Annotated in this window: 40 protein-coding genes and 1 pseudogene (1 of these 41 running past the window's edge); 28 read left to right on the forward strand and 13 right to left on the reverse strand. The window is 70.8% G+C overall.

What is annotated here, in order from left to right:
• Positions 1–228 precede the first annotated feature (228 nt).
• The 3 genes from CG723_RS20765 (at position 229) to CG723_RS20775 (ending at position 4032) form a co-directional block, all read left to right on the forward strand.
• Positions 229–426, forward strand: a complete 198-nt coding sequence (locus tag CG723_RS20765; RefSeq protein WP_100594979.1) for a hypothetical protein — start codon at positions 229–231, stop codon at positions 424–426.
• Between the two features lie 158 nt (positions 427–584).
• The gene (locus tag CG723_RS20770; protein WP_100595176.1) at positions 585–3644 is read left to right on the forward strand and encodes a helix-turn-helix transcriptional regulator; all 3060 of its coding nucleotides are present in this window, start codon (positions 585–587) and stop codon (positions 3642–3644) included.
• 73 nt (positions 3645–3717) lie between these two features.
• Positions 3718–4032 carry a DUF6191 domain-containing protein gene (locus tag CG723_RS20775; RefSeq protein ID WP_442802580.1) on the forward strand — a complete coding sequence of 105 codons (315 nt, stop codon included), beginning with the start codon at positions 3718–3720 and terminating at the stop codon, positions 4030–4032.
• A gap of 37 nt (positions 4033–4069) precedes the next feature.
• Here CG723_RS20775 and CG723_RS20780 read toward each other — a convergent pair whose 3' ends face one another.
• A complete protein-coding gene (locus tag CG723_RS20780) occupies positions 4070–5248 on the reverse strand; it encodes a PQQ-dependent sugar dehydrogenase (RefSeq protein ID WP_100594981.1) in 1179 nt (392 codons plus the stop codon).
• Positions 5249–5429: 181 nt separating this feature from the next.
• Positions 5430–6428: an aldo/keto reductase gene (locus CG723_RS20785; RefSeq protein WP_100594982.1), complete on the reverse strand. Its 999-nt coding sequence runs from the start codon at positions 6426–6428 to the stop codon at positions 5430–5432.
• 98 nt (positions 6429–6526) lie between these two features.
• On the opposite strand from CG723_RS20785, the gene CG723_RS20790 reads away from it, so the two are divergent.
• From CG723_RS20790 to serA, 6 genes are all read left to right on the forward strand, one after another.
• A complete protein-coding gene (locus CG723_RS20790) occupies positions 6527–7477 on the forward strand; it encodes a 2-hydroxyacid dehydrogenase (RefSeq protein ID WP_100594983.1) in 951 nt (316 codons plus the stop codon).
• Positions 7478–7724: 247 nt separating this feature from the next.
• On the forward strand, positions 7725–10739 hold the full coding sequence (locus tag CG723_RS20800; protein WP_100594984.1) for a putative bifunctional diguanylate cyclase/phosphodiesterase: 3015 nt from the start codon (positions 7725–7727) through the stop codon (positions 10737–10739).
• 242 nt (positions 10740–10981) lie between these two features.
• Positions 10982–12823 carry an acetolactate synthase large subunit gene (locus CG723_RS20805; protein ID WP_100594985.1) on the forward strand — a complete coding sequence of 614 codons (1842 nt, stop codon included), beginning with the start codon at positions 10982–10984 and terminating at the stop codon, positions 12821–12823.
• 29 nt (positions 12824–12852) lie between these two features.
• A complete protein-coding gene (gene ilvN, locus CG723_RS20810; RefSeq protein WP_100594986.1) occupies positions 12853–13377 on the forward strand; it encodes an acetolactate synthase small subunit in 525 nt (174 codons plus the stop codon).
• Between the two features lie 110 nt (positions 13378–13487).
• Entirely contained in the window at positions 13488–14489 is a 1002-nt protein-coding gene (gene ilvC / locus CG723_RS20815; RefSeq protein ID WP_100594987.1) for a ketol-acid reductoisomerase, read from the forward strand.
• Between the two features lie 321 nt (positions 14490–14810).
• Complete coding sequence (gene serA / locus CG723_RS20820) at positions 14811–16436, forward strand: phosphoglycerate dehydrogenase (RefSeq protein WP_100594988.1); 1626 nt, start codon at positions 14811–14813, stop codon at positions 16434–16436.
• 150 nt (positions 16437–16586) lie between these two features.
• Here serA and CG723_RS20825 read toward each other — a convergent pair whose 3' ends face one another.
• Positions 16587–18128, reverse strand: a complete 1542-nt coding sequence (locus CG723_RS20825; RefSeq protein ID WP_100594989.1) for an MFS transporter — start codon at positions 18126–18128, stop codon at positions 16587–16589.
• Positions 18129–18224: 96 nt separating this feature from the next.
• Here CG723_RS20825 and CG723_RS20830 point away from each other — a divergent pair, with 96 nt between their 5' ends.
• On the forward strand, positions 18225–18806 hold the full coding sequence (locus tag CG723_RS20830; protein WP_100594990.1) for a TetR/AcrR family transcriptional regulator: 582 nt from the start codon (positions 18225–18227) through the stop codon (positions 18804–18806).
• Here CG723_RS20830 and CG723_RS20835 read toward each other — a convergent pair.
• Positions 18795–19973 carry a PucR family transcriptional regulator gene (locus CG723_RS20835; RefSeq protein WP_234374427.1) on the reverse strand — a complete coding sequence of 393 codons (1179 nt, stop codon included), beginning with the start codon at positions 19971–19973 and terminating at the stop codon, positions 18795–18797. The two genes, CG723_RS20830 and CG723_RS20835, sit on opposite strands and share 12 nt — an antisense overlap.
• Before the next feature lie 185 nt (positions 19974–20158).
• Between CG723_RS20835 and CG723_RS20840 the strand changes: the two genes are divergently transcribed.
• Together CG723_RS20840 and pruA are read left to right on the forward strand one after the other, a co-directional pair.
• Positions 20159–21085 carry a proline dehydrogenase family protein gene (locus CG723_RS20840; protein ID WP_100594992.1) on the forward strand — a complete coding sequence of 309 codons (927 nt, stop codon included), beginning with the start codon at positions 20159–20161 and terminating at the stop codon, positions 21083–21085.
• Positions 21086–21117: 32 nt separating this feature from the next.
• A complete protein-coding gene (gene pruA, locus CG723_RS20845) occupies positions 21118–22749 on the forward strand; it encodes an L-glutamate gamma-semialdehyde dehydrogenase (protein WP_100594993.1) in 1632 nt (543 codons plus the stop codon).
• An 84-nt stretch (positions 22750–22833) separates the two neighbouring features.
• On the opposite strand, the gene bla is transcribed toward pruA, so the two are convergent.
• The 4 genes from bla to CG723_RS20860 form a co-directional block, all read right to left on the reverse strand.
• Positions 22834–23736 (reverse strand): class A beta-lactamase, encoded by a 903-nt coding sequence (gene bla, locus CG723_RS20850; RefSeq protein ID WP_100594994.1) that lies wholly within the window; start codon positions 23734–23736, stop codon positions 22834–22836.
• Between the two features lie 84 nt (positions 23737–23820).
• Positions 23821–25017, reverse strand: a complete 1197-nt coding sequence (locus tag CG723_RS20855) for a lysophospholipid acyltransferase family protein (protein ID WP_234374428.1) — start codon at positions 25015–25017, stop codon at positions 23821–23823.
• Complete coding sequence (locus CG723_RS47640; protein ID WP_234374429.1) at positions 25014–25868, reverse strand: phosphatidate cytidylyltransferase; 855 nt, start codon at positions 25866–25868, stop codon at positions 25014–25016. Before CG723_RS47640 ends, CG723_RS20855 begins: the two co-directional genes overlap by 4 nt.
• Positions 25865–26683, reverse strand: a complete 819-nt coding sequence (locus CG723_RS20860; protein WP_107489205.1) for a CDP-alcohol phosphatidyltransferase family protein — start codon at positions 26681–26683, stop codon at positions 25865–25867. The genes CG723_RS47640 and CG723_RS20860 overlap by 4 nt, the downstream gene beginning before the upstream one ends.
• Before the next feature lie 52 nt (positions 26684–26735).
• Here CG723_RS20860 and CG723_RS20865 point away from each other — a divergent pair, with 52 nt between their 5' ends.
• Both CG723_RS20865 and CG723_RS20870 read left to right on the forward strand, forming a co-directional pair.
• Positions 26736–27296, forward strand: coding sequence for a GNAT family N-acetyltransferase (locus CG723_RS20865; RefSeq protein WP_100594996.1), 561 nt, complete (start codon positions 26736–26738; stop codon positions 27294–27296).
• 253 nt (positions 27297–27549) lie between these two features.
• On the forward strand, positions 27550–27690 hold the full coding sequence (locus tag CG723_RS20870) for a hypothetical protein (protein ID WP_100594997.1): 141 nt from the start codon (positions 27550–27552) through the stop codon (positions 27688–27690).
• Between the two features lie 12 nt (positions 27691–27702).
• Here CG723_RS20870 and CG723_RS20875 read toward each other — a convergent pair whose 3' ends face one another.
• Positions 27703–29301: a purple acid phosphatase family protein gene (locus tag CG723_RS20875; protein WP_100594998.1), complete on the reverse strand. Its 1599-nt coding sequence runs from the start codon at positions 29299–29301 to the stop codon at positions 27703–27705.
• A gap of 167 nt (positions 29302–29468) precedes the next feature.
• On the opposite strand from CG723_RS20875, the gene CG723_RS20880 reads away from it, so the two are divergent.
• Entirely contained in the window at positions 29469–30518 is a 1050-nt protein-coding gene (locus tag CG723_RS20880) for a 3-isopropylmalate dehydrogenase (RefSeq protein WP_100594999.1), read from the forward strand.
• A gap of 275 nt (positions 30519–30793) precedes the next feature.
• Positions 30794–31882: a branched-chain amino acid aminotransferase gene (locus CG723_RS20885; RefSeq protein ID WP_100595000.1), complete on the forward strand. Its 1089-nt coding sequence runs from the start codon at positions 30794–30796 to the stop codon at positions 31880–31882.
• 12 nt (positions 31883–31894) lie between these two features.
• On the opposite strand, the gene CG723_RS20890 is transcribed toward CG723_RS20885, so the two are convergent.
• The gene (locus CG723_RS20890; RefSeq protein WP_100595001.1) at positions 31895–33346 is read right to left on the reverse strand and encodes a cytosine permease; all 1452 of its coding nucleotides are present in this window, start codon (positions 33344–33346) and stop codon (positions 31895–31897) included.
• A 157-nt stretch (positions 33347–33503) separates the two neighbouring features.
• Between CG723_RS20890 and ureA the strand changes: the two genes are divergently transcribed.
• From ureA to cimA, 6 genes are all read left to right on the forward strand, one after another.
• Positions 33504–34193, forward strand: coding sequence for an urease subunit gamma (gene ureA, locus CG723_RS20895; RefSeq protein ID WP_100595002.1), 690 nt, complete (start codon positions 33504–33506; stop codon positions 34191–34193).
• Complete coding sequence (locus tag CG723_RS20900) at positions 34190–35923, forward strand: urease subunit alpha (RefSeq protein ID WP_100595003.1); 1734 nt, start codon at positions 34190–34192, stop codon at positions 35921–35923. The genes ureA and CG723_RS20900 overlap by 4 nt, the downstream gene beginning before the upstream one ends.
• Before the next feature lie 10 nt (positions 35924–35933).
• Positions 35934–36962, forward strand: coding sequence for an agmatine deiminase family protein (locus CG723_RS20905; RefSeq protein ID WP_100595004.1), 1029 nt, complete (start codon positions 35934–35936; stop codon positions 36960–36962).
• A gap of 79 nt (positions 36963–37041) precedes the next feature.
• Entirely contained in the window at positions 37042–37596 is a 555-nt protein-coding gene (locus tag CG723_RS20910) for a TetR/AcrR family transcriptional regulator (RefSeq protein ID WP_100595177.1), read from the forward strand.
• A 108-nt stretch (positions 37597–37704) separates the two neighbouring features.
• Positions 37705–39021: an MFS transporter gene (locus tag CG723_RS20915; RefSeq protein WP_100595005.1), complete on the forward strand. Its 1317-nt coding sequence runs from the start codon at positions 37705–37707 to the stop codon at positions 39019–39021.
• A 294-nt stretch (positions 39022–39315) separates the two neighbouring features.
• A complete protein-coding gene (gene cimA / locus CG723_RS20920) occupies positions 39316–40941 on the forward strand; it encodes a citramalate synthase (RefSeq protein WP_100595006.1) in 1626 nt (541 codons plus the stop codon).
• 84 nt (positions 40942–41025) lie between these two features.
• Here the strand turns inward: cimA and CG723_RS20925 are convergent.
• A pseudogene (locus tag CG723_RS20925) lies at positions 41026–42504 on the reverse strand (glycoside hydrolase family 30 protein); the annotation flags it as partial.
• Positions 42505–42783: 279 nt separating this feature from the next.
• On the opposite strand from CG723_RS20925, the gene CG723_RS20930 reads away from it, so the two are divergent.
• The 3 genes from CG723_RS20930 (at position 42784) to CG723_RS20940 (ending at position 48348) form a co-directional block, all read left to right on the forward strand.
• Complete coding sequence (locus CG723_RS20930) at positions 42784–45816, forward strand: glycoside hydrolase family 3 protein (protein WP_100595007.1); 3033 nt, start codon at positions 42784–42786, stop codon at positions 45814–45816.
• Between the two features lie 93 nt (positions 45817–45909).
• Positions 45910–47283, forward strand: coding sequence for a hypothetical protein (locus CG723_RS20935; RefSeq protein WP_100595008.1), 1374 nt, complete (start codon positions 45910–45912; stop codon positions 47281–47283).
• Positions 47284–47472: 189 nt separating this feature from the next.
• Positions 47473–48348 carry an LLM class flavin-dependent oxidoreductase gene (locus CG723_RS20940; protein ID WP_100595009.1) on the forward strand — a complete coding sequence of 292 codons (876 nt, stop codon included), beginning with the start codon at positions 47473–47475 and terminating at the stop codon, positions 48346–48348.
• Between the two features lie 15 nt (positions 48349–48363).
• Here CG723_RS20940 and qcrB read toward each other — a convergent pair whose 3' ends face one another.
• The gene (gene qcrB, locus CG723_RS20945; RefSeq protein WP_100595010.1) at positions 48364–50007 is read right to left on the reverse strand and encodes a cytochrome bc1 complex cytochrome b subunit; all 1644 of its coding nucleotides are present in this window, start codon (positions 50005–50007) and stop codon (positions 48364–48366) included.
• A gap of 507 nt (positions 50008–50514) precedes the next feature.
• On the reverse strand, positions 50515–51123 hold the full coding sequence (locus CG723_RS20950) for a YceI family protein (RefSeq protein ID WP_100595011.1): 609 nt from the start codon (positions 51121–51123) through the stop codon (positions 50515–50517).
• Positions 51124–51367: 244 nt separating this feature from the next.
• On the opposite strand from CG723_RS20950, the gene CG723_RS20955 reads away from it, so the two are divergent.
• The 3 genes from CG723_RS20955 to CG723_RS20965 all read left to right on the forward strand — a co-directional run.
• Positions 51368–51877, forward strand: coding sequence for a hypothetical protein (locus CG723_RS20955; RefSeq protein WP_100595012.1), 510 nt, complete (start codon positions 51368–51370; stop codon positions 51875–51877).
• A 117-nt stretch (positions 51878–51994) separates the two neighbouring features.
• Positions 51995–55828, forward strand: a complete 3834-nt coding sequence (locus CG723_RS20960; protein ID WP_100595013.1) for an endo-alpha-N-acetylgalactosaminidase family protein — start codon at positions 51995–51997, stop codon at positions 55826–55828.
• Between the two features lie 93 nt (positions 55829–55921).
• On the forward strand, positions 55922–57671 hold the 5' portion of the coding sequence (locus CG723_RS20965) for a polysaccharide lyase 8 family protein (protein ID WP_100595014.1). Its footprint extends 602 nt past the window's final position; 1750 of the gene's 2352 nt are visible here — the first part of the coding sequence; its start codon is at positions 55922–55924; the stop codon falls past the right edge of the window.

Below are 57671 nucleotides of genomic sequence, written 5' to 3' on the forward strand. Positions count from 1 at the left end.
CTACGGAAACGCTACGAGCGGCCAACCCGACCGCGCTCCGCTACGGCCAATACAAGTCGGGTACCTCAGGGCGACTCAGGACGGTCTGAGGATCTCTGAGTCACGTCTAAGGCACCCCGTACCCGGAACATGCGGCACTCTCCCGATGTGGCGGACCCCCCTGGGAGACGAGTGTTGAGGCATCGCAGAAAGCGAAGCCGAAACCCACTCGCCACCAGGGAGCACCAGATGTACGAGTACGAGATCCACCAGATCCGCGCCGCCGAACTGGTCCGCCAGGCCGAGCACAACCGCCTGGTCCGCGAGGCCCGCGAAGCCCGGCGCAACCGGCGCGCGGAGCGCCGCGCCGCCTCTGCCGGCCAGGACACGGAGGGGCGGGTGAACAGTCCGCGCTCACGCCGCTCCCGTTTCGCACGCGCGGCCTGACGATGACGGCAGAGCAGGGGGAGGGCCACACGGGTGTGGTCCTCCCTTTCGACTTCAGCTCCACCTTCAACGCGGCCGACAGGCATATCGAGGTCGTCGACCCGCGCCCGACTCTGCCCTCGGCGATAACGGGTGCCGCTGCGTCGGACCCCTGTGCGATGCTCCCCCCTGTGGAGACCAGGTGCGTCAGCCCGGTGTTCGTCGGCCGCGCCGGCGAACTGGGCGTACTCAACAAGGCGCTCGCCCGTGCCACCACGGGGGAGCCGCAGGCCATGCTGCTCGGCGGGGAGGCGGGGGTCGGCAAGACCCGTCTCGTCGAGGAGTTCGCACTCGCCGCACGCCGCGAGGGCACCGTCGTCGCGCTCGGCGGCTGCGTCGAAATCGGTGCGGACGGGCTTCCGTTCGCCCCCTTCTCGACCGCTCTGCGGGCCCTGCGCCGACTGCTGCCCGAGGAGTTCGTCGCGGCGGCCGCCGGACAGGAGACCGAACTCGCGCGGCTCCTGCCCGAACTCTCCCCGGCGCCGACCGGACGCGACGGACGCCACGACGAGCAGAGCATGGCCCGGCTCTTCGAACTGACGGCCCGTCTCCTGGAGCGCGTCGCCGCTGACCGCACCGTCCTCGTCATCCTGGAGGACCTCCACTGGGCCGACGCCTCCACCCGCCACCTCCTCTCCTATCTCTTCCGTACGCTGCGCAGCGGCCGTCTCGTCATCGTGGCCACCTACCGCGCCGACGACATCCACCGCCGTCACCCCCTGCGCCCGCTCCTCGCCGAACTCGACCGCCTGCGCACCGTCACCCGCCTCGAACTCGACCGCTTCAGCCGCGACGAGGTGTCCCGCCAGATCGCCGGGATCTTCGCGGCCGAGCCCGAACAGGCCCAGGTCGACGACATCTTCGAGCGCTCCGACGGCAACGCGTTCTTCGTCGAGGAACTGGCCGTCGCCACCAGCGGGGGCAACTGCACCGGCCTGTCCGAGACGCTGCGCGACGTGCTCCTCGTCCGCGTCGAGAGCCTTCCCGACGACGCCCAGCGCGTGGCCAGGATCGTCGCCGAGGGCGGCTCCACCGTCGAGTACGCGCTGCTCGCCGCCGTCGCCCGGCTCGGCGAGGACGAACTGATCGAGGCCCTGCGCGCCGCCGTCGGCGCCAACATCCTGCTCGCCACCCCCGACGGGGACGGCTACCGCTTCCGCCACTCCCTGGTCCGCGAGGCCGTCGGCGACGACCTGCTGCCCGGCGAACGCTCCCGCCTCAGCCGCCGCTACGCCGAGGCGCTCGAGGCCGACCCCTCGCTCGTCCGCGCCGACGAACGCGTCACGCGCCTCGCGAGCTACTGGTACCACGCCCACGACCCGGCCAAGGCACTGCCCGCCGTCCTCGACGCGTCCGTCGAGGCCCGCCGCCGGCACGCCTACTCCGAGCAACTGCGGCTCCTGGAACGGGCGATGAGCCTCTGGGACGAGGCCCCCGAGGACATCCGCGCCGCACTGCGCCCCGTCGACTACACCGAGGTCTATCCGCCCTGCGGCTGCGATCCCGCCACCACGCCCCTGCGCTATCTCGACCTGATGGCCGAGGCCGCCGTCGCGGGCCGCCTGTGCGGCGAACGCGAACGCGCCCTGAAAATCATCAAACGCGCCCTGCGCCTCATCGACGACGCCGACGACGAGAAGGACCCCCTGCGCGCCGCCTGGTTCTGGATCCAGCGCTCCCGTCTCGTCTCCTCCCTCGGCCGCGGCGACGGCTGGGCCGAGATCGCCACCGCCCAGGAACTCGTACGCGGACTGCCGCCGTCCGAGGTGCACGCCGAGGTCCTCACCAACGTCGCCTCCTGGGGCATGCTCCACAACCCCGGCGAGGAGACCCTGGCCGCCGCCGAACGGGCCGTCGAATACGCCCGCATGGTCAAGGCCGAGGACATCGAGCTGAACGCCAGACTCACTCTCGGCGGCCTCCTCGTCGACGCGGGCGAGATCGACCGCGGCTTCGCCGAGATGTACGCCGTCCGCGACCGGGTCGTCGAGATCGGCCTCGTCCCGCAGGTCGGCCGCGTCCACATCAATCTCGCCTCCGTCCTGGAGGGCGCAGGCCGCTCCCTCGAGTCCGTGACCGTTGCCGAGTCAGGCATGGACCTGTGCCGCCGGTACGGGCTCCTCGACACGGAGGGCTGGGTCCTGACCAACATGGCCGAGTCCCTCACCTCCCTGGGCCGCTGGACCGAGGCCGAAGTCGCCGTCGACACGGCACTGCGGTCCTCCGCGCTGAGCGCCAAGCCCCGCGGCACGGCGGCCACCCGCCTCGCGGCCGTCGCTCTCGCCCGCGGCGACCACGCCGAGGCGGCCGCCCAGCTCGCCACCGCCCGCGCCCACTACGGCAGTCACGACACGATGCCCCAGTACACCCTGCCCCTGTCCGCCCTCGCCGTGGGCATCTCGGCGGCCGCCGGCGGCACCCAGGGCCTCCTCGACGCCCGCGCCGAACTCGCCCGCGTCGTCGCCGAGGGCGTCCCGCCGAGCAACCAGCGCTATGCCTGGACCCTCCTCGTCTCGGCCGCCGTCGCCGAGGCCGACGCGCGCGGCCTGCCGGCCGCGGAGCCCGGCCGAGCCGCAGCCGTCGACCGCATCCGCACGGCCGCCAAGCGCCTGGCCACCCCCATGCCCGTGTGGCTCGCCCACGAACAGTGGCTCCGCGCCGAACTCCTGCGCGCCGAAGGCCGCGACACCCCTGACGACTGGTCCCATCCCCTCACCACCTTCGAGTCGCTCGACCGCCCCTACGACCTCGCTCGCGTCCGCTTCCGCGCCGCGGAATCCCTCCTCGCGGCCGCCGCCACGTTCGACGACGAGCGGGAGCGGGCCACGGAACTGCTGCGGCTCGCCGGAGCCGTCGCCGACCACCTCGGAGCGCGCCCCCTCACCGAATCGGTCGCCCTGCTCGCGCAGCGTGCCCGCCTCACCTTGAACCCCGCCGCACCACGCCCCCAGATGCCCGCCGATCCCGCCGAGGAACTCGGCCTGACCAGCCGCGAACGCGACGTCCTGCGCCTCGTCGCCGCCGGACGCAGCAACCGCCAGATCGCCGAGGAGCTCTTCATCTCCCCGAAGACGGCGAGTGTTCATGTCTCCAACATCCTGGCCAAGCTCGGCGTGGCCGGCCGCGGTGAGGCAGCCGCGGTGGCCCACCGCCTGAGGCTGTTCGCGCCGACGGGCTGATCACGCAGGGTGAAAATTCGCGCTGTCGTACGCTGGAATGAGGTTTCGGCCACCCGGAGGCGCCGTGTTCAACATGTTCGAGGAGCTGTTCTCGCCCGGCCGCAAGCACACCAACGAGGAGCGCAAGCGGCTGGAGCTGACCCGCGTCGACCTCAACGACGGCGACCCTGGCCGCGGCCCCATAGACCTCACCTCCGGCAAGGTGCTGGTCCGCGTCCCCAACCAGACACCACCGGACCCGACGGAGGGACCGGAGACAGCGGCGACGGAGCCGCCCGAGTCGGCCCCCGAGGCGAGCGCGACCCCAACGACCGACCCCGGTCGTGACCCGGGTCACGACTCCGCGCACGACCCCGACCCCACCGACCCCTCCGACGACGAGACCTGAGCGCTACCGCTCCCGCCCTGCCAGGGACCGGCGCCCCTCAGGACACCTCCAGCTCCAGAATCCGGTCGTCGCCCTTCCGCGGCGTACCTCTCGAGTCCGTGTTGCTCGTCGTCAGCCACAGCTTGTTCCCGCCCGCGGCGACCACCGTCCGCAGCCTCCCGTACTTGCCCTGCTCGGTCGCGTCGTCGATGAGGAAGGACTGTGGCTCGGCCGCCACCTGCGTCCCCTTGAGGGGGATCCGCCACAGCCGCTCGCCTCTCAGGCCCGCCATCCAGACCGAGCCCTCCGCGTAGGCGATGCCGCTCGGAGAAGCCTCGGACGTGTGCCACACGGCCACCGGATCGTGGAACCCGGAACTGCCGCTCTTGCCCTCCACATCGGGCCAGCCGTAGTTGTCACCCGGCACGATCAGGTTGAGCTCGTCCCACGTGTCCTGGCCGAACTCCGACGCCCACAGCCGCTTGTCCTTGTCCCAGGCGAGCCCCTGCACGTTGCGGTGACCGTACGTATAGACCACGGAGTCACCGAAGGGGTTTCCCGGCGCCGGTTTGCCGTCCGGGGTCATCCGGAGGATCTTGCCGCCCGGGGACTTCCTGTCCTGGGCGTACTTCTTCACGTAAGTCTCGCCCGTGCCCACGTAGAGCAGCTTGTCCGGGCCGAACGCGATGCGCCCGCCGTTGTGGTTCGAGCCCTTCGGGATGCCCGTGAACACCGTCTCGGGCGCGCCCAGTTGATCGCCGGGCGGCTTCTTCGCGTCGTACCTCATCCGCACGATGCGGTTGTCGGACTTCGCGGTGAAGTACGCGTAGAGCCAGTGGTCGGAGGTGAACGACGGGGAGAGGGCCAGGCCGAGCAGTCCGCCCTCGCCGCCCGGGACCACCCCGGGCACGGTGCCGGCCTCGGTCTTCTTGCCGGTCTGCGTATCGACCCGCGTGATCGTCGCCTCGTCCCGCGAGGACACCAGCAGGCCACCGCCGCCCGGCAGCGGGGCCAGGCCCCAGGGGGAATTCAGGCCCTCGGCGACCGTGCGCACCACCTTCACCGAGCCCTCCGCCGGAGCGTTGCCGCCCCCCGCGCCCCCGGAAGCGGACGTGCCCGGTTCGGACGAGCCGGGGGAGGCGCTGTGCCGGGTGTCCGACGAGGCGTCGTCACCCGAGGAACACCCCGCCGTGAAAAGGATCGAGGCGCAGGCCAACACGGCCAACACGGGCTGCACACCTGGACGTTGCACGATCGGATCCCCTCGACGCTGCGGACTGGGCTGCTGTTCTGCGCTGCGGTTCTACTGTTCATACACCGCAGCCACCCCGCAGGTTCCCGATCAACTCCGACGCGTTCGGACCAACCCGCTCCCGCCCGCCGATCGCACAGCCCCAAAAGAACAAGCACCCCGAGCCTCAGTCCCAAGACCCCCGAGCCCGCGGCAGCTCCCTGATCTCCGCCAAATCACGGTCAGTGAGCTTCAGCTCCGCAGCCTCCGCGTTCTGCGCCGCCCAGCGCTCCCGCTTGGCACCCGGAACCGGCACCACGTGCCGCCCGCGCCCCAGCACCCACGCCAGCGCCACCTGCGCCGGAGTCACCGCTTCCCCGTGCCGCGCGGCGATCCGGCGCAGGCCCGCCACGATCGGCTGGTTGGCCGCCATCATCTCCGCGGTGAACCGGGGATGCCGGGCCCGCAGGTCGTCCGGTTCGAACCCCTGCCCGGGCGTCAGCGTGCCCGTGAGGAAGCCGTTGCCCAGAGGCATCGCGGCGAGGAACCCCACGCCCCGGGTCTCGCACCACGGCAGCAGTGTCTCCAGGGCCTCCGGCGACCACACCGAGAGCTCGGCCTCCACCGCGCTGACCGGGAACACCTGCTGCACCCGCTCCAGCTGCCGGATCGTTCCCGCATGCAGCCCGGCCCTGCCCCGCCGCGTCGCCCGCGCCCCCACCGCGCACAGCCCGAGCGCCCGCACCTTTCCCGCGCCCACGAGCTCCGCCATGGCGCCCCACGTCTCCTCGACGGGCACCTCGGGGTCGGCGCGGTGCAACTGGTACAGATCGATCGTGTCCGTCTGGAGCCGCCGCAGCGACGCGTCGCAGGCCCGCTTCACATACCCGGGCCGGCCGTTGGCGACGATGTGCTGCTCACCGACGAGCAGCCCGCACTTGGTCGATACGAAGGCGTCGCCGCGGCGCTCCTTCAGGACCCGTCCGAGCAGCAACTCGTTCGTGAACGGCCCGTACATGTCCGCCGTGTCCAGCAGGGTCGACCCCCGGTCCAGCGCGGCATGCACGGTGCGTACGGACTCGTCCCCCCGCTGCCGCGAGCCGGTATAGGCCCAGCTCATCGGCATGCACCCGAGCCCGATCGCGCCCACCTCGAGCGCTGCCGCCCCGATCGTCCTGCGCTCCACCTGGAAGTAGCCTCCCCCTGCGTGTTCGAGAGGCACCCAAACTAACCTCTGGGACCCGGCCCGCCGCGCACAGCCCACCTCCCATTAGCCTCCTGACCATGAGTGCTGAGGTATCCGCCGACGTATGGCTCCCGTTCCGTGAGGACGAGGTCCCCGGGCTTCCCGAGGGGCTCAACTATCGCTTCTGGGACGGCGGCCCCGACTTCCCCGCCGACCCGGCCGACTGCGCCTTCTACGTGGTCCCTTACATGAAGGGCGCGGACGTCGGCGTACGGCCCATGGTCGAGATGACGTCCGTACGGGCCGTGCAGACGCTCTCCGCCGGCATCGACCACGTACAGGGAGGCCTCAAGTCGCTCCCGTCGGGCGTGCGGCTGTGCAACGCGCGTGGTGTGCACGAGGCGAGCACCGCCGAGCTCACCCTCGCCCTGATCCTGGCGTCCCTGAGGGGCATCCCCGGCTTCGTGCGGGGACAGGAGAGCGAGGAGTGGCGGTCCGGCTTCTATCCGGCGCTCGCCGACAAAATCGTACTGATCATCGGGTACGGGTCGATCGGCTCCGCCATCGAGGACCGGCTCGCTCCCTTCGAGTGCGCGCGGGTCGTGCGCGTCGCACGCTCTGCCCGCACGACCGCGCGCGGCCCCGTGCACCCGCTCACCGAACTGCCCGCCCTGCTCCCCGACGCGGACGTGGTGATCCTTTCGACGCCGCTCAACGAGGCGACGCGGGGTCTCGCCGACGCCGGCTTCCTGGCGCGACTCAAGGACGGTGCCCTGCTCGTGAACGTCGCGCGCGGGGCCGTCGTCGACACCGAGGCGCTCCTGGCCGAACTGGAGAGCGGCCGGATCACCGCAGCCCTCGACGTCACCGATCCCGAACCCCTGCCCCAGGGGCACCCGTTGTGGCACGCTCCGGGGGTACTCGTCAGCCCGCACGTCGGCGGCTCCACATCCGCCTTCTGGCCGCGGGCCAAGCGCCTGCTCGCCGCACAGCTGACCCGGTTCGCGGCGGGAGAACCGCTCGAGAACGTCGTCCTGACGACGGACTGAGGGCGGGCTCCGGAGAGGCCCCATCCGCCGCCTCCCGGCCCGACTTCACATGCCCGCGCACACGCTCCGCGCCCGGCCGGATGCGCCCCGTGCGCGCATCGCCGCTGGTCGTCACGGAGAGTAGAGGGGCCCTGTCCCTGAGTGACGACTCTGGTGTATCGTCCCGACTGGGGTAGCGCCGTGGAGAGTTCGGCGCCGGGCACGGACGACCGGGACTGCGAGGGGGGCGACGGGCGATGCACGGCCTATGGGCGAACGATCCGACGCGGCGGGGCCGCCGGCGACGACCCGCGCGCGCACCGGTCCGCACGAGCCGGCCCAGCTGCCACGGCAGCCGCAGGGGCGGGCGCCACAGGAACGGCGGACGCCGGAGGCCTCAGCGAGCAGAGCGCGGACACCGGGACACGGGGGCGGCACGGACCGGAGTGTCCCCGTGAGCGCCCCCGGGGCCGTGATCGCAGGCCGCCGCCTGTTCCAGGGCGGAGGGGCCGGCCTCGGCTCACAGCTCGTGCTCGCGTTCCTGTGCGCCGGGTACGCGACGGGGTCCGTGCTCGGCTGGGGATCCGACCGGCTCGCCCTGTTCATGGGCGACTTCGGACTCAGCGCCGCCGCCGCGGTCGCCGCCGTGTCGAACTTCGCGTACGCGCGCAGTCGGCGCAGCCGCTTTCGACCTGCCTGGATCCTGTTCGCGGTCTCCTCCGCCATGGCGTCCCTGGGAAACGGGGTGTGGGGCTGGTACGAGGTCGTCCTCCAGCGCCCGGTGCCGACCCCGAGCCTCGCCGACCTCTTCTTCCTGTGCTTCGCACCGCCCGCCGTCGTCGGACTGCTCGTCCTCGCCAAGCGGCCCTTCACCAAGGCCGGTTGGGTCTGTCTCGCGCTCGACTCCTGGCTCATCGCCGGCTCGCTGATCACGCTGTCCTGGAGCCTCGCCCTCGCGCACACCGCGCGGTTCGAGGGGCAGAGCGTCACCCGTACCGCGCTCTCCCTCGCGTACCCGCTCCTCGACATCGTGCTGGTCAGCATGGTGCTCGCCCTGCACTTCCGCCGTTCGCCCGGCAACCGCTCGGCGGTGAACACCGCGATCGGCGCGCTCGCCCTGACCGTGATGTGCGACGCCCTGTTCACCTCGCCCCTGCTGCACGCGAGTTACCACTCGGGGGAGATCCTCGACGCCGGCTGGTTCGCCGGGTCGCTGCTGCTCGCGTACGCGCCCTGGGTGGGGCCGCGGCGCGGGGAGCGCGACGGAGGACCCGCGTTCGCGCGGTACCCGGTCACCCGCCCCATCTCCGGATCGCTCGCGGCGCTCACGCCCTATCTGGCCGCCGCCGTCTGCACGTTGGGGATTCTCTACAACGTCCTGAACGGCCACAGTGTGGACCGCGTGGTCCTCTTCACGGCATGCACCGTCGTCCTGGCCCTCGTCGTGCGCCAGGGCATCATGCTCCTCGACAACATCACCCTCACCCAGGAGCTGGCGCAGAAGGAGAACCACTTCCGCTCCCTGGTGCAGGGCTCCAGCGACGTCATCATGATCGCCGCTCCGAACGGCATCCTCAGATACGTCAGCCCGGCCGCCGCCGGGGTCTACGGGCGCGACGCCGAGGAACTCGTCGGGTCCGAGCTCGCCTCGATCATCCATCCCGAGGACCTCGGGCGCGTGGTCCACGAACTGCGCCGCTTCCTCGCGGCGAGCCAGATCGAGGAGCCCACGACCCGAATCGAGTGCCGCTTCCACTCCGGCGCCGGAGCCTGGCTGAACGTGGAGTCGACGGTGAACCGCCACCACGGCGGCCTCATCCTCAACAGTCGGGACGTCACCGAACGGGTGCGTCTGCAGGCGCAGTTGCAGCACAACGCCGAGCACGACCCGCTCACCGACCTGCCCAACCGCGCCCTGTTCACCAAGCGGGTCGGCCGCGCGCTGGGAGGCCGCCGCGCCACCGACCGCGGCACGGCCGTCCTCTTCATCGACCTCGACGGCTTCAAGCAGGTCAACGACACCATCGGCCACCAGGCGGGCGACGAACTCCTCGTCCAGGCGGCCCGGCGGCTGGCCGAATCCGTGCGCTCGGGAGACACCGCCGCCCGCCTGGGAGGTGACGAGTTCGCGGCGCTGATCGTCGGCGACGGAAGCCGCGACGACACAGCACGTGAGCAGCACATCTACGAGCTCGCGGACCGCCTCAGGGTCACCCTCTCGCAGCCGTACACCATCGACGGCAACGATGTCCGGGTGGCCGCCTCCATCGGTGTCGCCTTCGCCGAACCCGACGTTTCCGCAGGCGAGTTGCTGCGCAACGCGGACCTGGCGATGTACCGGGCGAAGGCCGCAGGAAAGGGCCGGGTGGAGCTGTACGCGCCCCAGATGCAGGCCGACGTCGTGCGCAAGGCGGAACTCGCCACGCGGCTGCGCACCGCCCTGCACGAGGGCGAGTTCGCCCTGCTGCACCAGCCGGTGGTCTCCCTCGACACGGGCCGGATCACGTCGGTCGCCGCGCAGGCCCGCTGGCGCTCGACCCAGGGCATCCTGTTCACGCCCGCCGAGTTCCTGCGCACCGCCGAGGAGGGCGAGCGCACCGCCGAGCTCGGCCGCTGGATGCTGGAGGAGGCCGTCGAGCAGGCCGCCGAGCGCGGGCGCCGAGGCCATGCCGTACCCGTGGCCGTCCGGATCGGCGCCCGCAGGCTCCTCGACCGGTCGCTGCCTCTCGGCTCCATCGAGGCGCTCCTGACCCGGCACGGGCTGCCCTCGGGTGCGCTGGTCATCGAGCTGGCCGACAGCGACCCCAGGGTGCCCCTGGACGAGCTGGAACGCCGTCTCACCACGCTGCGCCGACTCGGTGTCCGGATCGCCCTCGACGGCTTCGGCAGCGGATACGCGGCCATCACGGCGCTGCGCAGGCTCCCTGTCGATGTGCTGAAACTCGACCGCAGCCTCGTGGAAGGGGTGGTGGAGTCCGCCCGTTTGCACAAGATCACCAGTGGTCTGCTGCGCATCGCAGGCGATCTCGGCCTGAGTTCCGTGGCCGACGGCGTCGACCTGCCCGAGCAGGTCGTCGCACTGCGCGCCATGGGATGCACACATGGACAGGGGATGGCCTTCTCCGGGCCGCTCGACGAGTACCGGCTGCGCCGTGCGCTGGCCTCGGGGAACTACCCGGTGCCGAGCGGTCCGGCCGAGCCGGTGTTCGCGGGCGCACCGTTGCCGTCCGCCCGGACGACCCTGCTCCGTTCACATAATGAGACCCCCGTCCCACCTACTTGACACGCATAGTGCGCCGGAGAGAGGGTCAATGCCATGCGCACCCGAATTCTCGTACTTGGAAAGCGCGTCGGCTGAAGCTGGGGCCCACCGGTCCGAACACCGGATCCCAGCAACCGCACCGGCGCGCTCCCCTCGCTTGCCTCACGGCACGAGGGGTTTTTTGTTGCACAAGCGCGTGTAGTCCAGTAACCGAACACCGCACAAACCTCGCAAAAACCCTCAGCATCGAGAAGAGAATGCCGATGACCGAGCAGGCCACCGGGGCCCACCATCCGCAGCCGCGGCCCCGAGGACAGCAGTCCGCCCCCGTCGAGCACGTCACGGGTGCGAAGTCCCTCATCCGTTCGCTCGAGGAGGTCGGGGTCGACACCGTATTCGGCATTCCCGGCGGCACGATCCTTCCCGCGTACGACCCGATGATGGACTCGACCCGGGTGCGGCACGTTCTCGTGAGGCACGAGCAGGGCGCGGGGCACGCGGCCACCGGCTACGCGCAGGCCACCGGCAAGGTCGGCGTCTGCATGGCGACGAGCGGTCCGGGTGCGACGAACCTGGTGACGCCGATCGCGGACGCCATGATGGACTCCGTCCCGCTGATCGCGATCACCGGTCAGGTCGTGACCAAGGCCATCGGCACGGATGCCTTCCAGGAGGCGGACATCGTCGGCATCACGATGCCGATCACGAAGCACAGCTTCCTGGTCACCAGGGCCGAGGACATCCCGAAGGCGATCGCCGAGGCATTCCACATTGCCTCGACCGGTCGTCCCGGCCCGGTCCTCGTGGACATCCCGAAGGACGTGCTGCAGGCGCAGACGACGTTCTCCTGGCCGCCGCAGCAGGACCTGCCCGGCTACCGCCCGGTGACCAAGCCGCACGCCAAGCAGATCCGCGAGGCCGCGAAGCTGATCTCCGCCGCGAAGCGGCCGGTCCTCTACGTCGGCGGCGGTGTGCTCAAGGCGCACGCCACGGCCGAGCTGAAGGTCCTCGCCGAGCTCACCGGAGCGCCCGTCACCACCACCCTGATGGCGCTCGGCGCATTCCCCGACAGCCACCCGCTGCACGTGGGAATGCCGGGCATGCACGGTGCGGTCACCGCCGTCACCGCGCTGCAGAAGGCCGACCTGATCGTCGCCCTCGGAGCCCGCTTCGACGACCGCGTCACCGGCAAGCTGGACAGCTTCGCCCCGTTCGCGAAGATCGTCCACGCCGACATCGACCCGGCCGAGATCGGCAAGAACCGCGTCGCCGACGTGCCGATCGTCGGTGACGCCCGCGAGGTCATCGCCGATCTGGTCCAGGCCGTGCAGAAGGAGCACAGCGAGGGCCACAAGGGTGACTACAGCGCCTGGTGGAAGGACCTCAGCCGCTGGCGCGACACCTACCCGCTGGGCTACGACCAGCCCGAGGACGGTTCGCTCTCGCCGCAGAACGTCATCGAGCGGATCGGCCAGCTCGCGCCCGAGGGCACGATCTTCGCCGCGGGCGTCGGCCAGCACCAGATGTGGGCCGCGCACTTCATCCAGTACGAGAAGCCCGCCACTTGGCTCAATTCCGGCGGCGCCGGAACGATGGGCTATTCGGTTCCCGCCGCGATGGGCGCGAAGGCCGGCATGCCGGACCGGGCCGTCTGGGCGATCGACGGCGACGGCTGCTTCCAGATGACCAATCAGGAACTGACCACCTGCGCGCTCAACAACATCCCGATCAAGGTCGCCATCATCAACAACGGCGCCCTCGGCATGGTCCGCCAGTGGCAGACGCTGTTCTACAACCAGCGCTACTCCAACACCGTGCTCCACAGCGGCCCCGACGACGTCAAGGACAACAAGGGCACCCGCGTCCCCGACTTCGTCAAGCTGTCGGAGGCCATGGGCTGTTACGCCATCCGGTGTGAGCGCCCCGAGGACCTGGACAAGGTCATCGCAGAGGCCAACTCCATCAACGACCGCCCCGTCGTCGTGGACTTCATCGTCCACGAGGACGCCATGGTGTGGCCGATGGTCGCCGCAGGCACCTCCAACGACGAAGTCATGGCCGCCCGCGGGGTCCGCCCCGACTTCGGCGACAACGAAGACGACTGAGACCGAGAGCGAAAGAGAGACCAAGAGCCATGTCCAAGCACACGCTCTCCGTCCTGGTCGAGAACAAGCCAGGTGTCCTCGCCCGGATCACCGCACTGTTCTCCCGCCGCGGGTTCAACATCGACTCCCTGGCGGTCGGCGTCACCGAGCACCCCGACATCTCCCGCATCACCATCGTGGTGAATGTCGAGGACCTGCCGCTCGAACAGGTCACGAAGCAGCTCAACAAGCTGGTCAACGTCCTGAAGATCGTCGAACTGGAGCAGGGCCACGCCGTCCAGCGTGAGCTCGTCCTCGCCAAGGTCCGCGCCGACAACGAGACGCGCTCGCAGATCGTCGAGATCGTCCAGCTGTTCCGCGCCAAGACCGTGGACGTCTCCCCGGAGGCCGTCACCATCGAGGCCACCGGCTCCAGCGACAAGCTGGAAGCCATGCTCAAGATGCTGGAACCCTTCGGCATCAAGGAGCTCGTCCAGTCGGGCACCATCGCGGTCGGCCGCGGCTCGCGCTCCATCACCGACCGGAGCCTGCGGGCGCTCGACCGCACGGCCTGAGCCCCCCAGGTGCTTTCGAGCGCCCTCTCGTATACCGAGACCCGAAAACTTCCCTCCGCAATCCCGCCGTACGGTGGGACGCAACACCTGCACACCAAGGAGAAAATCCAGTGGCCGAGCTGTTCTACGACGACGATGCCGACCTGTCCATCATCCAGGGCCGCAAGGTCGCGGTGATCGGTTACGGCAGCCAGGGCCACGCCCACGCGCTGTCGCTCCGTGACTCCGGTGTCGACGTCCGCGTCGGTCTGCACGAGGGCTCCAAGTCCAAGGCCAAGGCCGAGGAGCAGGGCCTGCGCGTCGTGACGCCGTCCGAGGCCGCCGCCGAGGCCGACGTCATCATGATCCTGGTCCCGGACCCGCTCCAGGCCCAGGTCTACGAGGAGTCCATCAAGGACAACCTGAAGGACGGCGACGCGCTGTTCTTCGGCCACGGCCTCAACATCCGCTACGGCTTCATCAAGCCCCCGGCCAACGTGGACGTGGCGATGGTCGCGCCCAAGGGCCCGGGTCACCTGGTGCGCCGTCAGTACGAAGAGGGCCGCGGCGTTCCGTGCATCGCGGCCGTCGAGCAGGACGCCACGGGCAACGGCTTCGAGCTGGCCCTCTCCTACGCGAAGGGCATCGGCGGCACCCGCGCCGGCGTCATCAAGACGACCTTCACCGAGGAGACCGAGACCGACCTGTTCGGTGAGCAGGCCGTTCTCTGCGGTGGCACCGCCGCGCTGGTCAAGGCGGGCTTCGAGACGCTGACCGAGGCCGGCTACCAGCCGGAGATCGCGTACTTCGAGTGCCTCCACGAGCTGAAGCTCATCGTCGACCTCATGTACGAGGGCGGCCTGGAGAAGATGCGCTGGTCGATCTCCGAGACCGCCGAGTGGGGCGACTACGTCACCGGCCCGCGCATCATCACGGACGCCACCAAGGCCGAGATGAAGAAGGTCCTCGCCGAGATCCAGGACGGCACGTTCGCCAAGAACTGGATGGACGAGTACCACTCGGGCCTGAAGAAGTACAACGAGTACAAGACCCAGGACGAGAACCACCTCCTGGAGACCACCGGCAAGGAGCTCCGCAAGCTCATGAGCTGGGTGGACAACGACGAGGCGTAAGCCTTGCGACGAGGGGGCCGGGGCGAACGCCCCGGCCCCCTCGTCGAGGTGGACGGCCCGTGTCAACTTGGTTGTCCACCGTGTCCAGCCACGGACGGGTGATCCTTCCGTGGAGGCGCAAGACCACCTCCGAAGCGCCACTAGACTGCAGAACACATTCGCGTCGGGCCCACAGCGTCGTGCGTCTACCACGCGGCACAGCGACATCGAAGAAGTGCATTCATGCCCCGGCGTCTGCGAACGACGCGGGAACGCACCCGCACTTCCCCGGCGCCGCTGACACCCCTCCACCGCCTGCGGCCGTCGGGACGGCCGTCCGCAATGGGACTTGTGAGGACTCACGTGAGCACTGCTGCAACCGGCAAACCTGTCGTACTCATCGCGGAAGAGCTGTCTCCCGCGACCGTCGACGCTCTTGGCCCTGACTTCGAGATCCGCCAGTGCAACGGCGGAGACCGGGCCGAGCTGCTCCCGGCCATCGCCGATGTCGACGCGATCCTGATCCGCTCGGCCACCAAGGTCGACGCCGAGGCGATCGCCGCCGCAAAGAAGCTGAAGGTCGTCGCACGAGCCGGCGTCGGCCTCGACAACGTCGACGTCTCCGCCGCCACCAAGGCCGGCGTGATGGTCGTCAACGCCCCGACCTCCAACATCGTGACCGCCGCCGAGCTCGCCTGCGGCCTGCTCATCGCCACGGCGCGCAACATCCCGCAGGGCAGCCAGGCCCTCAAGGCCGGCGAGTGGAAGCGCTCCAAGTACACGGGCGTCGAGCTCGCCGAGAAGACCCTCGGCGTCGTCGGCCTCGGCCGCATCGGCGCGCTCGTCGCGCAGCGCATGTCGGCCTTCGGCATGAAGGTCGTCGCGTACGACCCGTACGTGCAGCCCGCGCGCGCCGCCCAGATGGGCGTCAAGGTCCTCACCCTCGACGAGCTGCTCGAGGTCTCCGACTTCATCACCGTGCACCTCCCCAAGACCCCCGAGACGGTCGGCCTCATCGGCGACGACGCGCTGCGCAAGGTCAAGCCGACCGTCCGCATCGTCAACGCCGCGCGCGGCGGGATCGTCGACGAGGCGGCGCTGTACTCGGCGCTCAAGGAGGGCCGCGTCGCCGGCGCCGGCCTCGACGTGTACGCGAAGGAGCCCTGCACGGACTCCCCGCTGTTCGAGTTCGACCAGGTCGTGGCCACCCCGCACCTCGGTGCCTCCACGGACGAGGCGCAGGAGAAGGCCGGTATCGCCGTCGCCCGCTCCGTGCGGCTCGCGCTCGCCGGTGAGCTCGTCCCGGACGCGGTGAACGTCCAGGGCGGCGTCATCGCCGAGGACGTCAAGCCGGGCCTGCCGCTCGCCGAGAAGCTCGGCCGGATCTTCACCGCGCTCGCGGGCGAGGTCGCGGCCCGCCTCGACGTCGAGGTCTACGGCGAGATCACGCAGCACGACGTGAAGGTGCTCGAACTCTCCGCTCTGAAGGGCGTGTTCGAGGACGTCGTCGACGAGACGGTGTCGTACGTGAACGCTCCGCTGTTCGCACAGGAGCGCGGCGTCGAGGTCCGCCTCACCACGAGCTCCGAGTCCCCGGACCACCGCAACGTCGTCACCGTGCGCGGCACGCTGACCGGCGGCGAGGAGATCTCGGTCTCCGGCACGCTGGCCGGCCCCAAGCACCTCCAGAAGATCGTCGCCGTCGGCGAGTACGACGTGGACCTCGCCCTGGCCGACCACATGGTCGTCCTGCGCTACGAGGACCGTCCCGGTGTCGTCGGCACCGTGGGCCGCGTGCTCGGCGAGGCGGGCATCAACATCGCCGGTATGCAGGTCGCCCGTGCGGACCTGGGCGGCGAGGCGCTGGCCGTCCTGACCGTCGACGACACGGTTCCCGCCGGGGTGCTCAGCGAGCTGGGTGACGAGATCGGCGCGACGTCCGCGCGCTCGGTGAACCTGACCGACTAGTTCTTGGTACGTGGTTGGGCCCGAGTCACCCGTGTGGGGGCTCGGGCCCTTCTTTTTTCTCCCCCGATCCGTACCTTCCCGAATGTCCTCGAACGCCGGACGGGCTGAATCTCAGCCCGTCCGGCGTTTCTTTTGTCGCGGACATCGGGGTCAGGCCGTTGCCTCCGCCGGCTCCGGCTCCCGCTGGTCTTCCTGCTGCGGCGCGGCCACCCCGCGAAGGCCGCGCAGGGCCAGTACCGCCGCCCCCAGCAGGACCACCCCGCCCGCCACCGCGGCGATGTGCATGCCGCTCGTGAACGCTTCCCGGGCCGATGCGAGGAGCGCGTCGCCCGCCCGGCCCGGCAGGTGCTGCGCCACCGCGAGCGCTCCGCCCAGTGTCTCCTTCGCCTCGGCCGGCGCGTCGCCGATCTCGTGGCGGTAGACCGCCGTACCGATCGAGCCCAGGACGGCCATGCCGAGGGCGCCGCCGAACTCCTGGCCCGTCTCGAGGAGGGACGACGCCGCGCCCGCCTTCTCCGCCGGGGCCGCGCCGAGCGCCAGGTCCGTGAGCTGGGAGCCCACGATCACCGCGCCGGAGGCGAGTACACCCGCGCCGGCCAGGGCGGTCCACAGGGAGTCCGTGCCGGTCAGCGTCAGGAGGCCGTAGCCGCAGGCGCTGGTCAGGAAGCCGACGGTGACGACGGACCCGCGGTGCACGCCCCGCTGCACGAGGACCGTCGCGATGGGGGCGGCGAAGCCGATGAAGACGGTCGGCGCGAGCGCCCACAGCGCCGCTTCGAGCGCGCTCTTGCCGAGAACGGCCTGGAGGTACTGCGTGGTGAAGTACGCCGAACCCATCATCGCGAAGGCCGAGATGAGGTTGAGGGTGACAGCAGGGCCGAAGCCGCGGCCCCGGAAGAGGGCCGGCGAGATCATCGGTGACTCGACGGTGCGCTGGCGGCGTACGAACAGGGCGGCGAAGACGAGGCCCACCACGATCGAGGTGACGTAGAGCGGCTCGAAGCCCTCGGAGGGGATCTCCTTGATGCCGTAGACGAGGGGGAGCACCGCGGCCATCGACAGCGGGACGCTCAGGAAGTCGAAGCGGCCCGGCTCCGGGTCCTTGAACTCGGGGAGCAGGACCGGGGCGAGCAGCAGGAGCAGGGCCATCGCGGGCAGGTTGACGAGGAAGACCGAGCCCCACCAGAAGTGTTCGACGAGGATGCCGCTCATCACCGAGCCGAGCGCGATGCCGCCGGTCATGACGCCGGACCAGATGCCGATGGCCGTCGCGCGCTGCTTGTCGTCGCGGAACATGTTGCGGACCAGCGCCATCGTCGTGGGCATCAGGGTCGCGCCGCCGATGCCGAGGAGCGCGCGGGCCGCGATGAGCATCTCCGCGCTGTTCGCGTAGGCCGCGCAGACGGAGGCGGCGCCGAAGGCGGTGGCGCCGATCATCAGGAGCTTGCGGCGGCCGATGCGGTCGCCGAGGGAGCCCATCGTCATCAGCAGGCCGGCGAGCACGAACGCGTAGATGTCGAAGATCCACAGCTGCTGGGTGCCGGTCGGCTCGAGGTCCGCGCTGATGGAGGGGATCGCGAAATAGAGGACGGAGACGTCCATCGAGACGAGGAGCAGCGGAAGCATCAGGACCGCGAGTGCCGTCCATTCGCGGCGCCCCGCACGGGAGTTGGTGCTCGGTGAGTTCGTCATGAGGAGGACTGTACGGGCGTCTTAAACACTTGTCTAGTACGCACGTATAGAACGACCGTATGGGACGGCTGTATGAATCAGGGGTACGGTGGCGCCATGGGACATCGCGAGGATCTGCTCGAAGGCGCCAAGCGCTGCCTTCTGGAGAAGGGGTTCGTGCGCACGACGGCGCGCGACATCGTCAAGGAGTCGGGGACCAACCTGGCCTCGATCGGCTACCACTACGGCTCGAAGGACGCGCTGCTCGCGCAGGCGTACGTGGCGCTGGCCGAAGGGGCCTCGGACGACTGGAGCGCGGTGGGCGAACTGCCGGGTGCGCCCGGCTCGTTGGAGCGGTTCCGGGCCGTGATGGCCGGGATCACCGACAGCCTCGGAAAGCCCGGGGCGATCTGGCACCTGAGCATCGAGCTCGTGACGATGGGCGACAAGATGCCGGTCGTGCGCGAGCAGCTGGCGCAAGCTCAGCACGAGGCGGGGCGCGGATTCATCGGCATGGTCATGGGGGAGGAGCCGCCGGTCGACGATCCGAGCGTGCAGACACTCGGGAAACTCTTCTCGGTGCTGGTCCTCGGGCTCGTCGCCCAGCACACCTTCGACGCGGACTACTCGCCCAGTGCCGACGAACTCACCGAGGGCTTGCGGCTGTTGCTGGACGCGGTGCGCGCGTCACAGGCGTGACGCCTTCAGCCCCATGTGCAACAGCAGCCGGTCCTCGCCGTCGTCCAGGTCGAGGCCGGTGAGCTGCTCCACGCGGGACAGGCGGTAGTAGAGGGTCTGGCGGTGGATGCCCAGCTCCGCCGCCGTGCGGCCGGCCTGGCCCGCACAGTCGAGGAACACCTCGGTGGTGCGGGCCAGTTGGCGGTTCGCGGGCAGCAGGAGCGGGGCGAGGACGGGGTCGTGCGCCGTGTCCGGGGGCAGCGCGGTGAGCAGTCGGTACGGGCCGATCGCCGCCCAGTGCGCGTCCGGGCCGAGACGCGGCTCGGCGAGTGCCGCGCGCGCCGCGGCCGTCGCCTCCTGCCAGGCGGCGCCCAGGTCGCCCAGCTCACGCCGCGCGCCCGCGAACCCCGCCGCGACGACCGCCGTGCCGGCGCGCTCCCGCAGCTTCGCCGCCGCCGCCGAGGCCGGCCCGAGCGCGTCCGCCGACCGCAGCCGCACCAGGAGGGCCAGGGCCTGCCCGGCCGCACCCCACGGCACCATGCACAGGGCGTCGGCCGCGGGGATCGTACGGAAAGAAGGCGCGTCGTCCGGGTCTGCCGACGGCCACGGCGCGACGCACACCACCGCGTGCAGCCCGTCCGCGCGCGACCCGAGCGCCGTGCGCAGGGCCGCCACCGCCATGTCCCGCTGCCAGCCGCGCTCGGCTGTGAGGACCTCACGGAACTCACGGGTCAGGTCGGCGCCCGCCTGCGCCTCGTCCGCGAGCAGCGCGCCGATGCGGCCCGCCACCTCCATCGCGGCGGTCAGCTGCTGCTCGGTCGGCCCCGGATCGTCGTCGATCAGCCACACATAGCCGAGGACGACACCCCGATGGCGTACGGGAAGGCAGATGCGGCCCCGGTAGACCCCGGCCTCCGGGGTCGGCGGGATGCGGACGGGGCCGGTGGCGCGGGCGATGCCGAAGCCCTCGAACCAGGTACGCACCGCCGCGGTGGAGCGGCGGGTCAGGATCGAGCGGGTGCGTACGGGGTCCAGCGTCGATTCGTCGAATTCGCTGTCGCTGTCTTGCGCGCCGAACGCGATCAGCCCGAAATCCCGGTTCTCCAGCGTCGCGGGGGCGCTGAGCAGCGCGGAGATCTCGTCGACCAGTTCCTGGTAGTCGCCCTTCACCCCGCCATTCTCGCGCACCCCACCGCACTCTTCAGACAAATGTCTGAGGTGGTGGCCACAGATGCGTGACAGCTGTCGATGGCACACGCTCGGAGGGATCCTTAGATTTCACGGTGGTTCTCCGTGCCGTACCGGTCTGTTGCGATTCAGTTCGTTTACGCCGATACGGCCACTCGTTCGTACTCTCCCCGTGGAGGTGGCCCGTGCTGGGTCCCGTGATTCTCGCCGCGTCGCGCAGCGACAAGATGCGCCGTTTCATCTCGGCAGCCCCCGGCACGAAGCAGGTCGTCGACCGGTTCATCGCCGGTGAGAGCGTCGACGACGTCGTGCCGATCGTCGTGGACGCCTGTGGCAAGGGCCTCGAGGTCACCCTCGACGTGGTCGGCGAGGACATCACGACCCCCGAGCAGGCCGCCGCCGCGCGCGACGCCTACCTCGAGCTGATCGCGCACCTCGAGGACCTGGGCCTCGGCACCAAGGCCGAGATGTCCGTCAAGCTGTCGATGTTCGGCCAGGCGCTGGACGGCGGCCACGAGCTGGCCCTCGCCAACGTCCGCCCGGTTGTCGAGGCCGCCGCCGCGATCGGCACCACGGTCACCCTGGACGCCGAGGACCACACCACCCTCGACTCGATGTTCGCCATCCACGAGGAGCTGCGGAAGGACTTCCCGCAGACCGGATGCGTCATCCAGGCCTACCTCTTCCGCACCGAGGACGACGCCACCCGCCTCGCCGCCGCCGGCAGCCGCGTACGCATCGTGAAGGGCGCCTACAAGGAGCCCGCCTCCGTCGCGTACCAGGACAAGGCCGAGATCGACAAGGCGTACGTCCGCATCCTGAAGATTCTGATGGAGGGCGACGGGTACCCGATGATCGGGTCCCACGACCCGCGCCTCATCTCCATCAGCCAGGAGCTCGCCCGCCGCGCCGGGCGCAAGCTGGACGAGTACGAGTTCCAGATGCTGTACGGGATCCGCAGCGACGAGCACGTCCGTCTCGCCGCCGAGGGCCATCGGATGCGCGTCTACACCGCGTACGGCACCGACTGGTACGGCTACTTCATGCGCCGCCTCGCGGAGAAGCCCGCCAACCTGCTCTTCTTCGCCCGCTCCATCCTCACCAAGGGCTGAGCCCCACCCCTCTCAAAGGAGTTCAGAGACTCATGGACGCTGTAACCCAGGTCCCCGCTCCCGTCAACGAGCCGGTGCACGGCTACGCCCCCGGCTCCCCGGAGCGGGCGCGCCTCGAGGTCAAGCTCAAGGAGCTGGCCGAGAACCCGATCGAGCTGTCGATGACCATCGGCGGCGTCAAGCGCCTCGGTGGCGGCGACGAGTTCACCGTCGTCCAGCCGCACAACCACCAGGCCGTCATCGGTACGGGCCGCGGCGCCACGCAAGCGGACGCGCAGGACGCGATCGACGCCGCGCTCGCCGCCGCCCCGGCCTGGCGCGCGATGTCCTTCGACGACCGCGCCGCGATCATCCTGCGCGCCGCCGAGCTGCTCTCCACGACGTGGCGCGAGACGCTCGCCGCGTCCACGATGCTCGGCCAGTCGAAGACCGCGCAGCAGGCCGAGATCGACACGCCCTGTGAGCTCGTCGACTTCTGGCGCTTCAACGTGCACTACGCCCGCAACATCCTCGCCGAGCAGCCCCCGGCTAACTCCACCGGCGTGTGGAACCGTATGGACCACCGCCCGCTCGAGGGCTTCGTCTACGCGATCACGCCGTTCAACTTCACCGCCATCGCCGGCAACCTCCCCACCGCTCCCGCCCTCATGGGCAACGTGGTGGTCTGGAAGCCGTCCCCGACGCAGACCCACGCCGCCGTGCTGCTCATGCAGCTCCTGGAGGAGGCCGGTCTGCCCAAGGGCGTCATCAACCTCGTCACCGGTGACGGCATCGCGGTCTCCGAGGTCGCCCTGAACCACCGCGACCTGGCCGGCATCCACTTCACCGGCTCGACCAAGACCTTCCAGCACCTGTGGAAGACGGTCGGCACGAACATCGACAAGTACCGCACCTACCCGCGGCTCGTCGGTGAGACCGGTGGCAAGGACTTCGTCGTCGCCCACCCGAGCGCCGACCGCGCCGTCCTCAAGACGGCCCTGACCCGCGGTTCCTTCGAGTACCAGGGCCAGAAGTGCTCCGCGTCCTCGCGCGCCTACGTTCCGGCCTCCATCTGGAACGACGGCTTCAAGGAGGAGTTCGCGGCCGAGGTCGACGGCATCAAGATGGGTGACGTCACCGACCTGACGAACTTCATCGGTGCCGTCATCGACGAACGCTCCTTCGCCAAGAACAAGGCGGCCATCGACCGCGCCAAGTCGGACCCGACCTGCACGGTCATCGCCGGCGGCGAGTACGACGACTCGGTCGGCTACTTCGTCCGCCCGACCGTCATCGTGTGCAGCGACCCGGCGAACGAGGTCTTCACGACCGAGTACTTCGGCCCGATCCTCGCGGTGCACGTCTACGACGACGCCAAGTACGACGAGATGCTGGACCAGATGGAGTCCGCCTCGGACTACGCCCTGACGGGTGCGGTCATCTCGAACGACCGCGCCGCCGCCGCGCACACGATGGACAAGCTCCGCTACGCCGCGGGCAACTTCTACATCAACGACAAGTCGACCGGCGCCGTCGTCGGCCAGCAGCCCTTCGGCGGCGGCCGCGCCTCCGGTACCAACGACAAGGCCGGCGCCCCGCAGAACCTGCAGCGCTGGACCCTGACCCGCGCCATCAAGGAGACGCTGGTCCCGCCGACCGAGTACGGCTACCCGCACATGGGCTGACGCCCACCCGGCGTTTCGACGCCCCTCTGAACCCCGCCTCCGACCAGGGCCCCACCCCGGTCGGAGGCGGTGTCGTGTCCGGGGTCAGATCAGTGCGTCCACGGCGATGCGCGTGATGTCGGCGGCGATCCGGTCCTCGCCCGGGGTGTCCGCGTCGAGCCGGGTCGTGTACACGGAGATGACCAGGGGAGCCCCGCCGCCCGGCGGCCAGGCCACGGCCACGTCGTTGACGCCGCCGTAGGCAGGGGACCCGGTCTTGTCCCCGACCCGCCAGCCCGGGGGGAGCCCCGCGCGGATCCGCTTGTCGCCGGTGGTGTTCTCCACCAGCCACCGTGTCAACTGGCCGCGGTCGAGCGGGTGGAGGGCGTCACCGAGGACCAGCGCGCGCAGGTCCGCGGTCATGGCGGCGGGCGTCGTGGTGTCCCGCCGGTCGCCGGGGATGTTCGTGTTGAGGTCGGTCTCCCACCGGTCGAGCCGGGTCACGGAGTCGCCGAGCGAGCGGGCGAACGCGGTGACGCCGGCGGGGCCGCCGATCCGGCGCATCAGCAGATTGGCCGCGGTGTTGTCGCTGTACGTGATGGCGGCGTCGCACAACTCCCGTACCGTCATGCCGGTTTCGAGGTGCATTTCGGTGCGGGGCGAGGCGGCCACGAGGTCGTCGCGTCCATAGCGGATCAGTGCGTCGAGCAGTCCGGGCTCCTGCTCGCGCGCCCTGTGCAGGATCGCCGAGGCGGCAAGGACCTTGAACGTCGAGGCGATCGCGAAGCGTTCGTGCGCGCGGTGGGCGAGGACGGCGCCGGTGCCGGTGTGCAGGGCGTGCACCCCGATGCGGCCGGGGTAGCCCGCCTCCAGCTCGCGCAGCCGGCGCCGGGCGTCACCGCCGGTGCCGGAGGAGGGCGCCGCGCTCGTGGTGCCGGGCACGGAGAGAAGGACGGGCGCCAGGGCCGCGGCGCCGAGGAGGGTCCTGCGGGAGGGAGGTAAATTCATGATCTCGAAGGTACGTGAACGGGGTCGGGGACGCGGTGAGGATCGCCCGGTCCGAAGGCCCGCGCCCCTCTGTGACGGCCCGCGTCAGCTCCAGCCCGCCACGATGAGCGAGAGACCGGCCGCGAAGCCGCCGCACAGCAGGCCCAGGTAGAGCCCGTAGAGCCTGCGGAGCCGGTGCACCAGGAAGCCGAAGGCGCCGAACGCAAGCCCCACCGTGAGTGTGCGGGCGCCGCGCGCGCGTGCCGACTCGGACAGCCAGTGCGTGACGGGGACGTCCGCGCGGCCCGCCTCCTTCGCGTAGACCTTCAACGGGATGCCGTTCCAGGGCTGGTGGCGTACCGCCGACGCGCCCTCGACGGACAGTTCGTGACGGACCTCCGCCCGCATCCGGTCCGTCGTCAGGGGTGCGGGCAACGAGACGCCCGCGGACGCCAGTTGGAGCGCGAGCAGGCCGCCGGCGAGGCTGCCCGCGAGCGCCGTGACAGACAGCTTCAGGGCCCGGCGCGGCACCGCCACGCACGCCACCGCGAGGAACAGCTCCGGCATCAGCGGCCAGCTCAGTGCCTCCGCGCACGCCCAGGCGAAGGCCAGGAGCAGCCCGAGCCGCGCGCTGATCACGCGGGCCAGGACCTTGCGGGCGCGGGAGTCCCGCAGCGGCTCGGCGACCGTGCGGTCGTGCAGCGCCGCGACCGCCTTACGGGCCTCCTCCGGTGTCGCCGTGTACGGGAGCGGTTCGCCGATCCGCACCCGGACCAGGGACGGGCGCAGCCTGCCGTGCTTGGGCAGGAGCCGGTCCGTGCCCGCGATACCGACCGGCACCACCGGCACGCGCGCGTGCTCCGCCAGGACCAGCGCGCCCCGGTGGAACGACCCCAGCTCACCCGCACGCGCGCGCGTGCCCTCGGGGAAGAGGACGACGGCGTGGCCCGCGCGCAGCGTGTCCGCCATGCCGAGCAGGTCGTCCATGCCCCCGCCCGAGCGCCGCACCGGGAACCCGGCGGCGAGGCGGCTGCAGATCCGGCTGCGCCAGGGCGAGGCGAACCAGTAGTCGGCCGCCGCACCGATCGCCGGCGCGTGCGACGCGTCGAGCGCGGCGAGCAGCGCGGCGGTGTCGGCGTGCGAACTGTGGTTGGCGACCACGACGCAGCCGCCGCGCGGGAGCCGGCCCCGGCGCTCCACACCGCCGGTGAGCGTGAGGACGAGCCACCACAGGGCGTGGCGCAGCCGGGCGGCCGCACGGGCCGGGCGCACACGGGCCGGAGCGGTCACGGTCGTCGTCACAGGGTCACCACCATCACGAGGAGCAGGGCCACGAGGAGCGAGTCGATACGGTCGAGGAGCCCGCCGAAGCCCGGAAGCCAGCTGCCCGCGTCCTTCACGCCCGCCTCGCGCTTCACCATCGACTCGACGAGATCGCCGAGGACGCAGCCGGCCAGGACGGCGGCCCACAGGACCGGCGTGAAGGCGCCGACTGCTGAGAGTGCGGCGGCAGTTGCGGCAGCGGCGCCCACCACGCCCGCCCATGTCTTGTTCGGGGACAGCGGCGAGAGGCGGCGCGAGAGCGGCCCCCGTCGGCCGAGCGCGGTACCGCCGCACCACGCGCCCACGTCACCGAACGCCACCGCGACCCCGACCGCGAGCGCCGTGTCGCCGAGCAGCACCAGGCCGCTCAGCGACACCGGGATCCACAGGAGACCGAAGAGCGTGCGGGACGCGCGCGTGAAGCCCTGTTCGGCGTCGCCCGCGCAGACCGCAGCGAGCACGGCGAGTACGAGAAGTGCCCCGGTCGTGCGGGGGTCGGGCCCCGCAAGTGCCGCGCCAGGCACGGCAATTGCCGCGGCCACCAGTACGGCCCGCTCGGCGCGGGGCAGGCCCGTCATCCGCGCGTACTCGCCCACGGCGACCGCACCGAGCCCGGCCGCGAGCACGAACGCGCCCGCGCGGCCCACGAGGAAGGCGCCGATGAACAGCGGCGCGGACAGCGCCCAGGTCCGCCAGCGCCTGCGCAGCTCGGCCCGCATCCGTACCCGGGACGGCAGCGAGGCGACGGCGACACCACCGGCCCCGAGGACCCCGGCCACGACCGGCACGGCCCGCCCGGCCACCTCACCGGCGACGAACACGGCGCTCATCGGGTGCCCCGAAGCTGCGTACCGCGGTCCGCGGGGGACTGCGGGCGGGTGTGGGTGATGGAGCCGGACACCTCGCCGGGATCGAGGCCGCGATCGGGCATCGGAGGGCGGGAGTTGAGCGTGGGGGCGTGGGAGGGGGAGGGCGACGGACGGCGACGGGTGGCCGGGGCCGTGGGCTCCGCCACGGGGAGCTCAGCCTTCTCGGGCGCCGCGGCAGACGCCGTAGCCGCAGCCTGCTCAGCCCGGCCAAGCACCCTCCACACCCACACCGCTCGCACCACCGCCGTCACCGCGGACCCCGCCGCGACGACCGCGAGCACAGGGACCGCCCAGCCCGAGGCCGCGGCCACGACCGCGAGGAGGCAGCGCTCCGTCTTGCCGACCGGGCCGCCATTGCGCCGGGGAGCGCCCGCCGCCGCGCCCGCCAGGGAGACCCACGAAGGGAGTGTCGCCGCGAAGGCCGCCGCGGCCACCAGCCACAGCGGGGCCAGCGGCAGGAAACCCGCGATGACGAGCAGATCGGCCACGCGGTCCCCCAGCTCGTTGAGGAGAGCGCCGTGACGCGTCGTGCGGCCGGTGTCGCGGGCGAGCGCGCCGTCCAGGTTCGCGAAGGCGAGCCGCGCCGCGAGCAGCACCGCCACCGGCAGCGCGGCCAGCGGCGCCGGCAGCCAGGCGAGCGCGGCCGCCGCGCCGACGGCGCACACGACACCGGCCACCGTCAGGGTGTCGGGCGAGACCTGCCGGGCGGCCAGCGCGCGGCGCAGGCCGGAGAGCCGGTCCGCGTACCAGGGCTTGAGAGCGTAGAGGCCGTTCATGAGTACGACTGTGCCGTCGCGCACGCGGCGTGAAATCGGCACGCGTACTCAAATGGCGCGTGAGTACGGTGTCACGGTGACCACGCTGAGCACCGCACACACCGCCGACCTCAACCGAGCCGAACTCCGGTCCGTGCGCGCCCTGTTGGACGATGCCTTCGACGGCGGCTTCAGTGACGACGACTGGGACCACGCCGTCGGCGGCGTGCACGCCCTCGTGCGCGACAGTGCCGGCGACCTCGTCGCGCACGGCTCCGTCGTGCAGCGCCGGGTCGCGCACGCGGGCCGCTCGCTGCGCACCGGCTACGTCGAGGGCGTCGCCGTCCGCGCCGATGCGCGCAGGAGCGGCCTGGGCGGGCAGGTCATGGCGGCCCTGGAGCGGGTGATCGACGCGGCCTACGAACTGGGCGCGCTGTCGGCGTCGCCCGATGGGGCCGGGCTCTACCGGGCGCGGGGCTGGAAACAGTGGCAGGGCGATTTCGCCGCGTACGGTCCCGACGGGCCGGTGCGGCTGCCGGACGACGAGGGCGCGCCGTACCTGCGCCGCGCCACCGCCGTCCTCGACCCGGCCCACGCGCTCCTCTTCGACTGGCGGGGCGGCGACGTTCTCTGACCGAGGGGGAGCGCCGGCCGGCCCCGCGCGAAGCGACCCGTCTCCGTGACTCCCGTCTCAGATAGTAGGAAGTCCGAGTAATTGTGGAGACAGAAGCAGGCTCCTCGCTTAGCTTTGTAAGAGCCGAACGTCTCGCTCGATCCAGCGAATGGCGGTCGTGAGCTGAGCAGAAGGCAGGCAACCCCTGCCGCTCCAGGCTCCCCGCCTCTTCCGGCGCCTCGAAATCCCCGTGATCTCAAGGAGTCGATCTCTCATGGCCACAGCGACGCCCGTCCGCCGCCGAGTCCGTCACGCATCGCCGTCCGATTCAGACCGCAAGAACGCCGCCGCCGCCCTGCAGCGAGCCCTCGACCGCAGGGACAACGGCGGCGAGACGGGGCACGAGTCCTGTTAGGGGCCCGCGTCCCTACGGCTGTGCGCCCCGCTTGATCTCGAAGTAGTCGATGCGCTTGCCGCTCTCGGCCAGTGCGGAGACCTTCAGTCTCGGGGTCACGCCCGCCCCGCCGGTCTCCGCCTCCACCGCGAGGAACGAGAAGCCGGTGTACCGCACCCGCGACCACTCCACGGTGTCCGGGTCCGGCAGGCGTGACTTCGTCCAGTGGAACGTCACGATCGACTCGCGGTCCTGGACATGGCCCTCGTAGCTGTCCTTGACCCCGAGGCCGAACCCGTAGAGGTCCTTGCCGGCGCCGCCCGCGGTGACGTACACGATGCCGTCGCGCGTCGGATCGGTCGACGCGCCGACCGGCACCGGCTTGCCCACCTCTCCGTCCTTGATGGCGTCCGTGCGCTCGTACACGTGGTTGTGCCCGTTGATCACCAGGTCCACCTGGTGCTCGGCGAACAGCGGCAGCCACGCGGCGCGCACCCCGCCGTCGGAGGCGTGCGTCGACGTCGAGTACGCGCAGTGGTGGAAGAAGACCACCACGAAGTCGATGTCCTTGCGCGCGCGCAGCTCACCGAGCCGCTTGGCCAGCCACGCGGTCTGCTTACCGTCCGTGTAGCCCTTGTTCGCGGGGATCTCGTACGAGACGTCGTTCGCGTCGAGCGCGACGACGCCCACGTTCCCGTACACGAAGGAGTAGACGCCCGGCGCGTTCCGCGGGTCCGGGCCGTTGTCCGGCAGGGTCCAGCGGGCCGACTGGCCGCCGTACCCGTTGGGGGAGTACCAGGCCTCCATGTCGTGGTTGCCGGTCGTCACCATCCACGGCACCGACTTCGCGACCGACTCCGTCTGCGCGAGGAACTGGTCCCACACGCGCGCGTCGTACGTGTCCGACTCCTTGCCGTGCCCGGTGCTGTCGGCGTAGCAGATGTCGCCCGCGTGCAGATGGAACGAGGGGTTCTGGCCCAGGATCAGCTGGTCGTTGGCGAGCGCGTCATAGCTGACGCCCTGGTCGCCGAAGGCCGTGAAGACGAACTTCTCCGCCTTCGCCGGAGCCGTGCGGAAGGAACCGATCGTCGCGATGCGCTCCGCGGACGCCGGGTCGAAACCGTCGTGGCCGACTCCGTAGTAGTACGTCGTCCCGGGGGTCAGGCCGTCCAGGGCGGCGTGCAGATAGTGCTGCTCGACCGCCGGGAGCTTCTTCGACAAGCTCGGGGTGTGCAGCGCGCGCACCTCCGCCTCGATCTTCCGGCTGAGGTCCCATGGCTTGAGGCCCACCCGTACGAACGGCTTGCGTACCGCGAACGGCACCTGCCAGGAGATCCGCATCTGCGTCTTCGGGTCGGCGCCGAAGGCGAGATGGCGGGCGAAGGGTGCGACGAGGGAGCCGTCGACCTGCACGGCTGCCGAGCGGACGGGAGCGGCGGGCGACGCGGCGGCGGAAGGCGTGGCGCACGCAGAGGAGGCCGAGCCGCCCAGGAGGGTCAGGCCGCCCAGGCTCGCCGCGGTCCCGGTCAGCGCGCGCCGCCTGCTGAACCGGGCCCGGAGGTACTCGTGCTGCTCCGGCATGCTCAGACGGCGGGCCAGCTGCTCGGGAATGCCCACGTTCGGTGTGTCCATGGGAAGAAAACTTCCCAGTGGCAACCAACGAGGGCCATACCTGCGGGTGAACAGAAATCGACCCCGCGGCAGCCCGTACGGCGGAGCGCCCGACGGAACCCACGGCCGCATGTCCGAATGGTGGACATCGAGTGTCATCCCATGGGACGCCGACGTAGGGTACCCGTATGTCGGCTAGCTCTCGCATCCTCAATCTCGCAGTGATCCCCGGTGACGGCATCGGCCAGGAGGTCGTGGCCCAGGGGCTCAAGGTCCTCGGCGCAGTCCTCCCGCAGGATGTGAAGCTGGAGACCAAGGAATACGACTTCGGCGCCAGGCGCTACCACGCGACCGGTGAGACCCTCACCGACGCCGATGTCGCGGCACTCAAGCAGCACGACGCCATCCTGCTCGGCGCGATCGGTGACCCCTCGGTCCCGTCCGGCGTCCTCGAGCGCGGCTTCCTGCTCAAGCTCCGCTTCCTCTTCGACCACCACGTCAACCTCCGCCCGAGCAAGCTGCTCCCGGGTGTGGCGACGCCCCTCAAGGGCCAGCCGGAGATCGACTTCATCGTGGTCCGCGAGGGCACCGAGGGCCCGTACACGGGCAACGGCGGCTCGATCCGTACCGGCACCCCGCACGAGGTCGCCACCGAGGTCTCCGTGAACACGGCGTTCGGTGTCGAGCGCGTGGTCCGTGACGCGTTCGCCCGCGCCCAGGCCCGCCCCCGCAAGAAGCTCACGCTGGTCCACAAGAACAACGTGCTGTCCTTCGCGGGCCACCTCTGGACGAACATCTTCAACAAGGTGGCCGCGGAGTTCCCCGAGGTCACCACCGACTACCTGCACGTGGACGCGGCGACGATCTTCCTCGTCACCGACCCCGAGCGCTTCGACGTGATCGTCACCGACAACCTCTTCGGCGACATCATCACCGACCTCGCCGCCGCCGTCTCCGGTGGTATCGGCGTCGCGGCCTCCGGGAACATCAACCCGTCCCGCGAGTTCCCGTCGATGTTCGAGCCGGTCCACGGCTCGGCCCCCGACATCGCCGGCCAGGCCAAGGCCGACCCTACGGCCACGGTCCTGTCCGTGGCGCTCCTGCTGCGTCACCTCGGTTACGAGGCGGAGGCCGCCCGCATCGAGGACGCCGTCTCCGCCGACCTGGCCGAGCGCGGCACCAGCGTGCGGTCGACCGACGAGATCGGCGACGCGCTCGCCGGACGAGTAGCCGGCTGACCCGCCGCTGTCAATGCACTTAAGCAGCCGCCGGGTCGCATCCGCACCCGGCGGCTTCACCTTTGCGGTCCCCGGGTGCCACCATCAACCCCAGGGCCGCACCTCACGCAGGACCCGTACGGGCTGTTTTCGTCCATCGGACCCCACGAGCGATAATCGGACGTGGGGCCGCGGTGAACGCAAAAGCTCGGACGACCGAGTAGTTGGGAAGTTCGTGCTTCCAGCTGCGAGCGTGAAGCGGTCCGTCACACACAACCGGTGAAGGACACGCAACCATGACGACGCCCACGATCGAGCTCAAGCCCTCCTCGACCCCGCTGTCCGGCGCGGAGCGCGAGGCGATCCTGGCCAACCCGGGATTCGGCCGCCACTTCACCGACCACATGGTGACGATCCGGTGGACCGAGGGCCGCGGCTGGCACGACGGGCAGCTCGTGCCCTACGGACCGCTCTCCCTCGACCCGGCGACGAACGTCCTGCACTACGCGCAGGAGATCTTCGAGGGCCTCAAGGCATACCGCCGGCCCGACGGCACCGTCGCCACCTTCCGCCCCGAGATGAACGCCAAGCGCTTCCAGGCCTCGGCGCGCCGCCTCGCCATGCCCGAGCTGCCGGTCGAGACGTTCATCGAGGCGTGCGACGCGCTGGTCACGCAGGACATCGCGTGGGTCCCGGCGCACGGCGGCGAGGAGTCCCTCTACCTGCGCCCCTTCATGATCGCGACCGAGGTCGGCCTGGGCGTGAAGCCCGCCAACGAGTACCTCTTCATCGTGATCGCCTCGCCCGCGGGCGCCTACTTCGCCGGTGGCGTCAAGCCGGTGTCGATCTGGCTGTCCGAGGACCGCGTGCGCGCCGTCCCCGGCGGCATGGGCGACGCCAAGACCGGCGGCAACTACGCGGCGTCCCTCCTCGCCCAGGCCGAGGCCGCAGCCGAGGGCTGCGACCAGGTCGCCTACCTCGACGCCGTCGAGCACAAGTGGGTCGAGGAACTGGGCGGCATGAACCTGTACTTCGTGTACGGAGACAAGATCGTCACCCCCGAGCTGACCGGCTCGCTCCTCGCGGGTGTCACCCGTGACTCGCTCCTGTCGGTCGCCCGCGACCTGGGTTACGAGTCCGTCGAGGGCCGCGTCTCCATCGACCAGTGGCAGGCCGACTCCGAGAACGGCACGCTCACCGAGGTCTTCGCCTGCGGCACCGCGGCGGTCATCACGCCTGTCGGCACCGTCAAGCGCGCCGGCGCGCAGTGGACCCAGTCGGGCGGCGAGCCCGGCGAGGTCACGCTGAAGCTGCGCGAGGCGCTGCTCGACATCCAGCGCGGCACGAGCGTGGACAAGCACGGCTGGATGCACCAGCTCGGCTAGAGCCGCTCGCGCTCAGCCTTCACCGCTCGTGACCAGGGCCGCCTCGGACTTCTTGTCCGCGGCGGCCCTGACGCGTACCGAGCGCACCTCGCGTGCCGTCAGCGCCAGGTAGGCCGCCCCGCCGACCAGGCCCGACAGCAGGAAGCTGCAGTCCACGCCGCCCGTCAGGGAGAGCAGCGGGCCCTCGTACGACGGCAGGGACACCGCGAGCAGGCCGACGAACGCGCCCAGGGCCCAGGAGACGGTGGCGCGCGGGTTCCAGCCGTTGCGGTACCAGTAGACGCCGCCGCGCGAGCGCCGGTTGAAGACCTGGAGCGCGTCCGCGTCGTAGACGCCGCGGCAACGGACGAAGCCGATCAGGGTGATCACGGCCCAGGGGGTGCCGATCGCGGTGAGGAGCAGGACGAACGACGTCATGGCGTCCTGCGCCGCCCACGCGAAGTGGCCGACGAAGACGCAGACCGTGGCGACGGCCGCGACCGTGTAGGTCGCCGCCGTGCGGGAGGCGCGGGGCAGGATCGCGTCCAGGTCGAGGCCCATGGAGTAGAGCATCAGGCCCGCGTTGCCGACCGAGCCCGCGGAGGCGGCGAGCAGCAGCGGGATCAGGTACCAGGTGGGCGAGGCGGAGACGAGCGAGCCCGCGTAGTCGAGGGCGGCGCGTGCCGCGTACGCGGTGAACGTGCCGAACAGCTGGGGCGTCAGCAGGCCGACGATCAGGCCGAGCCAGGTGGCGCGCAGGACGCTGCGCTGTGAGTGGCGGGCCGGGGACACGTAGCGCGTGTAGTCGCCGAGGAGCGTGATGAACGCGATGGGGCCCGACAGGCCGGCGGCGACGAGGGCGAGCAGCCAGGTCGGCCAGAACGAGCCGAGGAGGTAGCCGCCCGCGTCCGGCAGCGGCGCCGTGGTGAAGTGCGGGGCGTACGCGACGACGCCGAGCGCCAGGAGCGCGGTCATGCCCACGGCCAGGACGCGGGACAGGCGCAGCAGGACGCGGTAGCCGTAGACCGCGCCGATCACGGTGGCGGCGGCCAGGAGCGCGTAGACGATGCCGTAGGTGAGGCCCGACTCGGGCACGCCGAACAGGCGGTGCAGGACGCCCGTCATCGCGTCGCCGCCGATCCACACGGTCAGCGCGGTGTAGCCGAGCGACAGGAGCAGGCCGACGACCGAGCCGACGAGCCGGCCGCGGACGCCGAACTGGGCGCCCGACGACGTCGACAGGTTCGTGCCGGTGCGCAGGGAGACCAGGGCGAGCGGGGCGGTGAGCGCGGTGCCGAGGAGCGTGCCCGCGACTACTGAGGTGACCGAGGCCCACCAGCCGAGTCCGAACGACACGGGCAGCCAGCCGAAGACGATCACCCCGAGGCAGAGGTTCGAGCCGAGGAGGATCGAGACGATGTCCCGGGGACCGCTCGTGCGTTCCTCGTCGGGGATGGTGTCTACACCGCGCTGTTCTATCGCCATGGGGGGACCCCTGATCTTTGCGTCGTTGCATCGGTCACGTCGGGTGTTTTAGAGCAGCGTTCAATGTGACCCATCCCAAGCTGACACGTCAATGTTTCCGAGTTGTGAATCGTATGGTTAGAGTGAAGTTCTAAACCTGTACGGGAGGTGTGGTGGCGTGCGTCTGACCCCCACGGAACGTGATCGGCTGCTGCTGTTCGGGGCCGCCGAGCTGGCCAGGGCCCGGAAGAACCGGGGCCTGCGGCTCAATGTCCCCGAGGCGACGGCCCTGATCGCGGACACGGTGTGCGAGGCGGCCAGGGACGGCCGGCGGCTCGCCGAGGCCATCGAGGCGGCGCGCTCCGTCCTCGGCCCCGACGATGTGCTGCCCGGCGTCTCCGACGTCGTGACGGAGGTGCACGTCGAGGCCGTCTTCGACGACGGATCGCGGCTCGCCGTGGTCAGCGACCCGATCGGCTCGTCGCTGGGTGACGAGGCGCCGGGCGCGCTGCTCCCGGGCCCCGAGCACAGCGACCCGCCGGCCACGGTGACGCTCACGGCGACCAACACGTCGAGCGTCCCCGTCTCCGTCACCTCCCACTTCCACTTCTTCGAGGCCAACCCGCGGCTCGACTTCGACCGCGCGGCCGCGTACGGCATGCGGCTCGCCGTCCCCGCAGGGTCGTCGGTGCGGTTCGGGCCGGGGGAGAGCGCCGAGGTGGGCCTCGTGCCCATCGGCGGCGCGCGCGTCGCGATCGGCTTCGCCGGGCTCGTCGACGGCCCGCTGGACGCGCCGGGCGCCAAGGAGGAGGCCCTGCGCAGGGCAGCCGCCTGCGGATATCTCGGAGTGAAGGGAACGGGCGCATGAGCAGGCCCACCAAGCACAGCGACCACTGCGCGCCGGGCAGCCGGCACATCGACCCCCACGCGTACGCCGCCACACACGGCCCGCGCGCCGGTGACCGGGTCCGCCTCGGCGACTCGGGCCTGACCGTCCGCGTCGAGTCCGACGCGCAGGCGTACGGCGACGAGTTCCTCGCCGGCTTCGGCAAGACCGCCCGCGACGGACTCCACCTCAAGGCCGCGGCCGTCCGCGAGACCTGCGACGTCGTGATCAGCAACGTCCTCGTGATCGACGCCGTGCAGGGGATCAGGAAGGTCTCCATCGGCATCCGCGAGGGCCGGATCCACGCCATCGGGCGCGCCGGCAACCCCGACACCCTCGACGGGGTCGACGTCGTCGTCGGCACCGGCACGTCCATCGTGTCGGGCGAGGGCCTCATCGCCACCGCGGGCGCCGTCGACACCCACGTACACCTGCTGTCGCCGCGCATCATGGAGGCCTCGCTCGCCTCCGGTGTGACCACGATCATCGGCCAGGAGTTCGGGCCCGTGTGGGGCGTCGGCGTCAACTCGCCCTGGGCGCTGCGCCACGCGTTCAACGCGTTCGACGCCTGGCCCGTCAACATCGGCTTCCTCGGCCGGGGTTCGTCCTCGCACGACGCCCCGCTGATCGAGGCGCTGGCCGAGGGCGGCGCGTCCGGCTTCAAGGTGCACGAGGACATGGGCGCCCACACCCGCGCCCTCGACACCGCGCTGCGCGTCGCCGAGGAGCACGACGTCCAGGTCGCCCTGCACAGCGACGGCCTGAACGAGTGCCTGTCCGTCGAGGACACCCTCAGGGTCCTCGACGGCCGCACCATCCACGCCTTCCACATCGAGGGCTGCGGTGGCGGACACGTACCGAACGTCCTGAAGATGGCGGGCGTCCCGAACGTCATCGGGTCGTCCACCAACCCCACGCTGCCCTTCGGCCGCGACGCCGTCGCCGAGCACTACGGCATGATCGTCTCGGTCCACGACCTGAAGACCGACCTGCCGGGCGACGCCGCCATGGCCCGTGACCGGATCCGCGCCGGGACGATGGGCGCCGAGGACGTCCTGCACGACCTGGGCGCCATCGGCATCACGTCGTCCGACGCGCAGGGCATGGGCCGCGCCGGTGAGACCGTGCGCCGCACATTCGCCATGGCCGGGAAGATGAAGGGCGAGCTCGGCCCGATGGAGGGCGACGGTCACGACGACGACAACGCACGCGTCCTGCGCTACATGGCCAAGCTCACCATCAACCCCGCCATCGCGCACGGCCTCTCCCACGAGGTCGGCTCCATCGAGGCCGGCAAGCTCGCCGACATCGTGCTGTGGCGCCCCGAGTTCTTCGGCGCGAAGCCGCAGCTCGTCCTCAAGTCCGGCTTCCCCGCGTACGGCGTCGTCGGCGACCCGAACGCGGCCACCGACACCTGCGAACCCCTCGTCCTGGGACCGCAGTTCGGGGCGCACGGCGCGACCGCGGCGGACATCTCCGTCGCCTTCGTCGCCCAGGCCGCCCTCGACCAGGGCAACGACAAGATGCCCACCCGCCGCCGCCGCGTCGCCGTCCGCGGCACCCGCGGCATCGGCCCCGCCGACCTGCGGCTCAACTCGCGCACCGGCTCCATCGATGTCGACCAGGCCACCGGACTCGTCACGCTCGACGGCGACCCGGTCCGCTCCGAACCGGCCGACTCCGTCTCCCTGAACCGTCTCTACTTCCTGTGAGGACCCGCTCATGAGCAGCTTCCACATGCCCCCCGAGTGGGCCCCGCACGAGCGCACCTGGATGGCCTGGCCGAGCCCCAACCCGACGTTCACCAACGACGAGGAGCTGGCCGAGGCCCGCGAAGCCTGGGCGTCCGTGGCCCGCGCCGTACGCCGCTTCGAGCCGGTGACCGTGATCGTCGCCCCCGGCCAGAGCGACTCGGCCCGCGCGCTCCTCGGCGACGACATCGAGCTCGTCGAGCGCGACCTCGACGACGCGTGGATGCGCGACATCGGCCCCACGTTCGTGGTCGGCGACGGACGACTGGCCGCAGTGGACTGGACGTTCAACGGCTGGGGCGCCCAGGACTGGGCCGTCTGGGAGCACGACGCGAAGATAGCCCGCCACATCGCGGACCTCGCCGGCGTCCCTGTCCACTCCTCCTCCCTCGTCAACGAGGGCGGCGGCATCCACGTCGACGGCGAGGGCACCGTGCTCCTCACCGAGACCGTGCAGCTCGACCCGGACCGCAACCCGGGTCGCACCAAGGCCGAGGTCGAGCAGGAGATCCACGCCCGGATCGGCACCACCAAGGCCATCTGGCTGCCGCGCGGCCTCACCGGCGACTACGGCGTCTACGGCACCCGCGGCCACGTCGACATCGTCGCCGCGTTCGCCGCGCCCGGCGTCGTCCTGGTCCACTCGCAGCAGGACCCCGCCCACCCCGACCACGAGCTGAGCAAGCAGCTCATCGCGCAGCTCAGGGGCGAGACGGACGCCAAGGGCCGGCCCCTGGAGGTCGTCGAGGTCCCCGCGCCGACCGTCCTCAAGGACGACGAGGGCTGGGTCGACTACTCGTACATCAACCACTACCTGTGCAACGACGGCGTCGTCCTGTGCTCCTTCGACGACCCGAACGACGAGGTCGCTGCCGGGATCTTCCGCCGTCTTTTCCCGGGCAGGACCGTCCAGCTCGTGGACGCCCGTACGATCTTCGCCGGGGGCGGTGGCATCCACTGCATCACCCAGCAGCAACCCGAGACCACGCCCGCACACTGAAAGACCCGCAGGAGTCCCCGTGGCAGCCCAGGCCCGCCGGAAGAACGCCCCTCCGCGCGAAGAGGTCCTCGCCGCAGCCATGGAGATGATCGCCGAGCGCGGGCTGGAGAAGCTCACCATGGCCGCGCTCGGCCGCGAGGTCGGCATGAGCAGCGGCCACCTCCTCTACTACTTCGGTTCGAAGGACGAGCTGCTCCTGCGGACCCTGGAGTGGAGCGAGGGCCGCCTCGGCGCGGAGCGGGCGCGGCTCCTGTCCGGCGGCGGCACGGTCCGCGAGCGTCTCGACGCGTACGTCGACCTGTATGTCCCCGACGCGCAGGGCGACCCGCACTGGACGCTCTGGCTGGAGGTCTGGAACCGCTCGCAGAACGCCGAGGCCGACGGCGACGCGCGCGAGCGGCAGGCCGCGATCGAGCTGGCCTGGCACCGCGACCTCGTCGCGCTGCTCGCCGAGGGCACCTCGCGCGGCGAGCTCCCGCCGCTCGACCCCGACCGTTTCGCGTCCCGGCTGCGGGCGCTGCTCGACGGCTTCTCCATCCATGTCGCGATCGGCCTGCGCGGTACGGACCGGGCCCAAATCCTGTCCCATGTACGGGAGTTCCTGGACGAGGCGCTGGTCAAGAACCCCGCGTAGCCCTTCGCGCGCGCCGCATCCGCTGACGTTCCATGAACACAAGTAAGCGTGATCGTTGCGCGGTACACCCTTGTCACGGAGCAGAGCATTCCGGCACCGTGGCCGCCCATGGGACGAGAGCAATGGAAGAAGATCCTGGTCGGGTCGGCCGGGAACATGGTCGAGTGGTTCGACTGGTTCGTGTACGCGAGCTTCGCCACGTACTTCGCGGGAGCCTTCTTCCCCGACGGGAACCCCACGGCACAGCTGATGAACACGGCCGGCATCTTCGCCGTCGGCTTCTTCATGCGGCCCGTGGGCGGCTGGCTGCTGGGCAGGGTGGGTGACCGCAAGGGCCGTAAAGCGGCGCTCACCCTGACCGTCACGCTGATGTCGGCGTCCGCCGTCCTCATCGCGATCGCGCCCACCTACGCGGTCGCGGGGTACGGCGGCGCCGTCGTCCTGCTCATCGCCCGCCTCCTGCAGGGCCTCTCGGTCGGCGGCGAGTACGCGGCCAGCGCCACCTACCTCACCGAGGCGTCCGACCCGAGCCGGCGCGGCTTCGCGTCCAGCTTCCAGTACGTCTCCATGACCGCGGGTCAGATCGTGGGCCTCGGCCTCCAGATCATTCTCCAGCGCACCCTGTCCGACGACGCGCTGCACAGCTGGGGCTGGCGCATCCCGTTCATCATCGGCGCGCTGGGCGCCGCGATCATCTTCTATCTGCGGCGCAACATGCTGGAGACCGACGTCTACGAGGAGTCCGCAGACGACGCGGGCGCCGACAGCAAGGGCACTCTCACGGCGCTGTGGGCGCACAGGCGCGAGGCGTTCCTCGTGATGGCCCTGACGATGGGCGGCACCGTCGCGTACTACACGTACACGACGTACCTCACCAAGTACCTCTCCAACTCCGCCGGGCTGAGCAAGCAGACCGCGACGCTCGTCTCGTTCTGCGCGCTGATCGTCTTCGCCTGCATCCAGCCGCTCGCCGGCAAGCTGTCCGACCGGATCGGCCGCCGCCCGCTCCTGATCACCTTCGCGGTCGGCTCCACCTTCCTGACCGTGCCGATCATGACGATGCTCAAGCACGCGGGCTCCTTCTGGCCGGCCCTCGGCCTCGCCCTGCTCGCCCTCGTCGTCGTCACCGGCTACACGTCGATCAACGCGTGCGTGAAGGCCGAGCTGTTCCCGACCGGCATCCGCGCCCTCGGCGTCGCCCTCCCGTACGCCATCGCCAACGCGCTCTTCGGCGGCACCGCGGAGTACGTGGCCCTGTGGTTCAAGGACGCGGGCCTGGAGTCGGGCTTCTACTGGTACGTCGCCGGGTGCGCCGCCGTGTCGCTGATCGTCTACCTGACGATGCGCGAGACGAGGGACATCGACCTGAACCGGGTCGAGGTCGCCGTGCCCGAGGCCGAGAAGCGCGCGGCCGAAGCGGTCTGAGCCCACATCGTGAGACCACGGTCCGGGCCACGCCCGGGCTGTGGCAGACTGCCGATGTGCTCTCGTTCGCCATGATTATTGGCAGCAGGCGCGCCGGTCCGCAGTGACCGCCACGTACGACCACGTACGGGCGGACATCGTCGTCTCGACCCGCGCGCAGACCTCTCGCACCCGCGAGGGGTTTTTTCGTTTCCTGGACCACCACACGCCAGGACCGGAGCGCGAGGGATCATAGGGGGACGGTGGAGCCGGTCATTCCGGTAGACCGAGATCCGACACAGGAGCCAGATCAGCATGACGGACGCAACCGACGACCATTTCCCCGCTTCCCGCGTCGACGACGACTTCCACGTCTTCGACACCACGCTGCGCGACGGCGCGCAGCGTGAGGGCATCAATCTGACCGTCGCGGACAAGCTGACCATCGCCCGGCACCTGGACGACTTCGGCGTGGGTTTCATCGAGGGCGGCTGGCCCGGCGCCAACCCCCGCGACACCGAGTTCTTCGCCCGCGCCCGGCAGGAGATCGACTTCAAGCACGCGGAGCTCGTCGCGTTCGGGGCCACCCGCCGCGCCGGCGCCAAGGCGTCCGAGGACCCGCAGGTCAAGGCGCTCGTCGAGTCCGGCGCCCCGGTCGTGACCCTGGTCGCCAAGTCGCACGACCGCCATGTCGAACTGGCCCTGCGCACCACGCTCGAGGAGAACCTGGAGATGGTCCGCGACACCGTCTCCCACCTGCGCGAGCAGGGCCGCCGCGTCTTCGTCGACTGCGAGCACTTCTTCGACGGCTACCGCGCCAACCCCACGTACGCCAAGGCCGTCGTCACGGCCGCGCACGAGGCGGGCGCCGACGTGGTCGTCCTGTGCGACACCAACGGCGGCATGCTGCCCGCGCAGGTCCAGGCGATCACCGCCACGGTCCTCGCCGACACGGGCGCCCGCCTCGGCATCCACGCCCAGGACGACACCGGCTGCGCCGTCGCCAACACCCTCGCCGCCGTCGATGCGGGCGCGACCCACGTGCAGTGCACGGCCAACGGCTACGGCGAGCGCGTCGGCAACTCCAACCTCTTCCCGGTCGTCGCCGCCCTGGAGCTCAAGTACGGCAAGAAGGTCCTCCCCGAGGGCGCCCTGCGCGAGATGACCCGCATCTCCCACGCCATCGCCGAGGTCGTCAACCTCACGCCCTCCACGCATCAGCCGTACGTGGGAGTTTCGGCGTTCGCCCACAAGGCGGGCCTGCACGCCTCGGCGATCAAGGTCGACCCGGACCTCTACCAGCACATCGACCCGGACCTCGTCGGCAACCGCATCCGCATGCTGGTCTCCGACATGGCGGGCCGCGCGTCCATCGAGCTCAAGGGCAAGGAGCTCGGCGTCGACATCTCCGACGACCGTGAGCTCGTCGGCCGCGTCGTCGAGCGCGTCAAGGAGCGCGAGCTCAAGGGCTACACGTACGAGGCGGCCGACGCCTCCTTCGAACTCCTCCTGCGCGAGGAGGCCGAGGGCCGCGCCCGCCGCTACTTCCGCGTCGAGTCGTGGCGGGCCATCGTCGAGGACCGCCCCGACGGCAGCCACGCCAACGAGGCGACCGTGAAACTCTGGGCCAAGGGCGAGCGCATCGTCGCCACGGCCGAGGGCAACGGCCCGGTCAACGCCCTCGACCGCGCCCTGCGCGTCGGCCTGGAGCGGATCTACCCGCAGCTCGCCAAGCTGGAGCTCGTCGACTACAAGGTCCGCATCCTGGAGGGCAAGCACGGCACGTCCTCCACGACCCGCGTGCTGATCTCCACCAGCGACGGCGCGGGCGAGTGGTCCACCGTCGGCGTCGCCGAGAACGTCATCGCCGCGTCGTGGGGCGCCCTCGAGGACGCCTACACGTACGGGCTTCTGCGGGCCGGGGTCGAGCCGGTCGAGTAGGCGGCACATGCGCAGACGCCGGAGGGGCCGCGGACCGGCCCCTCCGGCTTTCTGCCGCTCTGCTGCCAGGCGGAACGCCTGCTACCAGGTGAACGTCGCCGACGTCTTCGCGGGCAGCGAGTAAGTGGCGTGCTGCCCGCCCCAGTTGACGGTCAACGTCTTCGCGGACGTGCCGCCGTTGTACGCGATGAGCGCCTTCGAGCCGTCCGGGTTGCGCCAGGCGACGTTCGGCACGGCCGAGCTGCCGGTCGACGCGATGCGCTGGGCGCCGGGCCGGACGAACTTCGTCAGATGGCCCATCGTGTAGTACTCGACGGTGTAGTCGACCTGTCCGCTGCGCCCGTCACCGTTGTGCACGGTCACGAGCCCCGTGCAGGTGCCGCAGCCGCCGTTGTGCGGGCCCATGTTCTGGTCCACGGCGAGCGACCACTTGGTCACCGACTTCGCCCAGTTGCGGGTGTAGTCGACGATGTTGAGCATGTCCTCGCGCTGCTGGTCGGCGATCCACGTGCCGCCTGAGTGCTCGGTCCCGAAGGCGTCGAGCTGGGGGTAGCGGTCATGGATACTGCTCTGCTTGGCGACGTCGCCGCCGTAGCCGTGCCACGCGATGCCGCCGAAGTTCGGGTGCGAGCGCACCGCCGCGTCGTCCACGGTCTGCGCCGCGTACCCGTCGTACGTGTCCCAGTTCCAGTCGTGCGCGAGCACCTTGGTGTTCAGGCCGGCGGCGGCAAGCTTCGGCAGCAGCTCGCTCTTGGTGAAGTAGGCGAGCCCCGAGGCGTTCCAGCTCATCGAAGGGTAACCACCGCAGCACGTCGGCTCGTTCTGCGCGCTGACGTAGTCGACCGGGACGCCCCGGTCCCGGTACGCCTGGAGGTACTTCACGAAGTACGAGGCGTAGGTGCCGTAGTCCTCCGCTTTCAGCCAGCCGCCGTTGAGCTGTCCGCTGTCCTTCATCCAGGCCGGTGCGGTCCACGGGGAGGCCATCACGGTGACGTTCGGGTTGAGCTGACGGGCCTGCTTCGTGAGGGGCAGGACGTCCGCGAGGTCGTGGGCGACGGAGAACTCGGAGAGGTCGGGATCGGTCTGTCCGGCGGGCACGTCGTCGAACGTGTAGCCGAAACGGGCCAGGTCGGAGCCGCCCATCGGGTTGCGCAGGAACGACAGGCCGATGCCGTCGGTGGGGGAGAACAGCTTGCGCATCGTGGCGTCGCGCGTGGCCGGTGACAGGGCTCCGCTGCTGTTCATCAGCCAGGCCGCGGTGTCCGTGAACGAGGCGCCGCCGCCGGTGAAGGTCTGGTAGCGGGTGTTGTCGTCGACGGTGATGTTCTCGCCACCGCCGCCGGTGCCCGCCTGGAAGGAGAACGGGGCCTGCTGTTCGAGGCCGCGGACGACATGGCGTCCGCCGGCGTCGTCCGTGGTCGTGAGCCAGGCCGTGACCGGCTCGCCCGCGGCCTGCGCGGGGGAGGCCACGAGCCCGGTCAGGCCCGCGGTCGTGAGCAGCCCTGCGGCGAGCAGACGGGCCGCCCGGCGCGGACCCGAACGGACTCTTCTGGGGGTTCTCATGGTGCGCCGCCCTTCGTGGGGGTGAGGAGATGGGGCGTGCGAGGCGTGAGTAAATGACGGCTGCGAACGGGAGTCAAGGGGGGGCGCGTTCAGAAACTGAATGCTCAACTGCCCAGTAACCCGGCGGGAATTGGCTGTGCACCGGTTCTGACGTGAAGTCTTGACGGGTTCACGGGGCGCCAGTTAACTCACGGCGTGAGCTAAGTCTTGAGCTTCACCAGGGACTCCCGTCACCCCCAGAGGTTGCGGCGCGTACCCGAACCGGCCGAAGGGAAGTCCATGCGAAGAACCGCCCTGCTCGTCTCCGCAGCCCTGCTCACGGGGCTGCTCCCGCTCGCCTCGGCGGGCGCGGCGACCGGCGCCGAGGAACCGCCGCCGGTGCCCGTCGACCGCTTCGAGGGCGAGGTCCCCTTCGCGTCCCAGCCCGCGGAGGGCATCTTCACGTGGGGCGGCGACAGCGACGACCCGCCCAAGCTGGAGCTCGCGGCGCGGGGTGACGCCCCCGAAGGCGACAAGGTCCTCTCCGGGACGTACGACATCAGCGGCTACGGCGGCTTCACCCACGACTTCGCCGCGAACGAGCCGGGCCACGACTGGTCCGCGCACAAGGGCATCCGCTTCTGGTGGGACGGGAAGAACAGCGGCAAGCGGGTCAACTTCGAGATCAAGGACGGCGGTTCGAACGGCGAGGCGTCCGAGCTGTGGACGACCTCCTTCACCGACGAGTGGACCGGCTGGCACCAGGTCGAGATCCCCTTCACCGACTTCACGTACCGCACCGACTACCAGCCCGTCGGCGGCATCGACCAGAACCTCGGCCTCACCGAGATGTGGGGCTACGCGCTCACGCTGCCGACCGGCACGCCCGGCACCTTCGCCATGGACGGCGTCGAGCTGTACGGCAAGGCCGACCCCGCCCTGACCACGAAGGTCCTGACGGGCGCCGCCGTCTACCCGGTGAAGGAGGGCGGCACGGCCGCCGTGCCGATCTCGGTCGCCACCACCGGCTCCGCCCCGCTCGCCGAGCCGGTCACGGTCGCGTACGAGAGCGCGGGCGGCAGCGCCGGCGCGGGCACGGACTACACGCCGGTCAAGGGCGAGTTCACCTTCCCGGCAGGCACCGCTTCGGGCGCCGCGCACACCGTGTCCGTACCGACCCTCAAGGACAAGGCGGCCGAGTCCGCCGAGACGATCCCCCTGAAGCTGACGGTCACCGGCGCGAAGGCGCCCGCCGAGACCCCGCAGGTGGTGATCGACGCCCACGGGCTGCCCTACCTCGACACCAAGCTCCCGGTGAAGCGGCGCGTCGCCGACCTGCTCTCCCGGATGTCCCTGGAGGAGAAGGCCGGCCAGATGACGCAGGCCGAGCGCAACGCGGTCGGCACGGGCGGCGACATCGCCGCGTACGACCTCGGCTCGCTGCTCTCCGGCGGCGGCTCGACACCGACGCCGAACACCGCCGCGGCCTGGGCGAAGATGATCAACGGATTCCAGCTCCGGGCACAGGCGACGCGGTTCCAGATCCCGCTGATCTACGGCGTGGACGCGGTGCACGGCCACAACAACCTCGTCGGCGCCACGGTCCTGCCGCACAACATCGGCATCGGCGCGACCCGCGACCCGGGGGCGGCCGAGAAGGCGGGCGCGGTCACGGCCGCCGAGGTCCGCGCCACCGGCATCCCCTGGGACTTCGCGCCCTGCCTGTGCGTCTCCCGTGACGAACGCTGGGGCAGGTCGTACGAGTCCTTCGGCGAGGACCCCGCTCTCGTGAAGCAGATGGAGACCGTCGTCCAGGGGCTCCAAGGGGCACGCAGCGGCAAGGATCTCGACCGGGACGACAAGGTCCTCGCCACCGCCAAGCACTTCGTGGGCGACGGCGGCACGGAGTACGGCTCGTCGACGACCGGCTCGTACACCGTCGACCAGGGCGTCACGAAGGTCACGCGGCAGGAGCTGGAGGCGGTGCACCTCGCGCCGTTCCAGGAGGCCGTGGACCGTGGGGTCGGCACGGTCATGCCCTCGTACTCGTCGCTCGACATCATCGGCGACGGCGAGGGCCCGGTGAAGATGCACGCCGACGCCGCCATGATCAACGGAGTCCTGAAGGACCGCATGGGCTTCGACGGCTTCGTCATCAGCGACTGGCAGGCCATCGACCAGCTCCCCGGCGACTACGCGTCCGACGTCCGTACGTCGGTCAACGCCGGCCTCGACATGATCATGGTCCCGTCCGCGTACAAGGACTTCCGGACGACGCTGATCGACGAGGTGAAGGCCGGCCGGATCAGCGAGAAGCGGATCGACGACGCGGTCTCGCGGATCCTGACCCAGAAGTTCAAACTGGGCCTCTTCGAGAAGCGATCCGTCGGCACGGACACGAGCGGGGCCGCCGCCATCGGCTCCGCCGGACACCGCGCCGTCGCCCGCACCGCCGCCGCCGAGTCCCAGGTCCTCCTGAAGAACGCGGGCGGCGTGCTCCCCCTCAAGAAGAGCCAGAGGGTGTACGTCGCCGGGTCCAACGCCGACGACATCGGCAACCAGACCGGCGGCTGGACCGTCACCTGGCAGGGCTCGTCCGGAAAGATCACCGACGGGACGACCGTCCTGGAGGGCATGAAGAAGGCCGCACCCGGCGCCACCATCAGCTACTCCAAGGACGCCTCCGCGCCCACGGCCGGCTACGACGTGGGCGTCGTCGTGGTCGGCGAGACCCCGTACGCGGAAGGCATCGGCGACGTCGGCAACGGCAACGACCTGGAGCTCACGGCCGCCGACCAGGCAGCGGTGGACAAGGTGTGCGGCGCCATGAAGTGCGCCGTGCTCATCGTCTCCGGGCGCCCGCAGCTCATCGGCGACCGGCTGGGCGACATCGACGCGCTCGTCGCGTCCTGGCTGCCCGGCACGGAGGGCGACGGCGTCGCGGACGTCCTGTACGGGGCCAAGCCGTTCACCGGGCAACTGCCTGTGACCTGGCCGAAGTCGGAGGCCCAGCTGCCGATCAACGTCGGGGACACGGCGTACGACCCGCAGTTCCCCTTCGGCTGGGGCCTGACGACGCTGCGCACCCCGCCGGGCGGCGGCACGCTCACCCTCAAGGCCCTCGCCCTGGCGGCCGCCGCGGCGCAGAAGGCCGGGTCGGCCGAGGCGGGCCGGGCGGTCGTGGGCAGGGCGCGGCTGCTCGTCCAGCAGAAGGTGGGACAGGACATCACGCCGGCGGTGGCCAAGCCGTTCGCCGACGCCGACCACCTGCTCCTGTCCGGGCGCTACGCGGACGCGGTCGCGAAGCTGGCCGAGGCGTACCGCGCCGCGTGAGACGGCGCGAGGAGGGGCTCACCACCGGAGTGCGGTGGGCCCCTCCTTGCGGTACATACGGCATCCGGGCCCCTCCTGGGTTAGCGTCGAGGTATGAGGCCCACCCGTCGGGCATCGCGCCTGATATCCGTCCTTTCCGGTTCACTCCTCGCCCTGAGTGCCATGACGGCGGTGACACCGGGGGCCCAGGCGGCTGCCTCCGACGTCTCGACCGTGGCCGACGCCCTCAAGAAGAGCCCTGTGTACGTCGACCCGGCCGCCTCCGCGCAGCTGTCCGCCGGGGACGCCGACGCCCTCACCAAGAAGATCAAGGACGCGGACAAGCCCGTCATGGTGGCCGTCCTGCCCGCAGACTTCCCCAAGCAGGACCTCTTCACCGACCTGCGCACCAAGACCGGCGTCACCGGCGTCTACGCGATCCGTCTCGGCCAGCAGTTCGACGCCAGGGCCGACAGCCGGGTCATGTCCCAGGACGCGGTCAAGAATCTGACGACCAGTGTCCAGGGCGAGAACGTCACCACGCAGCTCAACGACTTCGTCGACACGGCGCTCCGCAACGCGAGCGGCTCCGCGCCCTCCGCGTGGGGTGCGGGCGGCGGCGGTGACAGCGGCGCACCGGTCGGCGCCCTGATCGCCATCGGCGCGGTCGTCGTCGCGGGCGGCGGCGCCGCGTACGCCGTGTCCCGCAGGCGGCGCAAGCAGCGCGAGGACGAGCAGCGTGCCGCCCTGGAGCAGCTCCGCGTGGTCGTCGACGAGGACATCACGGCGTTCGGCGAGGAGCTGGACCGGCTCGACTTCCACCCTGCCGAACCCGGCGCCGACGACGCGATGCGCGCCGACTACGAGCGGGCGCTCGACTCGTACGAGAAGGCGAAACAGTTCATGGCCGCCGCCCAGCGCCCCGAGGAGGTGCGCGGGGTGACCGAGTCCCTGGACGACGGGCGGTTCTCGCTGGCCATGCTGGCGGCGCGACGTGAGGGCAGGCCGCTGCCCGAGCGCCGGGTGCCCTGCTTCTTCGACCCCCGGCACGGGCCGTCCGTGACGGACGCGCGGTGGGCGCCCCCGTCCGGCGCCGAGCGCGAGGTCCCGGTCTGCGCGGCCGACGCGACCCGGCTCAAGGACGGCGTCGACCCCATGGTCCGCACGGTCGACACGGGTTACGGCGAGCGCCGCCCCTACTACGACGCGGGCCCGGCCTACGGCCCCTGGGCCGGCGGCTACTTCGGCGGCGGCATCCTGCCCGGGCTCCTCCTCGGCACGGTGCTCGGCTCGATGATGGCGAGCCCCGCCTACGCGGCCGACTACGGCTCCGGATACGGCGACTTCGGCGCGGGAGCCGGATATGACGGCGGGGACTACTCGGGGGCGGACTTCGACTCGAACGACTTCGGGGACTTCGGAGGCGGCGGGGACTTCGGCGGCGGAGGCGACTTCGGGGGAGGCGGGGACTTCGGCGGCGGCTTCTGAGCGCTCTGCCGGTCCAGAAAAGGGGAGGCGCGAAGGCAGGCGCCCCGGCTAGCCTGACCGCACTCTTACGAACCGCTTCCCCAGAAGTACGCCGCAGACGGGAAGCAAGCCGGCACGTACACACCGTGCGCGGTCCCGGAGGGGCGGCAGCGAGATTCCGCATGCCCCCTTCCGAAGGAGCCCCACCCCATGCGTACCGAAGCCACCCCGCGTATCGGCCTCGGCCTGCCCGTCGACGACCCCGCCGTCCTGCTCGACTGGGCCCGCCGCGCCGACGCGACCCCCTTCTCCACGCTCGGCCTCCTCGACCGGCTCGTCTACGACAACCCCGAGCCCCTGATCACCCTCGCCACTCTCGCCGGAGCCACCTCCCGCATCCGGCTCCAGACCGAGGTCCTGCTCGCCCCGCACCACGGCACCGCCCTGCTCGCCAAGCAGACCGCGACCCTCGACCGGATGTCCGGCGGCCGCTTCACGCTCGGCATCGGCGTCGGCGGACGCGAGGACGACTGCCGTGCCGCGGGCATCGACATCCGCCGCCGCGGCCGCCGCCTCGACCAGCAGATGGAGACCCTGCGGCGCACCTGGGCGGGCCACCCTTACGACGACGCCGGGGGCGTCGGCCCGATCGGCCCGGCCCCCGTCACCCCCGGCGGCCCCGAGGTCCTCTTCGGGGGCTTCGCACCGGCGGCCCTCGCCCGCGTGGCCCGCTTCGGCGACGGCTTCCTCGGCGCCGCGCTGCCTCCGCAGTGGATGGACCCGATGTTCCGCGATGTGGAGCGGCTCTGGGACGAGCACGGCCGCCCCGGCCGCCCGCGCCTGGTCGCCCAGGTCAATGTGGCGCTCGGCCCGGACGACCTGATCGCCCGTGCCCGCGACGCCATCACCGCGTACTACGGCTTCGACCCGCGCGCCGCGGGATCGGCCGAGCGCATGCTCGCGGCTCCCGCACAGATCCGCGAGGCGGTCTCCGGCTTCGCGGACATCGGCGCGGACGAAGTGATGCTCTACTGCTGGGGCACCGACCCCGACCAGGTCGACCGCCTGGCCGACGTGGTGTTCTGACGCCACCTGCCTGCCTCACCGGTGCTCGCGCTGCGCCTCCTCGTACTCCCGCGCGGTCGGCTTCGGCACCTGCGCACCCTCTCCGTGGAGGCCGCGCGAGAGGCGCACCCGGAGCCGCTCGGCCCGGGGTATGCGCCGCCGCACGCCGTTCACGTCGGTCTCCGGCCCGCTCTCCAGGGCGGGGGGCTGTTCGTGGGCGGTCAGGATGTGCAGCTGGGCCTGGGTGAGCGGCTCGTGGATCTCCACGTACTCGCCGTGCGGGAGGCGCTTGATGCGGCCCGACTCCCTTCCGTGCAGCACCAGTTCACGGTCGCGGCGCTGCAGTCCCAGGCAGATCCGCCGGGTGATCACGAAGGTGATCACCGGGCCTATGAGGAGGGCGACGCGCACGAACCAGGTGACCGCGTTCAGCGCCACATGGAAGCGGGTGGCCCAGAGATCGTTGCCGCCGCCCACCAGGGCCACCAGGAAGAACGTCAGCCAGGCCACTCCGAGCCCTGTGCGCACCGGCCGGTTGCGCGGCCGGTCCAGGAGATGGTGCTCGCGCCGGTCGCCCGTGACCCAGGCCTCCAGATACGGATACACACCGATCACGACGAGCACCGCGGGGAAGACGACCAGCGGGACGAGCACGCCCAGGGCCAGCGTGTGCCCCCACAGCGTGATCTCCCACCCCGGCATCACCCGCAGCAGCCCCTCCGCGAACCCCAGATACCAGTCGGGCTGCGCTCCCGTGGACACCTGGTCGACCCGGTAAGGCCCGTAATTCCAGACGGGGTTGATGGACGCGACGGCCGCGAGGAACGCGACGACGCCGAACACCAGGAAGAAGAAGCCGCCGGCCTTGGCGAGGTACACGGGGAAGAACGGCGCCCCCACGACGTTCCGCTCGGTCTTCCCCGGACCCGGGAACTGCGTGTGCTTGTGGTAGACGACCAGGATCAGATGGGTCACCACGAGCGCCGCCATGATGCCGGGGAACAGCAGCACGTGCACCGAGTAGAACCGCCCCACGATGTCGTGTCCCGGGAACTCGCCGCCGAACAGGAACATCGACAGATACGTCCCCACGACGGGCACCGACAGGATCGCCCCGTCGAGGAAGCGCATGCCCGTACCGGAGAGCAGGTCGTCCGGCAGCGAGTACCCCAGCAGGCCCTCGAACAGGCCGAGCAGGAGCAGCGTCCAGCCGAACACCCAGTTCAGCTCGCGCGGTTTGCGGAACGAGCCCGTGAAGAAGTGCCGCATCATGTGCAGGAGCATCGCGGCGACGAAGATCAGCGCCGCCCAGTGGTGGATCTGCCGGATCAGCAGTCCGCCCCGCACGTCGAAGCTGATGTCGAGCGTGGAGGCGTACGCCTCGGACATCCGGATCCCGTTGAGCGGGACGTAACTGCCGTGGTACTCCACCTCGTTCATCGACGGGTGGAAGAACAGGGTCAGATAGACCCCGGTCAGGACCAGGATCACGAACGTGTAGAGGCAGACCTCGCCGAGCAGGAACGACCAGTGGTCCGGGAAGACCTTGCGCAGGTACTTCCTGGACAGGGTGTGCAGGCCGAGCCGGCCGTCCGCCCAGTCCGCGAGCCGCTCACCGGCCGGTGCCGGCCCTCTCTCCCGCGCCGTCCCCGTGCTGCCTTCCGCGGCCCTCTCGGACATCAGGCTCGCTCCTCCCCTGGGCGCTCACCACATGGGTGCTCGACACTTGGACGGAAAGGACGGGCCGGAATGTGACATCACAGAGGAGCTTTGTGGCCCGCATCACATTCGTGTAGGCCCGGTCGGCCCGGGAGCTTCGACTGCCGGCGCGTGAAGATCTCCTCCGGCGCGCCGTGGCGCGACCACGGGGCACGGGTCGCGTGCCCGTCGAGAAGCCGGAAGAGATGCGTGGCCTCGCCGGGCAGATCGGTGTAACAGGACGCGTGGGCAAGGGTGTTGAGGTCCGCGACGTCCTGGCGCAGCGCGAAGAAGCAGGAAGTCGCGGAATCCCGCCCCTCGTTGTGCCGGGTGCCGCAGGCGGGGCGGACTTCCTTCGCTTTGGGCCATGTCGAGCCCCGGTTGGGCCCCCTGTACGACGAGAGCCCGCCCTTCGTCCGCGGGGGACGGGAAGGACGGGCGTGCTCGTGGTGCGGGGAGCCGTGAGGGGTCCGGCTCGCGGCGGCAGCGTCAGGCGGCGTTCTTGATCGCCGAGATGTCGAAGGTCAGCTTGATCTTGTCCGAGACGAGGACGCCGCCGGTCTCCAGGGCCGCGTTCCAGGTCAGGCCCCACTCGGAGCGCAGGATCTGGCCCTTGCCCTCGAAGCCGACGCGCTCGTTGCCGAACGGGTCCGTCGCCGAGCCGTTGAACTCGAGGTCGATCGTGATCGGCTTGGTGGTGCCGAGGATCGTCAGGTCGCCGGTCATCCGGTAGTCGTCGCCGCCCAGGGACTCGGCGGAGGTGGAGCGGAACGTCATCGTCGGGAACTCGTCCGTCTTGAAGAAGTCGGAGCTCTTCAGGTGGGTGTCACGGTCGGCGGAGCCGGTGTCGATGCTGCTCATCGTGACGTCGATCGACGCGGTCGACTTCGCCGGGTCCGCGCCGTCCAGGTGCAGGGTGCCCGACGACTGGGTGAAAGAGCCCTTGACGTTGGTGACCATGGCGTGACGGGCCACGAAACCGATCGTGGTGTGCGCCGGGTCGATGGCGTAGTCGCCGGTCAGCGCGGCGAGGTCGGGGCCGGCGGTGCCGGTGGCTGCGGGGGTGGCGTCGTCGTTCTTGCGGCCGAAGAGACCCATGACTGCTCCTTGGGGACGGGGCGGGGCGGGGGAGTCCGTTGAATGTTTAATGTTCAACGAGAATGACTGTAGCGCCATTCTGTTCAACTTTCAACATCAATCGACTCGTGTCTTCTCGATTACACCGTGTCATCACTCGACGCGCTCTGGCGGACGCGCGTAGAACTCGGGCACTATCTCCTTGCTCCACCTGCACAGCCGTCTCACAGCCAGCACGGTCACCAGCAGGAAGGACCTCCTCCCCATGAGAATCCGCTCGGTCGTGAGCGCCCTCGCGCTCGTACTCGGCGCCCTCTTCGCCCCCGGCTTCGGTGTGTTCAGCTCCGCCACCGACGCCCAGGCCGCCACCAAGATCAGCCACGCCACCGCGACCTCGATGTTCAGCCAGGTCGGCATCACCTGGTCGTCCTCCGGCGGCTGCTCCAACCGCAACAACTCCACCTGTACGTCCTTCGACCAGCTCAACCTCGCCACCGCCCAGGGTGCCCAGACCCTCAAGCGCGCCACCGGCTGCGCCCTGAACATCACCGGCGGCACCGAGACCGGCCACGCGAGCGGCACCTACTCGCACTGGAACGGCTACAAGCTCGACTACGGCAAGAACACCTGCGTCACGAACTACATCAAGAACACGTTCACGTACATCGGCCTGCGCGGCGACGGAGCCCCGCAGTACCAGTCGGGCTCCGGCAACATCTACGCCGACGAGGGCAACCACTGGGACGTCCTCTACTACAACTGCGGCGGCTGCTGATCCAACCGGCGCCCGCAGGCGCTGACTTGGACTTCCGGGCGGTGGTTGTTGGACTGCCGCCGCCCGGAAGTGCCGAGTCCGTTGACCGGCCGCGCCCGCGCCGATACCCAGTCCCCTATGTCACGAAGATCTCGCGCCGCCTGCGCAGTCGCCGCCGCATCGTCCGCCGTGTTCGCCCTCACGGGCCCCGTACTGCCGGCCGCCGCCGACCCCGCGCCCGCCGTGGCGCAGGCGGTCATCGGGTCCGCGCAGCTGTCCGTCGCCGTCGCCGACGACTTCCCGCGCGTCCTGACGTACACCGACCGCGCCTCCGGGGCCGAGCTCCTCGGCAGCACGAGCCCGGTGGACAAGGTCACCCTGAACGGCAAGGCGCACGCGGTCGCCGTGCAGGGCGCCCCGGTCCTCACCGGGTCCAAGGCCTCGTACACGCTGACCTTCCCGGACCTCGCCGGCGTCGAGATCGACGCCTCGCTGAGCGTCAGCGGGCGCGCGACGACCTTCAAGGTGACCGCGGTGCGGGACACCGCGGCGTTCCGGGTCGGCACGATCGACATCCCCGGGCACGACCTCGTCTCCGTGGGCAGTTCGGACGGCGGTGCCGAGACCGCGTTCACGACGCTGGACAACGACTCGACGCGGACCGCAGACGTCTTCGGCAAGGTCGCGGCGGACACCCCGGCCGACGCCTCGCCCGTCGGCGCCTCGTACGCCATCGTCAACACCGGCTCCCTCGCCGCCGCCGTCGAGTCCAACTCCACGTACGACAAGCCGAGCGGCAACACCGGCGGGGACCACGCCCGCTTCTGGCATCAGGCGCGCAAGTCGGCCGACGGCTCCACGCGCGTCGGCGTCTGGTCGGGCCAGTGGACGTACCGCGGCGAAGGGGCACCGGCGCCGGACAAGGACCTGCCGTGGGCCAAGGTCGTCGTCACGCCCGACGCGAACGGGGACGGCAAGGTCGACTGGCAGGACGGTGCGGTCGCCTTCCACTCGATCGGCGTGAAGGCGAAAGGCAGCGACGGCACCCCCGACCGGGTCATCACGCACATCCCCTTCAACTTCGCCAGCCAGGCCACGCACCCCTTCCTGCGCACGCTCGACGACGTCAAGCGGATCTCGCTCGCGACCGACAACCTCGGCCAGTTCGCCCTGCTCAAGGGCTACGCCTCCGAGGGCCACGACTCCGCGCACCCCGACTACGGCGGCAACATCAACAAGCGCGCCGGCGGACTCGACGACCTCAACAAGCTGCTCAAGGGTGGCAAGAAGTTCGGCACCAGCTTCGGCGTGCACGTGAACGCCACCGAGGCGTACCCCGTCGCCAAGCACTTCACCGGCGACCTCGTCGACCCCAAGGCCCCGGGCTGGAACTGGCTCGACCAGAGCTACTACATCGACCAGCGCCGCGACATCAACAGCGGAGACCTCGCCGCCCGGTTCAAGCAACTGCGCGAGGAGACCGACCCGAACCTCACGACGATCTACCTCGACGTGTACTACACGCACGGCTGGATCGCCGAGAAGACCGCCGAGGCCGTCCGCGCCCAGGGCTGGAACCTGGCCTCCGAGTGGGCCGACAAGTTCGAGCGCCAGTCCCTGTGGTCGCACTGGGCCAACGACCTCGACTACGGGCCCAAGACCGACAAGGGCCTCAACTCGAAGATCATCCGCTTCATCCGCAACGGCGAGAAGGACGTCTGGAACGGCGACCCGGTCCTCGGTCAGAGCGCCATCGACGAGTTCGAGGGCTGGACCGGCGAGAACGACTGGAACGCCTTCTACGACAACGTCTGGCAGCGCGACCTGCCCGCCAAGTTCCTCCAGCATCAGCAGATCACCCGCTGGAACGGCAACGACATCACCTTCACGGGCGGGCTGCGCGGCACGGTCGAGGACGGCCGGCGCACCTTCTACGACCACGGCAGGAAGGTCCTCGACGGGAGCGCCTACCTGCTCCCGTGGGACGGCGGCAGGAAGCTGTACCACTACAGCAAGGACGGCGGCACGACGAGCTGGGCCGTGCCCGGAGCGTCGTACGTGGTCTACAAGCTCACCGACAACGGCCGCGTGAAGACCGGCACCGTGCGGGCCTCCGGCGGCAAGGTCACGCTGAAGGCCGAGGCGAAGCAGCCGTACGTGCTCTACCCGGCGGACAAGGGGCCGCACGCGGTCGATCCGGCCTGGGGTGAGGGCACGCACGTCAAGGACCCCGGCTTCAACGACGCCCGCCTCGCCGCCTGGGACAAGGACGGCACGGTCGGACGCGACACCGACGACCACGGGCGCAACAGCGCCGCGCTGAGCGGCGCCGGCACCGACGCGATCGAGCAGCGCGTGAGCGGCCTCGACGCGGGCAAGCGTTACACCGCCTCCGCCTGGGTCGAGGTCGAACCCGGCAAGTCCCGCCGCACGACACTCGCCGCGGGCGGCAAGTCCGTCGCCGTCGAGCGCTCCACGCTGCAGAACGGCGTCTCGTCGAACGACTGGGGCGGCACCTACATGCAGCGAGTGAAGGTCAACTTCACGGCGCCCGCGAACGGCCGCACCACGCTGCGGATCGAGGCCGCCAAGGGCTCGTCCGCGAAGGTCCGTATCGACGACGTACGCCTGGTGAGCAACGCACCGTCGACGAAGCCCGGCACCGTCGTGCACGAGGACTTCGAGGACGTCGACCAGGGCTGGGGCCCCTTCGACAAGGGTGACGCCGGCGGCGTCACGGACCCGCGCACGCACATCGCGCAGAAGAACGCCCCGTACACCCAGGCCGGCTGGAACGGGAAGCTCGTCGACGACGTCATCGGCGGCGGCGAGTCCCTGAAGTCCCACGAGGAGAACACCGGCGTCGTCTACCGCACCTCCCCGGCCGACGTGCCGATGGCGGACGGGCACGCCTACAAGGTCGCCTTCGACTACCAGTCCAGCCACGCGGGCGCCTACCAGTGGGTGAGCGGCTACGACCGGATCGCCGCCGACGGCACCCCCGACCAGGTCGAGACCGCGAGCACCCCGATCGGGCAGCAGCGGACCACGGGCCACTACGAGGGCACCGTCACGGCGGGCTGCGGCGACGCCTGGACCGGTCTGCGCAAGCTCGAAGGGGCCCCGGACGGCGCCGACTTCGTGCTCGACGACTTCACCGTCACCGACCTCGGCCCGGCCGAGGAGAAGGCGGCCTGCGGCACCCTCGCCCTGAAGTCGGACGAGACGCTGGAGCCCGGCCAGAAGAACAAGGTGGAGGCCACCTTCACCAACTACGAGGCGAGCGAGGTCAAGGGCGCGTCCCTCTCGCTCGACCTGCCCGAGGGCTGGCAGGCCGAGCCTGCGGGCCCGGTCTCCCTCGACCCGGTCGCGCCCGGTGCCAAGGCGACGGCCACCTGGCAGGTCACTCCGCCGGTCGACGCCAAGTATCAGCCGTACCAGCTGAGTTCGAAGGCGACGTACACCGTCGGGGACAGCGCGCGGACGCTGACCGCGGGCGCCACCGTGCGCACGCTCCCGCCGCCGCCCACCACGGACACGTACGCCAGTGACCTGGACTGGACGGCCATGGAGAACGGCTGGGGCCCCGCCGAGAAGGACCTGGAGAACGGCGAGACCGGCGCCGGCGACGGCAAGCCGCTGACCGTCAACGGCACCGTCTACGCCAAGGGCCTCGGCACCGCGTCCCCGGGGAAGATCCGTTACTACCTGGGCGGCCGCTGCACCTCGTTCACCGCCGAGGTGGGCCAGGACGACTCGCAGGGGACGCGCGGCAGCGTGCAGTTCTCCGTCGAGGCCGACGGCGCCCAGAAGGTCCAGTCGCCGGTCCTCAAGGCCGCCGACAACGCGTGGTCCCTGACCGCCGACGTGACCGGCGCCAAGTACGTCGACCTGATCACGGGCGACGGCGGCGACGGCCCGGGCAACGACCACGCCGACTGGGGCGACGCCCGCTTCCACTGCGGTAGTTGATCCCACCGCGCTCCGGGGCCCCGCTCCCAGCGGCGGGGCCCCTTCCGCGCCCACCGTAGACAGCGCTTTCTACGACTGATTAGGTGCAACCCCATGACACCCACGCGCCGCACGTTTCTCATCGCGTCAACTCTCCTGGCGGGGGCGGCACTTGCCCCGCCCGCCCATGCCGCCGGCGCTTCCGACGCTGCCGACGACGAGTTCGACGGCCTGCGCAAGCGATGGCTGGAGATCTCCCTCGGCACCGGTTACGACGCCACCGCCGAGCCCTACGCCTCGCGCCTGAAGGAACTCGGAGAACTCGCCCGCGGCTTCAGAGCGACGATGGCCCCGACCGCCACCTCCCTCTGGCCGGGCTACCCCTTCGACCCGCCGGCCGGCATCACCCAGGGCTACAACCGCCTGTGGACGATGACCCAGGCGTACGCCCAGGAAGGCACGGGGTCGACCGGCGACGCGGGCCTGCTCGCCGACATCGTCAAGGGCCTCGACCACCTCGCCGCGACCGTCTACAACGCGACCACCACGCGATACGGGAACTGGTGGGAGTGGCAGATCGGCAGTCCCCGCCTCCTGATGGACATCGTCGCCGTACTCTACGACCACCTCACGCAGGACCGGCGCGACGCCGCCTTCGCCGCCGTCGACCACTTCATCCCCGACGCGGTCCTGCGCGACTACTCGGGCACCTCCACCGGTGCCAACCGCGTCGACCTGTGCCGCTCGGTCGCCCTGCGCGGCGTCCTCGGCAGGAACGCCGACAAGACGGCCCTGGCCCGCGACGCCCTCTCGCCCGTCTTCCCCTACGTCACCAAGGGGGACGGCCTCTACGCCGACGGCTCGTTCATCCAGCACACGTACATCGCCTACTCGGGCACCTACGGACAGGTCATGCTCGACGGGCTCGGCCGGCTCTTCACGCTGCTCGCCGGGTCCACGTGGGCCGTCACCGACCCGAACCGGCAGATCATCCTCGACAGCGTCGAGCACGCCTACGCCCCGCTCCTGTTCGACGGCCTGATGATGGACAGCGTCAACGGCCGTGCCATCAGCCGCGGTTACCTCAACAGTGACGACCTCAAGGTCATGCGCAGCGACCACTTCCACGGCCAGGGCCTGATCGCCGCCATGGCGCAGCTCGCCGCCGGCGCGAGCGCGGCCGAGCGCGAGCGCTGGCACGGGCGGATCAAGGGCTGGATCGAGCGGGACACGGTCACGCCCCTGCTGACCGCCAGGCAGTTCGGGGTCGCCGACCTGTCCCGGCTGCACGCCGTCGCGGACTCCGCCGTCGCGGCCGCGCCCGAGCCCGTCGGCCACCAGTTGTTCGCCGCCATGGACCGGGCGGTGCACAAGCGCCCCGGCTTCGCCGCGAACATCTCCATGTCCTCGGACCGGATCGCGTACTACGAGTGCGGCAACGGCGAGAACCCGCGCGGCTGGCACACGGGCGCCGGCATGCTCTCCTGGTGGGCCTCCGGGAAGCGCAGCGGCCGGTCCGATCAGTACACGGACTGGTTCTGGCCGACCGTCGACTTCTACCGGCTGCCCGGCACGACCGTCTCCACCAAGCGCCTCGCCGACAAGGCAGGCGGCGAGTGGGGCGCGGCCCGGCCCGACGTGAAGTGGGTCGGCGGCGCCACTGACGGCGAGTTCGCCGCCGTCGGACAGCACGTCAAGGGCCTCGGCTCGACGCTCCAGGCCCGCAAGTCGTGGTTCTGCCTCGCCGACACCGTGGTGTGCCTGGGCGCCGGGATCACGGCGGCCGACGGTGTCCCCGTGGAGACCGTCGTCGACAACCGCAACCTCGGCGAGGGCGGCACCCAGGCCTTCACCGTCGACGGCG

Source organism: Streptomyces sp. CB01635 (assembly GCF_002803065.1).
In the GTDB taxonomy this organism is placed as follows: Bacteria; Actinomycetota; Actinomycetes; order Streptomycetales; family Streptomycetaceae; genus Streptomyces.

Excerpts from the sequence above, each read along its gene's own strand:
- CG723_RS20765 (WP_100594979.1), top strand. The coding sequence starts at position 229 with ATGTACGAGTACGAGATCCACCAGATCCGCGCCGCCGAACTGGTCCGC.
- CG723_RS20770 (WP_100595176.1), top strand. The coding sequence starts at position 585 with ATGCTCCCCCCTGTGGAGACCAGGTGCGTCAGCCCGGTGTTCGTCGGC.
- CG723_RS20775 (WP_442802580.1), top strand. The coding sequence starts at position 3,718 with ATGTTCGAGGAGCTGTTCTCGCCCGGCCGCAAGCACACCAACGAGGAG.
- CG723_RS20790 (WP_100594983.1), top strand. The coding sequence starts at position 6,527 with ATGAGTGCTGAGGTATCCGCCGACGTATGGCTCCCGTTCCGTGAGGAC.
- CG723_RS20800 (WP_100594984.1), top strand. The coding sequence starts at position 7,725 with ATGGGCGAACGATCCGACGCGGCGGGGCCGCCGGCGACGACCCGCGCG.
- CG723_RS20805 (WP_100594985.1), top strand. The coding sequence starts at position 10,982 with ATGACCGAGCAGGCCACCGGGGCCCACCATCCGCAGCCGCGGCCCCGA.
- ilvN (WP_100594986.1), top strand. The coding sequence starts at position 12,853 with ATGTCCAAGCACACGCTCTCCGTCCTGGTCGAGAACAAGCCAGGTGTC.
- serA (WP_100594988.1), top strand. The coding sequence starts at position 14,811 with ATGGGACTTGTGAGGACTCACGTGAGCACTGCTGCAACCGGCAAACCT.
- CG723_RS20825 (WP_100594989.1), bottom strand. The coding sequence starts at position 18,128 with ATGACGAACTCACCGAGCACCAACTCCCGTGCGGGGCGCCGCGAATGG.
- CG723_RS20830 (WP_100594990.1), top strand. The coding sequence starts at position 18,225 with ATGGGACATCGCGAGGATCTGCTCGAAGGCGCCAAGCGCTGCCTTCTG.
- pruA (WP_100594993.1), top strand. The coding sequence starts at position 21,118 with ATGGACGCTGTAACCCAGGTCCCCGCTCCCGTCAACGAGCCGGTGCAC.
- bla (WP_100594994.1), bottom strand. The coding sequence starts at position 23,736 with ATGAATTTACCTCCCTCCCGCAGGACCCTCCTCGGCGCCGCGGCCCTG.
- CG723_RS47640 (WP_234374429.1), bottom strand. The coding sequence starts at position 25,868 with ATGAGCGCCGTGTTCGTCGCCGGTGAGGTGGCCGGGCGGGCCGTGCCG.
- CG723_RS20860 (WP_107489205.1), bottom strand. The coding sequence starts at position 26,683 with ATGAACGGCCTCTACGCTCTCAAGCCCTGGTACGCGGACCGGCTCTCC.
- CG723_RS20865 (WP_100594996.1), top strand. The coding sequence starts at position 26,736 with ATGGCGCGTGAGTACGGTGTCACGGTGACCACGCTGAGCACCGCACAC.
- CG723_RS20870 (WP_100594997.1), top strand. The coding sequence starts at position 27,550 with ATGGCCACAGCGACGCCCGTCCGCCGCCGAGTCCGTCACGCATCGCCG.
- CG723_RS20875 (WP_100594998.1), bottom strand. The coding sequence starts at position 29,301 with ATGGACACACCGAACGTGGGCATTCCCGAGCAGCTGGCCCGCCGTCTG.
- CG723_RS20880 (WP_100594999.1), top strand. The coding sequence starts at position 29,469 with ATGTCGGCTAGCTCTCGCATCCTCAATCTCGCAGTGATCCCCGGTGAC.
- CG723_RS20885 (WP_100595000.1), top strand. The coding sequence starts at position 30,794 with ATGACGACGCCCACGATCGAGCTCAAGCCCTCCTCGACCCCGCTGTCC.
- CG723_RS20890 (WP_100595001.1), bottom strand. The coding sequence starts at position 33,346 with ATGGCGATAGAACAGCGCGGTGTAGACACCATCCCCGACGAGGAACGC.
- CG723_RS20900 (WP_100595003.1), top strand. The coding sequence starts at position 34,190 with ATGAGCAGGCCCACCAAGCACAGCGACCACTGCGCGCCGGGCAGCCGG.
- CG723_RS20905 (WP_100595004.1), top strand. The coding sequence starts at position 35,934 with ATGAGCAGCTTCCACATGCCCCCCGAGTGGGCCCCGCACGAGCGCACC.
- CG723_RS20910 (WP_100595177.1), top strand. The coding sequence starts at position 37,042 with ATGGAGATGATCGCCGAGCGCGGGCTGGAGAAGCTCACCATGGCCGCG.
- CG723_RS20915 (WP_100595005.1), top strand. The coding sequence starts at position 37,705 with ATGGGACGAGAGCAATGGAAGAAGATCCTGGTCGGGTCGGCCGGGAAC.
- cimA (WP_100595006.1), top strand. The coding sequence starts at position 39,316 with ATGACGGACGCAACCGACGACCATTTCCCCGCTTCCCGCGTCGACGAC.
- CG723_RS20930 (WP_100595007.1), top strand. The coding sequence starts at position 42,784 with ATGCGAAGAACCGCCCTGCTCGTCTCCGCAGCCCTGCTCACGGGGCTG.
- CG723_RS20935 (WP_100595008.1), top strand. The coding sequence starts at position 45,910 with ATGAGGCCCACCCGTCGGGCATCGCGCCTGATATCCGTCCTTTCCGGT.
- CG723_RS20940 (WP_100595009.1), top strand. The coding sequence starts at position 47,473 with ATGCGTACCGAAGCCACCCCGCGTATCGGCCTCGGCCTGCCCGTCGAC.
- qcrB (WP_100595010.1), bottom strand. The coding sequence starts at position 50,007 with ATGTCCGAGAGGGCCGCGGAAGGCAGCACGGGGACGGCGCGGGAGAGA.
- CG723_RS20950 (WP_100595011.1), bottom strand. The coding sequence starts at position 51,123 with ATGGGTCTCTTCGGCCGCAAGAACGACGACGCCACCCCCGCAGCCACC.
- CG723_RS20955 (WP_100595012.1), top strand. The coding sequence starts at position 51,368 with ATGAGAATCCGCTCGGTCGTGAGCGCCCTCGCGCTCGTACTCGGCGCC.
- CG723_RS20960 (WP_100595013.1), top strand. The coding sequence starts at position 51,995 with ATGTCACGAAGATCTCGCGCCGCCTGCGCAGTCGCCGCCGCATCGTCC.